Origin of the sequence: Bradyrhizobium sp. 160, from assembly GCF_023073735.1 — a bacterium.
Lineage (GTDB): Bacteria > Pseudomonadota > Alphaproteobacteria > Rhizobiales > Xanthobacteraceae > Bradyrhizobium.
The window spans coordinates 398,153-454,803 of the sequence record NZ_JADPKD010000067.1; the positions used below are offsets into that span (position 1 = coordinate 398,153).

Consider the following 56,651-nt stretch of genomic DNA (forward strand, 5'->3'; position numbering starts at 1 on the left):
CGGATGGAAAATGTCGATCGTAAGCCCAGTCTGGAAAAAAGCGTTGCCAACCGATCGCGGCGACAGCGTCCCAAATTCCGATAAAATAGGCGGAAGCCCCTGCACGACGTCCGACCTGTGAGCTGTAGGCATTGCGAAACTGCGCCGCCCGCTTGTCGGCCTCCGCGGCTGCCCTTGGCATTCCAAGCCAGTAGATCGAGGAGACTGCCTCCTTGGCAACTTTCCTCAACGAAGCCGGATCAAGACTGATCGGCTGACCGTCCCGCTCCTTCGTCGGAATACCGCAGAGCTCGAGTACGTGCGCGAGGCACCTCGCCGTATAGGCGCCGCGGCTGAAGCCGAACAGGTAGATACGATCTTCAGGCTCCCAGACGCCGATAATCGCGACATAGCAATCGATGATCTTCTTCGTGATGCCGAATCCGAACATCTGCTGGACAGTCTCTTTCAACCTGCCCCAAGCGTTGGTGTGTCCAGGCACAGGCGTCCCAATACCGGGAATGTAGAGTGCTAATTGCCTCTTTGGGTCGATGATCGAATCCGGCCCGGTACGCGTTGCTCGGTAGAGCTTATAGACGTTCGTGCGGCTCTCGTCAGGCAGGAGACCGCCTTCGTTGCCCGTGCCGTCCGCGAACACCAAGATGTTCTTAGCCATGTCAGTCTGCCTTTATCATGTGACGAGAGGTTCGAGGGATGCATCTGCGACGGTAATGCCGGTCGCATCGGTGAAGATGGCGGCTACATCCCTGGCTTTCTGACGGTATGCGTCGTAGGTGCTTTGGCCCACGAGCGGGATCGCCTCTGCCAGGCTTATCACCTGCCCCTGCTTAGCGGCGATCGCGGCGGCCTTGAGCTTCTGCTCTTCAGAGCGAAGACTGGCAATGGCCGCATTGAGGTCGGAAATGTTCGTCGGTGTCACCAGCTTGCCGCCGATGTAGACGAGCTGGCTAAGTCCGACGATGCCCAGGATCGTGTCCGGAACGACGAAGGTCGAAAGCTGGTTTACGCCCGCCGCGATCAGCCCACCGATCACGACCAGCCCGAATATAAAGCTTTGGTAGCGGTACACATCGAAGACACCGTCAGTGGAGAAGAAGTCACGCCAGCTCGCATTCGACGGATCGACTGACGTCTTTGCCATCGGAAGCCAATTGCGGCGCAGGAGCCATGCCCGATTGTCTGCCGACAACGTGTTCCGTTGGCTGTCAGTGCCCTTTGCTATGGTTGCGCCAATGCCGCTAATGCCCAAGAGCGTCAGGATCGATCCGGACAGATCAACCAACGTTCCGGTCTGAAGGAGAAGCAGCGAAATCAGGGCAGCAACCGCCAGAGAGAAAGCCAGTGTCTGGAAGGTCGACAGACTTCCTTTGCCGTCCGGGCCCGCGGAGACCTGTGCGGGGTTCAACGCGCGCAAGAAAGATCCCAACGTGTGATCCTTCTTGCGGAGTGCAAAGGCTATCCAGAGGTAGAGAACCAGCACCTCGACAAGGACGGTCCCAATGCTGAACCAGTACGGACTGAGGCGGACGCTTACGGATGATACGCGCCAGGGCGACTGACCGACTGGGCTGTTGCAGGTGTAGAGATAGAGATCGACCCTACTCCAAAACCAGGCCAGATCGTCGCCCATATTCAATGTGACGATGGTCTGATCGGGCTCGAGCAGATGCTTCTTGACTAAGGCGTCCGTCTCCGTCGCGCGGTGGGTGACGACGTCTTGCCGCTTAAAAAGATAGGTCTCGTCTCCGTAGTCGATGCCCGCGAAATAGCGCACACCATCGACAAACGGCGCGCGCACGCCGACATCGACCCGCTGGTCGGTGGGCAAGAAGTTCGTGGCCAGGACGATTGGGGAGCCTACAGGATTGCGACCAGATCGAAGTTCTACAGCGAACTCTCCGGGCTTGACACATTGCTTCTGCGGATCGCTCGGCGCGATCTGAGGGGCGTTAGCGCCCGCTGACTGCGCAGGGCTCTGTCCGTCACCCCGTGCCGGCTGAGCCTGCTGCCCTCTCGCCGGCGCAGAGAGAAACAGAACCGTTAGCGCGACGTAAACAGCAAGGATACGGGATTGAGCCATTTATTTTCACCGGCAAGCAAAACATCATCATTTACCGGTGATTGTAGAAGCCGCGCAAGCCAACTTACATGTTTCAGCTTCTTTCTCCCCGACTAAAGCCATCAATTGTTGCCGCTAAATCTCTAGAGCTCTAGCCGCAAGCTCAGGAATTCTGTCGATGGAGTCGAGTAAAGGCTTCACCATAGCTTCGACACTAGCGGGCACGACTGGCGCCGCACATTGCTGATCGCGGTAAGCAATTGGCTTCCGTGCTGCGTAATACCAGTTCGATAGTGATTCGCGGCGACCAGAAGAGATTTTTTGCCGAATATCTGCATCGCGTTGTGTTAGCGATGCAAATCGGATCACGCAGTACTGAAAGCATTGCGTGGCACCCCAGCCGCCATCGCGTTCTCGGTATTGCCGCTGGCACCTGAATTGACGATCAAGGACGTGCGCGACGCATTCGCAGGAGCTCCGGTAAGCCCCTCACGTACCGACACAGGGCTTGATCGCGCCGAATATATTCTTGGTTGGAAGGAAACTAAGACTATGGCGACTTACCGTATTGATTGTGTTCGCAAGCCGAACCGCATGAGCCAGCATGAACACATCACGGAGGTGGGTGGACCCAAGCCCGAAGGAGGACGATGGCGGGACAAGGTGGAGAACGTCGTCCATTCTATCGAGAACAAGTACCACCGGTTCTATACGCAAAACGGCAATTCGACGGCCTGGGTTGCCGTGCGAAAAAGCCCCTCGGGACGTAAATTCATTCAGACTTATGCCGATGGGGTCTGGAACGACAATCTTCTCGCCCTCGACGACTGTTCGGCCTAACTCAGCCGCAGTATAGACACGCAATCGATGCCTTGACGAAAAGTCCAGGCCAAAGTCGCTCTCCAACTCGCGATCAAAACTCATTCGGCGCAAACGTCAATGAGCCGAGTGCGGGGCAGTCATCGCCGGAAACCATGTGGCAAGTAAGAGTGTGGGACTCAACTGAGCCCTGCGCCGCGATCCAGCGTGAGTTGGGGCATGCGCGCCGCATTCTGTTGTCGAATGCACGATATGAGCAGCGAACGTGACCTCAGGTTGTACCAGACTGCACGGTGTTCCACGTCTGTTTGGGAGCTTCAATATGAAGAAACTTCTAGGATTTTTGTTGCTCGTTCAATCCGTATTGCTCTCCGCCGAGGCCATGGCGCAAGGGCTTCCTGCCCCCTCTTACTGGAAAAATGAACGCGGCTCTGAACTGTTTGTTTGGTCTACCAATGGCGGGGTACTACAAGGGACCTTCACAAACCATGCCCAAGGTTTCGCCTGCCAGGGCATACCGTATCCTGCATCGGGATCGGTTAGTCCAACCGGCTTGTATTTTGTTGTCACTTTTGCCCAGTGCAATTCCTTCACTAGCTGGGTGGGTACAATCAAGGGATCGCAGATGCCAACGTCATGGACGCTTTTCTACGTTGACAGCAAAGGCAAGCCCCGCAAGCTGAAGGGCGCGGATATATTCAGGCGCGTATGGTAGTTTTCCACCCTAAAGCAAACCAGGCGGACGAGAGCTGAACTGCTCTCAGAGGGTCCGCGCTCCGAAGCAGCGCGTCTGGCTCAGTCCGGCGCATGAGCGCCAGTGCCGCGCCGACGCGTCAAACTTGGGTCTACTCACATCTCGAAGAAGAAGAGCTTGAGCATAACGCCGATCCGCGCCGACCTATCAGAGCTCAGCGATCGTATTCGGCGGTCCGGCTGCCTTCCGTGAACGCTGGTCTGCTGCAGACCATACATCAGATCACCTGCACAACATTCTTGCTTTCAGCTCTGACATTTCTAGTCGTTCCTGACAGAGCCTCACGAGCGATGTGCTTCAGACGCTCGCGGGCTTTCTCACCTGTATTGGCCGCCTCTAAGATCTTTGCGGCAACGTGAGCGCGAGCGCCGGTCTCATCGCGGGGAAGGCTCGCACAGACCTCATCGAGGACGGATCGTAGAAGCGCAGTTGTGGCGGCATCAAGCATTTTCGAGATCTCCCAATGGTGACACCATGATGGACCAGGAGGCTGACGAAAACGCTACAGTCAGACGTCTATTCGAAACATTGGCACCTTTTCGTTAAACTGAAAGAATCAGGTGGAGCAGGACAAGGATTGATAAGCCTGTTTGGAGCGAGTTTATTTTCAAAGCCCCCTGGGCGACGCTGCTCGACGTGTGAGATAGGTCCTGCACTTTCTCGGGACATCGTCTTAAGCTCGGAGATTGTTCAACGGCAGGAGGGACAGCCACGATCAGGCAGCCGACTGTACCGCCGATACACAACACCGATCACACGTATATCAGGCACCCCGAACCGCCGGACTGGCGCTCCAGGTACCGCGGAAATCCCTGTGGCACGCATGAATGACACCGGCTGCACGCACCGCTTTCCAGATGCCTGCGGGTCTGCCGTCGAACACCAGCACGACGCGACGGCATCAAGTTCAAATAATCCGGCCGGCGCAGATGTGCCCTCCGCGCTGGCTTGGGGCGATCATGATTGGCACGAAATAGCGATCGGTGGTGCTTCAGGCTGCTGCCTGTGGCTTCCATCGCATGAGGTGCCGCTCCAGACCTTGAAGCATGGCATTCAACGCGAGGCCGATCACGGTGATACCCAAGATACCGAAATACATCTGAGGGATCAGGAAGCTGTACTGGCTGTTGATGATGAGGTAGCCAAGGCCAGCCTTCGCCCCGACCATCTCGGACGCCACTAAGACCAGCATCGCGGACGCGCTCGCAAGGCGGATGCCGACAAAGATGGTCGGAAACGCGGCGGGAAGAATAACTTTGCGGAAGAGTTGCTGCGGCGTAGCCCCCATGGTTCGCGCCGATTTGATGAGGAGCGGATCCACCTGCTTTACAGCCGCGACGGTGTTGAGGAGAAGCGGCCAAGCGCAGCTATAGATCACCATGGTGATCTTCGACATCTCGCCGATGCCGAGCAGCAAGATGAACACCGGCAACAGCGCGAGCGGGGCCGTGTTCCGGCAGATCTCGATGAACTGGTTCAGGAGATTGCCGAGGCGCGAATACCAACCGACAGCGAGACCAAGTGGCACGATCAGCACGACTGATATCAGGAAGCCGCTCAAGGCCCGTAGCAGGCTCGCGGAGACATCATCATAGAGCTCTCCAGCAATGCAGCAAAGGGCTCATCCATCAGCAGGACCTCGGGATCGTAGGCGAGACTTCGCGCGATGGCGACGCGCTGCTTCATGCCACCGGAGAGCTCGTGGGGGTACCGGTCGGCGAAGCCGGATAGCCCGACCAGGTCGAGGTAATGCAGCGCGCGTTCGCGCCGCTCCTTTGTCTTTAAACCAGCGATGTCGAGCCCAAACTCGACATTCTGTGCGGCCGTACGCCACGGAAACAACGCGTATTGCTGAAACACGATGCCCCGATCGCGCGCAGGCCCCTCGATCACTTTGCCGTCGAGCAGGATCCGTCCGCTGCTCGGCCGGGTGAGGCCGCCGAGCAGGTCCAGCAGGGTCGACTTGCCGCAGCCGCTCGGTCCCACCAGCGCCAGGAATTCGCCGGCACGGGCGTCCAGCGTGATGTCATCCAGAGCTGTGAAGCCCTGCGCCGGCCTGCCATCCTTGCCGCGGACAAGGAATTCCTTGCGCACATGCTCGAAGCGGATCTTGGACGTGGTCATCTGGCCTCCGCGGTCTTCCCAGGACGGAAATAGTTGAACGCGTTGGTATAGGTATCTGACGCCTTGATCTGACCCGGCTTGAACAAGCCATCCTTCACAAGCCAGTCGATCCACACCTGGATCTCGGCATCCGAGATCATGCAGCCTTTGGCCGCAACGCCCGTGCTCTTCCAGTATTTGATCGAGGAGCCGTCTTCATTGCGCTTGCGATCTGCGATGATCCGCTCGAACCGCGCCCTCACCTCCTCAGCCGGTGCTGTGTGTGCCCATCCGATGGCGCGGGAGACGCCCTCCACGAGCTTGCGGGATGCTTCGGGATTGTCCTTGATGAACTTCTCCCGCAGCACGTAGGAACCGCCGGTGAATTGACCGAATAGATCAGTGTCGTTGAAGAGCGCGTGGATTCCGCCGCGCTCCAGAGCTTTGTCGCGCAAGATGCCGCTCAGCGTGCTCACCTCGACCTGTCCCTGACGCAGCGCCTGCTCGCCCGTGACGGGCGGCACCGCGACCAGGGTGACCTGCTTGGCCTCGCTTGCGCTAAGGCCGTTCCGCGCCAGATATTCGCGAAGGACGAACTCCAAGTGGGCGCCCAGCGTATTGACGGCCACCTTCTTGCCAATCAGGTCTCGCGCCGTCTTGATCGGGCTGTCGTCCTTGACGTAGTAGCCTTGGTAAGTGTTGGCGTCCGAGCCGTAGTAGCCGACGACGGCCTTGATCGGTGCCCGCGCCGAGATCAGCTTGAGGATCGCGCCATAGAAGGCGCCCCCGATGTCGATATCGCCGGTCACGACAGCCTGGATATCCTGCGGCCCGCTGATGGTGTTGCCGACCCATTTGAGCTTCAGCGGCGCGAGATAGCCGAGGTCCTCGGCAAGCTCGATGAACGTCACCTGCCCGACCCAACCCTGGTAGCGGATCTCGGTCTTCTCAAGCGGTGGCTCAGCGAAAGCCGGGGCCATCAGGCCAGGCTCAATGCACCTGCGAGCAGAAGCCGCGCGGCGTCGTGCCCCGCACGAAGGAATTTGATCATTGCATGCATCCTGGTGGTTGCTCGGATCGGATCAGGCGGCCTTCGCCGCCTGCGGCTTCGATGTCTTGATGCGGGTCACGCTGCGGCGGCCATCGACGCTGAGCGGAACGTCGCCATCGATCGTGGCGCGGCGGACCACCCGGTGCTGATCACCGTAGTCGTTGACCGCATAGTGCTGGGTCGCGCGATTGTCCCAGATCGCGACGTCACCGGCTTTCCAGCTCCATCGCACGGTGTTTTCCGGCGCCGTGATGTGGGACTGGAACAGGTCGAACAACTTCTGCCCGTCATATTTCGGCAGGCCGACGAAACGCTGGACGAAGTTGCCGAGCACCAGCGTCCGCTCGCCGGTCTCCGGATGAACCCGCACCACCGGATGCTCGGTCTCATAGATCGTGCCGGTGAAGACTTCCTCGAAATGCTTCCTGTCCGCCTCACTCGCGCGGGTCCTCACCGCGTAGTCATAGGCATTGCTGTGAACCGCCCAAAGCTCCTCAGCGAGCTTGCGCAAGGGGGCCGGTAGATCGAGATACGCCGCCGCGGTGTTCGACCACACTGTGTCGCCGCCGAAGGCCGGAATCACAACGCCTCGCAGCACGGAGATCTTCGGATAAGCATCGACGAACGTCACGTCCGTGTGCCATTGGTCCGCGCGACCGCCGCCGCGCTCCGAATCCAGCTCCAGAATCGATGACGTTCCCTTGGTTGCGCCCACGGTCGGATGTGGCACCAGCTTGCCGAGCCTGACGGCGAAGCGCTCCTGCTCCGCGTCATCCAGATGTGCCTGATCGCGGAAGAAGATGACCTTGTGCTCGAGCAGCACCTGATTGATGGCACGAACAACGTCGTCGGGGAGATCCCCTGACAATCTGACGTTCTTGATTTCGGCTCCGAGCCGGGCCGCGCGCTTGACGATGTCCGCACGGGGAATGACGTTGTCGATGATGGTAATATTGCTCATGATTGTGCTCTCGATTGGGATGTCTGAACAAAGCTCCGCCGCGCGCTGGTCGCCCGAGCAACAGCGGAGTTAGGGATGGAGTTATTTTCTGGCTTCGATCCTAGTGGACCGCGATGCGCTCCGGCGGTCGGCGAACAGGCCGCTGTAGCCGATGCGCGGTGATACAGCTCTCCGTCGTCGCGTCTGCACAGCGCAGCGCGTTCAGAGCCGAAGCCGGCTGCAACGCTTTGCGAAGGACGCAGATTTGATCGGATTGCCGCATGATGAACGACCTCGTTTGGACACCGCAGATCGTAAAAGCGATCGCAATCCAGTCAATGAAACGAAATCAGCTTTGTTTTTGCTGCAAGGCAATGATCGCCTCGCCCGTGACCCAACCGCTGAAAGATTTGCAATCGTGACCGCCCGGCCCGCAATTTCGACTGCTTCGCGGACCACAAAATCGGACCGAATGACGCGCGGAAGCACCTCAATCTATGCTGTGTCTCGTGCCCGCGCACGCAGTCGTCTGCGATGGATGGCCATCTCACGCGGTTCGTGCTGGCCCGCCACACAACAAGCAAATTCATTTCATCGCCAGAGCTGACGCCCACCAGCCAGCCCATCGACGGCTTTTTGTTCGTGAGCTCATCGTACGCGATTGCCCCCCAACAGCTCAGAGTTCTAGCTCAACACCGTTAGAAGATGATCGCGCGCCTGATGGGATGAGTTGAATCGAAGGTTCGCTCAAACAACTTGAGCAGCTCGCGCGTGAAGTGGTGCCCTTCATTCTTCAGATCACGAAAAACCGGGTCATCCCGCTGCTCTTTGGTGAGCCCCTTAAGATGCTCACGAATTTCAGGTTTCTCCAGTTGGTTCAGAAATCGGTCGTAACTCCTCAAGACCTGCCGACAATCGTGCTTACCGCAGATGTCGAGCAAACGATCGATGACAGTCATGTTGAACAGCTTCTCGAGCTCCTCTATCTTCTTGTCGCGCCGGAGATCGGCAGTCGCCGCAACGCTGAACAAGCCGCCGGCGTAAAGCAGCTTGCGGGAAAAAATGAGCTTTATATTTCTAATGCCCCAGGGCTTCTTCTTCGGACCCTCGATCGTCTTGAACTCGTAATCCACGGCCATGGTCCGATAATAACGAACAATGTCGTTGAGCAAAAACAGCGCGAGCTGATGATCGGTGATGGTGTCGGCTATATATCGCTCTAGGATCGATCTACGAACGCTCTTGAGCCCGGCATCGTTGAACAGCCATTCGCCTTCCAGCAGGAGGAGCATGCGCCGCGTGATGTTCTGGTTGCTGTCGTTTTCCCCGCCGATATTGTGCAGAAGGGTTTCTCGCGGCTCGATTTTTGCGAAAGCCCCATCCTCCGCGGGTTCAATCGGCACAAGCCGTTCAATTTCGGATTTTACCTTGTGTACCCAATCGGGCGTTTCCTCCGGTTTCGGCCCGGTGGTTACGACATAGAAGTCGATATCAGATCCCTCTGAAGCTTCCCGCCGCGCATAGGAGCCGTTAACGAAAACCATTTCGTCCGAGGGCACCAGATCTTTGATATTGCTCCGCAACTTTTCAAGTTGTTTCTCGGAATAATGCTTTGCTCGTTCAATCGCCTCGGTCACCAAACAGATCTCCCATTTCGTGCACTTCCTTCATTTCATGAAGGTCGACTTGCAGCGCCGCGGATCTCCGTGTTTGCAAATAGCGCTTTTTATCGTCTCGCTCAAAGAAATCGCTATTCTGGTCCACGAAGAATCTTCTTATCGTAACTCCGATAGTTCCGCTAACGGACCTGGTAACCAACTCGTCAAAATTCCTACTTCTCAGCAAGTTGCGGAGCCCAGGCAACTTTCTGAAGATGGCATCCTCAGTAGAGAAATAATCCTCCCGTTCAATGTCAGCCAAGTGCTGCCTCATGAAAACCTGGCAAGCCAGATCAGCCAATACACCTGCCTTCGAATTGATGACATGCGTATAGATCTGATCCTTGTATAACCAGAATTGATCGACCGTTTGCCGGTCGGCGGCGCTAGACCTGTTTACTGCGGCAGCGACAACGAGCTCGGGGGCCAAGGGACTGATCGAGGGCCTCGTATATGCTCTCGTTCTAAGAATTCCTTCGATCGTGTCAAAATTGATCGGACCAGAGAAGAAGCCGTGGTAGCTGGCATCTTGCCCCGAGATGAGGGCGATCACTCTGTCGGCATCTATTCCGTAAGTTCGCAAAGTCTGCGAAAGTGATTGACCAATGGAAACGCGACCCCTGATAATGTCCTTCGTGGCTTCATGATGATCGATTTCAAACAGCTCCTTGAAGACCGGCTCCAGGGAGTGCGAGAGCGGCGCGTGGCCCACGTCATGCAGAGCGGCAGCCGCGAAGATAAGTCGTCGGTCATGATCGGGTAATCCGCAGGCGCGGCTGTACATGAGACTGAGCCGCGCGACACCTAAACTATGCTGGTAGCGCGTGTAGCGCGTATTGCCCCAAACACCATTCGGATTTTGCACGAGAACGTAATCGATACCCCCGAGGAACCTGATGGAACGAAGACGCTGGAATGCTGGCGTGGAAACTATCTCAAGCAGGAACGGATCCTCCACGCCCCAGGATTTCAAATCCATGGGATTCGAGAAATCATAGGCGTGGAGATCGTCGGCACTCATATGCGCCGAAGGAAATGAACTTTGTATCACTTAGCATCCGATCTGTTCGGATGGTATTTTAGCATGTCGGCGCGTCGGTCAAAGTAAAATTCCCCATCGGCGACTCTCGCGACCATCTCTCTGAGGATCGGCACTCCCCAGCTCGTCGTCAACCGCCCGGATGCACTCGGAGACTATCTTTTCGCGCAAGGATCAACGCTGGCCTGTGCTCAGGTCCGAGGTAAGTGGCGGCTCCAACTGACACACGTTCGTCTGGCTTAGATCGACCGAGAGACCTTGTCGGCTGACCTCGGATGCCGCGGTGGATGTGGCGGAGAAAGGGATCCGGGCACAGCCAGGTTCTGTCAAAACTCGATTTTGGTAGTCAGCGCTGCATACTTCTGTTTTAGCTCGGCTTGCCGCGCACTGATGTGGGCGATCTATACTGAATTTGCACTTTAGAGCTCGCGCTTGATCGCGGTTTTGCCATGAAATGCGTCAACGGCGCGCGCATGCTTTATGAGGAGCGACCGAACACGCACGGAGCGTAGGCGTCCGCGCCGCAGCACAATACGGGATCTGGCAGCGGCATCATTCCGCGTCACGCGCGATGTCGCTAGTTGCGCGGGAATATTGAAATAATGGCCAGCCTTTCCAACTCAGCAATGCTCGCGAACCTTAAGGGCAAAAAAGATTTGAGACTTACCTCGGATCCAGAACCAAGCTCATCTCGCGGATTTTTCCATCGATCTTTTCGAGGACAGCCGTCGGAACAACATCCCGCTCAGGAAGCTTCCACCAAAGATCGTTCACCGATGAAACGACTTGCTTGACGGCCGAGATGACGGCGGGATCCGGTAGCCGCGCCCGGTTGGCAAACTTCCGCCAACGATCCGGAGTAAGTGCCTTGAAGGACTTCTCGCCTCCCAATGACAGCGCCATGTCGTCCTTTGGAAAATAGGCCGTGGTCGACAGCACGTCGTACACTGGGGCGATGGCCGGAGTGCAACCGTCGCCCGGATAGATCGTGGACCAATTTTTCAAGTGCATGTCTCCGTTCCCGACAAGCGCGGCAAGAGCCAGGCGGCGAACAAATTCGAGTGCGGCATCTGTCGACACCGCAACATTCAGTGCGGAGGCGATATCGTGGTATGAAGCGTCGTCGTACTTTTTGGATGGTTGCCGGCCGAAAACCTGAGCAAAGTCTTCGATATGTATCCGACTGCCTTCGGGGCCCCTATCGAAACGCTTCACCAACAGAACCTTACCGGTTGAGAGGGTGTTGAACTCTTCGGGTATTTCCTCGAAATCGGATTTTTCAACAAGCTCTCGTTGAGGCACATCCATACCGATGGCCTCCGAGAGTGCCAGGATGGCGAACTCATTTTCCGACAATCCGACAAGATTGGTTGAAGGGAATTTCGCAATGTATTGGCCCTGCTCGTCGCCGATGGACAAGGTTAGTCCGCCTGCCCTGCCCGTGTTCTTCATCACAGAGAGCTTCATCTGAACTCCGGCCAGAGAAAAGCGAGCTTTGATCGCATGCAGATCGTCTTGAGCAGCTCTCGTGGTGGTGCCGTCGCTCGGCACGACGCGCACGGCGCCCGGCAAGTCCGTGCCAAGCGCAGCCAGCAGGTCGAAATCGTTACCCGGCCTCACCGCTCCTGCGTGGTGCTTCTCCATTGCCTCGCGGAGCCTGTCCTCAGGCAACATGTTCGCAAAGAATGCCGGCAAGACGTGGGCCGCGGGCTTCGGATCTTTGCGAAGGCCACCGTCGACAGAGCGCAAGGAAAGACTCAAGATGGGAGGCCTCGCCATGGCTCGATAGGCTGGATCGAGGCTGAAGGCGTTGAAATCGCCCGGGGTGCGTACCAGCGTTCCGACCTGTAGCTTTTGAAGGAACACGTCGAGCGATTGGATGGTTTTGGGGGCGCGGACCTGGACACTCATTGATCATCGTCCCGATCGGTTGTGAAGGCCGGCCGGTCTTCGTCGTCGGAAGGGCGAAGCAGAGCATTGACGCCCGGGACCATTGCTTGTGGGATCAGCATCAACTCCATACCCAGCGCGCGGGCGACGTTGATCAGGGTCGTGGCACGCGCGGCGGCCGCGCCCTGCTCGATATCACGGTAACGAGGCCTGGAAATCCCGGCGCGTTCGGCCACCTGCTCTTGAGTCAGACCCGCTTGTTTCCTGGCATCCCGGAGGAGGCGCCCTAGCTGGAATGTGGTCTCTGAACCGCGCTCCATGAGCTGTACTCGTACCTTTTGTTCAAACAAAGATACGTATACATATCCCCCCAGGTGCCAGCGTCAAGCCATTATGTTCCGTTTACGTATCTTTTTTATAACAAAGATCCATAAACGTATCATTTAGGGCGGTGGATAATACCTCCTCGGTAATTCATCGCAACGGCCGGCAGCGATTAGCCACACCGTATCGAAGGACAGGAGTTCCGATGCCGCGCGCGACGGATCTTCGGTGATACGGAAGCCGCTTAAGACCCACTCCCGCGGCGAGAGCGGTCGATTGGCTATCGGCGTTCACGCCTCCCTCTCGGCTGGTGGTGTCTTCGGGCTACCTCGACCACCGGCATCGTTACGCCTGTCGAGACACATCTGGTCGACGGGACGAGAGACAATCTGGTCACCGATCTCATCAACTCCGCCATTGACGCTACCCTCGTGGCGGAGCCGGTTCCAAGATGGAGCGACAGGCCGTTGTTAGTCTGAGCGAACGCGTTGTTGTCGCTCTTCCAGAGAATCATTCATTGGAGGCGCGAACGATGGCTGCACGCGCTTATCCACAGTAGGTTCGCCATCGTTGCATTGTGCTTTTGGTACGGCGCAGTGTGACGGCAGGTTGTTGTCCCCCCATAAATCCGTGCTCGGCTTGTGCGTGCGAAAGCCCCACAGATTAACGGGTATTCGTCCTATTTGTACGCCATAGCCATCCGGCAGCCCTACCCCAGCTCTAGCTTCCTTCCTTGCTAAGGAAGCCCAATATCTTTTTGCCTCGTTCAGTCGAAGACACGGGCGACGAGGACGAAATCACTCGGATCGATGTATTTGGGTTGCGAGGTAATAGGAAAATGTCGCGTGATGTGAAACGCAAGAACCGTGGCATGCCGCCGCCAGCGACGTTCGATTTCGATAAGCTGCCGGGCAGCTCCAATTTGACGGCACTGGAGGTCGCCGCGATCATCCGGCGTACGCCTGGAGCGCTCGAGCAATGGCGACGCAATCCGGACCACCCGTTGAGATGGCGCTACGTCGATGGACGCCCGCTCTATCGCGTCGATGCAGTGCGCGACTATTTGGATGGGTGCGATAAAACTGTTAGGCGCCCTCAGCCGCATAATGCTCGCGGAGACGACCCAGCAGTTCGGCCTTAATAGCGTCGAGCGGATTCGTCCGCTGCAGCCGCACGACCTTGCCGACCCGTTTCGCGCCGACCAACTGCGCGATGTAGTCATGTGCAGCTTCAAACGCCATCTTGCGGATGATCCACTGTTCGTCGTGGTTGTAGACCTGATCGATGCCCCGCGGCTTTTGCCCGACGCACAGCCGCTGGATCTCGTTGTCGTAGCCGCACCGTGACATGATGGTGCGCAAGCTGCGCCTTAAATCATGCATGGTGAATCTGGCGACACCTGCTTCCTTCACCAGGCGGCTAACCATCTTGGTAAAACCCGACATCTGGCCGCCGGTCTTCGGTGACGGGAAGACATAGTCGGAGGTTGCCCGCTGGAAGTATTTCGCCGCAGAGAGCACCTCGTCAACGAGGTGGGTGCGTGGTACGTCGTGGTGCAGCCCCATCTTGGTCCACGCCGCATCGAAGGTAACGCGATCATCCATGATGTACTTTCGCCACTCGATTGTGGTTAGCTCGCTTCGCCGCGGGCCGCTGAGCAGGCACATGCGCGTCAATAGCCCAAACGCTCCAAGCTTGCCGGCCGCCTGCCAGACCTTGATGATCTCGTCGTCGGTCAGCGCCCGTCCTTTTGTGCGACGGCCGAGCCGCTGCGCCCGGGTTTCCTTCGGCGCGCGATAGCCGGCGAGCACGTTGTGCTCGACGTAACCTTCACCGACACACCATTCGAGGAATGTGTGGGCGTGCTTGCGCAAGTCCTTGGCTGCGCCGCGCTTGCCAGTCTTGGCGATCTTATCCACCGCCGCCATGATTTGCCGCCGCGTCAGTTCGCCGATGGCGAGATCGACATGAGCATTGAGACCGCGCCTGAGCGCCGACATCGCTGGCTTCCAGTTGACGACTTGGCGTCCAGTCAGCGATGTTTCGTAGGGGCCGTCCTCAACGATCAGGTTCGCCAGCGTGATGCACTCCCGCTCGGCCTGCTGTTGTCGTTTGGCCTCACGCTTGGCGTCGTTCGGATCGCCCCCCTTGGCCACCTCGCCGGCGGCGATGGTGGCGGCCTGGCGCGCGGCTTTCTCGTTGAACTTGGGCCATGCACCCAACGTCTTGCGTTGCGTGCCCCTCGCCCCAGGCTTGGTGAACAGGTAGACCCAAGTCCGGCCGCCAGTCGCGCGCATCCTGATCGCAAACCCAGGCTGCTCGGTGTCGTGTAAGTAGTGCTGGGACTTGCCCGACGGCAGCGCGGCCGCGCGGATCGCCGCATCAGTGAGCCTGAAGTAGTTCGTCCTCGCTCCAGCGCTGAGGGCTTTGTCGCTCGCTTCCATCGTCCCTACCCTTTCCTTTTGTCCCGCTCCCGCGACATCCCAGGCGAGAGCCGATAAATCGATGACAACCCGTTCGCTTCACGTTCCTCTATTGTGCCCGCAGGGAAAAATCACGGCGGGTACAACGGGGGCATACAAAAATATGGGATGTCCCGCCATGGACCATTGCGGTCGCATATGGACAGCTAGCCCCCTTAAGGCAGACACTTGTGCAACTTTACTGTGGCGGGATTTGGTTGGCTGCGATCTACAGATTGTGGTTCACACGGGAGAGGTCCAAGGTTCGATCCCTTGTGCGCCCACCATTCATTTTCCTGAACCCTTCCGGTTGCGAATGATCGTCGACGCTGATGGCGTTGGGCGACCCCAAGCTCAACCAAAATGCGAAAACAACCCCATGCACAGTAGCCGACGTCAGCCGGATCAAGGGGTTAGGCTTCTACGACTTTTCCGAATCTCCGATTGACTCGTCGGGCAAAACAGGGGCAGGATGGCATCATCCGCGAAGAAGCCCGCGACGATGAGTTGGAACGAAGCCGAGATCGTCGCGGCCCGTCGCAAGATACTCAAATCCGCACAAGACATGCTGGCTGGACAGCTCTCTTCAATCGAGTGCGCACGGACCATTGTTACCGCCGGCACGAAAGCACGCCTCGACGAGCGGGACGTCGACCTGCTGCCCTTTGTCGGCATTGTTTCCGAGACAGACGCGCTACCCCTTTGGTGAGATGAGAAAGCAGCCGATGGCGCTCGCCCGCCGATCCCGGCAACGTGAGCGACGACCAACATCGGAAACGCGCGCGGGCAATGTAGAATGCGTTCTGAAACATCCGGAGGAGCGGCGCATGGCGATCGTATTCATCACCGGCAGCGCGGACGGTCTCGGCCGCGCGGCGGCACAATCCCTCCTCGATCAAGGTCACCGCGTCGTGCTGCACGCGCGTTCGGCCGATCGTGCCGCAGCACTTGGCCAGCTTGCGTCGCGTGCCGCCGGAATGGTGGTCGGTGATCTCAGAAGTGCCGCTGAGACGAAGAGCATCGCCGACCAGGTCAATGCGATCGGGCGCATGGATGCGATCATCCACAACGCCGGCGTCTACACGCGGCCGAGCCGTGGCTCGACACCGGAAGGCCATGCCGAGACTCTGGCCATCAACACGCTTGCGCCGTACATGCTGACGGCCCTGATCGAGCGGCCCGACCGATTGGTGTATCTCAGCAGCGGGCTGCACCGCGGCGGAGAGGGTTCGCTGGACGACCTCGACTGGACGAAGCGGGCTTGGGATTCGGCCAAAGGCTATGCCGAGAGCAAGCTGCATGTCGTCGCGCTCGCTTTTGCGCTGGCCCGACGCTGGCCCAAGGTCCTGAGCAACGCCGTCGATCCCGGATGGGTGCGCACGAAGATGGGTGGCGCGAACGCGCCGGTCGATCTCGACACCGGACAACGGACCCAGACCTGGCTGGCGGTGAGCGAGGATTCCGCTGCCCTGGTCAGCGGGCGCTACTGGCATCATCTCCAACAGCAGCAGCCCGCCAGTGAGGCGAGCGATCGGATATTTCAGGACCAACTCATCGGCAAATTGAGCAAGCTGACGGGCGTCGAGCTGCCGGAGGCGTAAAGCGCGATGATTCGTCGTCATTGCGAGCGCAGCGAAGCAAATCCAGTCTGCCTCCGCGGACACACTCTGGATTTGCTTCGCTGCGCTCGCAATGACGGAGCAAGCTTCAATCGATCCGATCCGGCCGCCATGCCGCATACAGACCGACGAGGGTCCCGATGGCGACCAGCCCTGCCGCGAGCAGCACCTGCAATTGCCCGCCATCGGTGGCGCCCACGGATGACACTAATCTGGTCACGACGATGAACAGAACGCTCACTGAGGCCGCCGCACCCACGCAAAGATGGGCGAGCTCTCGCGTCAGGTTCCGGCCGAGAAGTCCGAGTGCCGTAAAATACATCGCGCAAGCGTTGGGATGGACAAACAAGGCAACGCGGGCGTAGCGGCCGTAAGCGTCGAGCAAGGACTCACATCGGCTCAGTGCCGCTCTCGAGGCAACGCGCTGCAGGAGCGGTCTGAAAAAGCGAGCCTGTCCGTAACTCAGAACGGCGCCCACGATGATGGCCAGCCACGCCACGATAAGAACGGAGACATCCGCGGACTTCGGAGTAAGCGCGACGGACATCAAGATGAGGGCAGTTCCGGGAAAATAGCCAAAATAGGGGAAGAGCGACTCGGCGAGAATGCAGACGAACATGAAGACCGGAAACCATGATGAACCGGTCGCCCCCTGGACGATGGCGTTCAAGTCGAAAAGATTCGTCCTGTACAGGACGAGGTACATGCAAATGGCCAATCCGGCCAACGCGTAAAACGGCAATGCGCCGGACAGAAACCGTCTCATTCAACCATCAAGCTTTGTTGCGCTGACATAGCGGCCTCGCTCTTTTCCGGATCATGCTTTAGGCGAATGAGATTGCCTCTGTCGATAGCGCCCTTTGCTCACGCAATCCTCGCTTCGCCCTGCGCGCCTATCCGATCGACAGAATCTCGATCTCCTGCGCTCCCGCACCCACGACATCGCCAGCCGCCTTCCCCATCAACGCCCGCGCCACTGGCGAGACGAACGAGATCGTCCCCGCCTTCGGGTCGGCTTCGTCCTCGCCCACGATGCGGTAGGTCTGCACGCGGCCATCAGTGCGGCTGAAGGTGACGGTGCTGCCGAAGGCAACGACATCGCTCGAGGTCGGATCGGGAACGACCTGCGCGGTGCGCAGCCGTTCGGTGAGATAGCGGACGTCGCGCAGTGGCACGGCTGATTGCCGGCGCTTTTCGTTGACGTCATCGATCGCTTGCGCGGCTTCATAGGCCTCGCGCGCCTCGGCAAGCTGCGTCTGCAACGCCTGCAAGCCTTTTTTCGTCACGAGGTTCGGATGCGGCGAGATCGGGCGGTCCGGCAACAGCGTTTCGGACGCGGTTTCGGCGCTTTCTTCCTTGGTGAAGGCGACGCTCAATTTTCAAAATCCTGTCGAACTGTCTGGCTGCCGGCAGCGCGTTCCGCCGGTGACTGACCCGGACTATATCTCAAGTTCGACGAAACGGCGCAGCTTGAAGACGATGTCCGGCATGGCCTGGCGGAACCGGGTCGCGTTCTGGAACGTCGTCGAGAACGGCGCGAAGGTGATCATGGCATTCCAGTGCTTGTAACCGTAGACCGTGACGGAGGCGCCGGTCGCGGGAAAATTCTCCATCTTGCGCAATTCGCCAAGCACGAGATCGGCAATCGCTTCCGCAGGCAGCAATTGCTTGCCGTCTCGTGTGGTGACGATTTTCGGGGGCGCCTCGACCTGCGTGTCGGCTGCTACAGTCTCGACGGCAGGCGCTGCAGCATCCGTGTTGGACGGCTCGACCGCCTCGAACCCGTTCGTCGGCGCTGTCGGCGGAGCCTCGGCGAGCGGCGGCGGCGTCACGACGTCTGCGCGCTTGTTGCCCCCCAGGATGCTGGTGATCATGGCCACCAAGCCAGCATCCTTCCCGTCCTCGCTCATTCCTTCCCCCGGACCTTTGGCCTTTAGCGTATTATCGGTTCTGATTGAACCGAAGCTCCAGATTCTTGTTTTGACGCGTTTTCTTCACGCGAACCGGTATCCACTCGCTCGAAAACGCTCTCGCTAGAACCCGCAAGCGGATCGCCACAATGTATGCGGTCGAACCCAATCTGGCCAAGCCCATACGTTCGACGGCACCGGCGCCGCAACCGCTATCCCGGTCGCGCCGCGGCGCAATCCGCTACTGCTTATCGAACGGAATGTATTGCTGGTATTGCTTGGGCACCGAGCTGCGGTAGCGCGCGGGGACGGTGCCGGTGTCGACCGAATGATCGATCTCCTGCTGCCGCGTCATCTTCTTCTTCGCCGGCTTCTTCGATGCGCTCTTCTTGGAATCGGTCGGCTGGCTGGAGGTGTCGGTGGTCGCAGCCGGTGCCGTCGTCGCGGCCGGCGCAGTGCTCGTTGCGGCAGGCGCAGCGGTTCCGACGGCGGCCGGTGCGCCCTGCGCCAGTGCGAGCGGCGTTTGCATCACGAGCACCAGCGCTGCCGTCGCAGCCAGCAAATATGATCTCTGCATCAGAACCTCCAAAATGCCTGATCCGAATGAGGCAAGCCTAGTCCCACGGGATCGAGGCGTGCAAGTTCGTTGAGATTAGGTCGGAACCTCTGCGCGAACTGTGGTGGAGATCACATTGTCCGCCGCCGGCTGCGTCAGGATGTAACTCACCTCGAACGCATCCCGCGTCGCGGACACCAAGATAGGCATGACCGTGCGTCAGACAGACCACGGGGAACGCCGAGGCACGGCCGTTCCACCTCGCCCCAGAAGGAGATTGAAATGCGTCGCACCATCCTCACCCTTGCATCGTTCGCAATCGTGATCGCCGCGTCCTTAGCGGCGGCGCCGGCCCAGGCCGCAAACGACAGATATTGCCTGCAAGGCCGCAACTGGGGCTATCCCGGCAATTGCCAGTTCGCGAGCTATCAGCAATGTGCCGCCACCGCCTCCGGCACATCGGCCTCTTGCGGCATCAACCCGCGCTACGCCTACTCGCAGCCGTACTATTACTGACGAGAAGGCGGCGTGCGTGACTGCGCACACCGCGCTCCGCTATGCGCGAGCTCCGAGGCCGGTCTCCTCCAGCCGCATCGCGAACCAGCGCGACAGCGCTTCATCGACGAGCCCGCTGACATAGACCTCCGACATCGTGACCTGGTGCCTATCCAGCACCAGCAGCACGCCCATCCAATAGGGAAACCAGACATGCACGTCGGTCAACGCCCTCAGTTTGTGCTGGTCGTGCTCGAGCGGCGTGTGATTGCTCGCCTTGCGGATCTCGATCGTGAGCAAATTGTTCGGGATCTCGCGCTGATGCACGGCAACATCAGGATAGATCGACTTGCCGAGATGGTCGTCGGTCGAGATGATGGTGCCGTGCGGCAGATGCAGCGTGCGCTCACCGAGCCGGTCGTAATTGCAATCAACTGACCAGCCGGAAAACTGCTTCTCCAAGTGCACGGCGAAGCGGTGCGTGATCGCGCGCTCGCCGACGTCCTTCTCGAACAGGAATGATTCCTGCGCGTAGAAGTCCCGGAGCGCCGCGATCACCTTGTTCAGCTCGGTCTGCATCGTGCCTCCGGGCCCATCACGCGCACTCAGTTGCGCCGCCGCCAGATCCTCATGGTGAGGAGCGCGGAACGCGCGTCTCGAACCATGAAGGCCCGTATCCCACCTGCAAGCATCCTTCGAGTCGCCCGCTCACGCGGGCTCCTCAGGATGAGGACTGAAGTCGCGGCGCGACCGGCCAGACTCACATCTGAACTTCGATCAGGCGCGGCCCGGGCTCGGCGACGGCTTCGGCGAGCGCCTTGTTGAACTCGTCGGCATTGGTGACGGCACGGCCGGGGACGCCCATGCCCCTCGCGAGCGCGACGAAATCCAGCGTCGGACGATCGAGCCGCAGCATGTCGTTGGCGCGCTGGCCGGGCTCGCCGGCGCCGACATTGTCGAACTCGCCGCGCAGGATCTGGTAGATGCGGTTGGCGAACACGATGGTGACGATGTCGAGGTTCTCGCGGGCCTGCGTCCACAGCGACTGGATCGTGTACATCGCGCTGCCATCGCCGACCATGGTGATCACCTTGCGATCCGGACAGGCGATTGCGGCGCCGATCGACAGCGGCGTCGAGAAGCCGATCGAGCCGCCCATGTTCTGGAGCCAGTCGTGCGGGGCGGCGGCCGCCGTCGGCGGGAAGAAGCCGCGGCCGGTGGTGAGGGATTCGTCGACCATGATGGCGTTCTCGGGAATCGCACAGGCGATCGCCTGTGCGATCGAGGCAAAGGTGAGCGCGCCGGTCGGCTTGACCAGTTCCTGCAGAGCCTGCGGCTTGACGTCCGTGACGCTGGCCTTTACGGCGCCCGCAAGCGCTTCCAGTGCGGCGACCGAGTTCTCGCCCCAGGAGGTCATGCGATGGACCTCGCAGCCCTGCGGCTTGAGCATGCTCGGCTTGTTCGGATAGGCGAAGAACGCCACGGGATCGTCGGACTCGACCAGCACGATGTGACGGAATTTTGCCAGCATCGGCAGCGCCTGCTCGATGACGTAGTGAATGCGATCGATCGAGAAACGGCCGCGGCCGCGCGCCATCTTGGGACGGAAGGTCGGGCCCATCACCGTGCATCCGGTCTTGCCGGCGATCCGCTCGGCGAGCGCCAGGCCCTGCTCGCTCAGCGCGCTGCCGGTCATCAGCAGCAGCGTGCCCTCCCCGTCGCCATGCAGGATCCTTGCGGCCTGGTCGACCGCCTGCGGCGAATAGCTCGCCCGCTGCTGCTCGGCCGGAACCTCGGCGATGCCGTCGGCCTCGTTCCAGGCGGTGTCGGCGGGCAGGATCAGGGTGGCGATCTGCGGCGGCGCGCTCTTGGCGGCGGCAATCGCTGCGGCGCCGTCGGCGGCGACCGATGTGGAATCCGGCGAGGTGCGGACCCAGGACGACATCGGCCGGGCCAGGCCCTCGATGTCGGAGGTCAGCGGCGCGTTGTAGCCGATGTGGTAGACGGCGTGCTGGCCGACAATGTTGACGATGCCGGAATTGGCCTTCTTCGCGTTGTGCAGATTGGCAAGGCCGTTGGCGAGGCCGGGGCCGAGATGCAGCAAGGTCGAGGCCGGCGTTCCCTTCATGCGGAAATAGCCGTCGGCAGCCCCGGTGACCACACCTTCGAACAGGCCGAGCACGCAGCGCATGCCGGGCACGCGGTCGAGCGCTGCGACAAAATGCATTTCGGAGGTGCCGGGGTTGGTGAAGCAGACGTCCACCCCGCCCTTGACCATTGTCCGCACCAGGCTTTCCGCACCGTTCATCCCAAGGCTCCCACGACAGGCATTGTCCAGATATCCGTGCGATCAATCATTGTTCGCGCGTTCCGTCAAAGCAATAGCCGCCATCGCCGCCCTGCCCGGCGTAACGATGCGCCGGCTTGGCTAATTCTTTTCGGCAAATGGGCGCGGTTGCCGATTTGGTAACGCCAATCGTTAAGCATGGCGTCCCTCACGCGGCCGTGGCTTGCGAAATGCCCGCAAATATGGCCTCTGGCTTCCATTGAATCGATTTTTTGTTGGGGGAGACAATGATCCGGTTTTTTGCCGCGCCGATCGCCGCCATGGCACTGCTGTCGGCCATGGCAGGAGGCGCGCTCGCCGAAGAGTTCGACTCGCGCGACATCATGGGCGGCGGCCCGAACTTCTTCCGTTCCGGCGCCAATCCCGTCCCCCGCACCACCGTCATCTATAACGGCAATTACGCGCCCGGCACGATCGTGGTGAACACGAGCGAGCGGCGGCTGTATCTCGTGCTCCAGAACGGCCAGGCGCTGCGCTACGGCATCGGCGTCGGCCGCGACGGCTTCCGCTGGGGCGGGGTGCACAGGATCACCGCCAAGAAGGAATGGCCGGACTGGACGCCGCCGGCGCAGATGCTGGCCCGCCGGCCCGATTTGCCGCGCCACATGAAAGGCGGCGTCGAAAATCCGCTTGGCGCGCGCGCGATGTATCTGGGCTCGACGCTGTACCGCATCCACGGCTCCAACGAGCCGGAGACGATCGGCCAGGCCGTGTCCTCGGGCTGCTTCCGCATGACCAATGAGGACGTCACCGACCTCTACAGCCGGGTCGCGGTCGGCACCACCGTGGTGGTGCTGAACAACTAGGCTGCCACAGAGGGAACCCGCAGGGCGCGTGAATTTGTGGGCTTGTGCGCGCGACGCGAATGCGGCAGCGTCGCACGACAATGAGCGCATTGAACCTGACCGCGCCCGCCGTCCGCGCCGCCGTGCTGGCGCTCGCCGCGCTCACATTGGTGCCTGACACCGCGACCACGGCCCGAGCGGGCGAACTGCCCGCGATCGCCTCGCGCCAGCGCTCCGAGAAGAAGAGCTTTACTGACGGCGAGATCGTTGACGGTTTTCTCAAGACGGCGTTCGGCGCCGAATATCACCTCGCCGGCCGCGTCGACCGCATCCGCAAGTTCGACGGGCCGGTGCGCGTGTACGCCGAGAGCGACCGCGCCGACCGCAAGATGCAACTCGCAAGGGTCGTGACCGACATCGCCGCCCGCGTGCAGCATCTCGACATCGCCATGACCGACACCAATGAGGCGGCGAATGTGCGGGTGAAGCTCGTGCGCGATCGCGATCTCTACCGCACCCTCACCAGCTTCTACGGCGCCGAGAAGGCGCGCGAGATCCGCACCTCGCTCGATCCGCAATGCCTGTCCGGCTTCCGCAAGAACGACAATTTCGAGATCGAGCATTCCGACGTCATCCTCACCGTCGACAACGGCGATTTCGTCTTCCTCGACTGCGCCTATGAGGAGCTCTTGCAATCGCTCGGGCCCATCAACGACACCACCAGCGTGCCGTGGACGATGTTCAATGACAACGTCTCGATGGGCTATTTCGACGTCTACGACCAGTACATCCTCAATCTGCTCTACGACCCCCGCATCAAGCCCGGCATGACGGTGCAGGAGGTCAAGGCGGTGCTGCCCCAGGTGCTCGCCGACGTGCGCACCTGGGTGAAGCGGGTGAACGATCTGAAGGAATGAGGCGCTTCTTACCATTCCCTGGAGAGCAGGCAATCGCATATGGGTTTTTGGGCGGCGAATGAGCACGCGCCTCGTCCTTCGAGACGACCGCTTCCAGCGGTCTCCTCAGGATGAGGCTAAGCGGCATCGGTGCTCGTTGAAACTGCGGCCGTACACTCCGTCCTCATCCTGAGGGCCCGCCAAAGGCGGGCGTCAAGATCGCGCCCTCACACCTTCCTTGCTCTCGTCATCAGATATTGCTGGCGCATCACGTTGTTGCCGGCATCGAAATATTCCGAGATCAACGCCTCAAACTCGGCCCGGAAGCTCCTGAGCTTGTCCGGCTCGTCCTTGTACTGGGCGACGAGCTTGATCAAAGGCCCGATCGTCGTTTCCATGGTGCGGCGGAAATGCTGCGGGCTGAGTGCGGACGGCGTCATCATGTCCATCTCGAAGGAGATGTCCTGTGCTTTCCCGGCGAGACGCTCGGCGACCGTTTTCGGATCGCCCCACAACACCGGCGACGCCATACCCTCGGGCGGCGGCAGATGGCGGCCGATCAGCGCGAACATCCGTCCGACATAGAGATGTGGCGGCCAAGTGGAGAAAGCGATGGTGCCGCCGGGCTTCAGCACCCGCAGCATCTCGCCGATGGCAAGGTCGGGACGCGGTGCAAACATGTGGCCGAACTGGCTGAGCACCACGTCAAACTCATTGTCGCCATAGGGCAGGCTTTCGGCGTCACCGTCAGCGAAGTCGATATCGAGGTTCACCAGCTGGGCGTGCTCGCGGGCGCGCTCGATCAGAACCGGCGACAGATCGAGACCCCTCACCTTCGCACCGCGGCGCGCGGCCGTGATTGCGACCACACCCGTGCCGCATGCAACGTCAAGCAACCTTTGGCCGGCGACGACGCCGGCAAAACCGACCAGCTTGGCGGCGGCCGGTGTGGTGAACACTTCCATCGGGGTGAACAGCGACCAGGCCTCCTTCTGAACGGCCTTGAAACCTGCAAACGGATCCTGCGCGGTCATGGAACTCTCCTTCTCGAGCTCGATGTTCATGAGGCTGACGACGGACGCCGAAGGTTCAACGCGCTCACCGAAACCTTCTTCCCGTATGGTCCGCCTTGTCCGTCCATCCTTGCAAGGCTCAGCGGCACGAGGAACGTGGATGCGCGGGGCAAGGTTGGGCATGACGATCCCACTGCAACAGTCTAGCCTCGCGCGGGCCCGCTGCAGGCTCAATAGATCGAAGACTATTGCACGAGATCGGCAACGGTGGTGGCGGCTTTCAGGCCGGTGCCGGTGAGGACGGCGACCGTGGTCTCGTTCGCCTTGATGGCCCCGGCAGCGGACAGTTTTTCCAGCGCGGCAGCTGCGCTGGCGCTGGTCGGCTCGGCAAACAATCCTTGCCGTGCAAGACGCCGCAGGGCAGCAACGATCTCGTCCTCGGTGAGCGCGACGGTGCCGCCGCCGCTTTCGCGCAAGGCGCCGATGATCTCGCGCAGGCGCAGCGGATTCTTGATGGCGGTGCCTTCGGCGATGGTCTTGTGCACCTCGCGCGCGACAGGCGTATCGACGCCGGCCTGGAAGCTTGCATCGATCGGCGAGCAATTTTGCGGCTGCGCCGCGAACAGGCGCGGCAGCTTTGCGATCTGGCCGGCTTTGCGCAGCTCGCGGAAGCCGAAGGCGCAACCGAGCAGGCTGCTGCCGGCACCGACCGGGACGATGACGTTGTCGGGCGCGCGGAAGCCGAGGTCCTCCCAGATCTCATAGGCGAGCGATTTGGTGCCTTCGAGGAAAAACGGCTGCCAATTGTGGCTGGCATAAAACGTCTGGTGCGACTGGCGGATCGCCTCGGCCTCCGATTCCTCGCGCGGGCCATCGACGAGCTGCACCGCGGCGCCATAGGCGCGCACCTGCGCGATCTTGGCCGGCGAGGTCGAGGCAGGCGCGAGGATCTTCACGCGTAGGCCGCCGGCGGCACCCAGCCCGGCCATGGACGAGCCGCCATTGCCTGAAGAATCCTCCAGCACCGCATTGATGCCGATCTGGCGCAGGAAGGACAGCATCACGGAAGAGCCACGGTCCTTGAAGCTGCCGGTCGGGTTGAACCATTCGAGCTTGAACAGCGGTCGCAGTTCGCCCCAATCCTGCTGGACCAGGGGCGTGCAGCCCTCGCCGAGCGTGATCGGCTTTGCGATCTCGACCGGCAGCGCCGCCCGGTAACGCCAGAGCGATCGCATGCGGCCATCGATGTCTTCGCGCGACATGCCGGCGCCCGGCGTCACCAGCAACGGCGTGCGCTCGTCCGAGCACCAGCGCGGCCGGTCCAGCGGATAGAGCTGTCCGTTGCGGGGGTCGATGTAGCTGGCGGGCATGGCAGTCTCCAAGGCAAGGCGATCCTACGGTTGGGCTGAGTCAAGGTTTTGTCGAGAACGTGTCGTCCGCATAGCCAACCCATTCGGCACCCCTTGAAAACATGAAAATTGGAAATATTTCAATCTCTTAAACTGGCCGCAGAGGTAGATCGGCCGGGTCCGCCAACGCGGGCGCGCGGTGCCAAAGGCGGCGCTGCTGGCGCGTTGACGACGGGAATTAGGCACGAAGGGGCTCTGCCCGCCCGGCACGATTAACTTGTCTGTCGTGCCTCGCCGCTACAATATGTTGGATTGAGCTCGCGTCGCCGGTGTCCTCGACTGGCAACGCGACCGAGCCAGGCCCGTCCGAGCGGCGGGCCGTTGGCTTTTTGGGAGCCTGGACATGAGCCGCGCGAACCGAACCGACCACATCCGCCTGACCTCCCATCCGGAGCCGGGCCGGAAGGCCGCCTTCCCGATCCATTGGGGCGCCACTGAGGCGCGCGCCCGGGGTCCGATCATCGGCACGGTGTCGCGCGCTGGGGATCGCAACGTGATCGGCAGCCATGGCGGATCCTACGCGATGTACCGGGCACTCGCGGTATCCGCCGGGGCGCTCGATCCGATCCGGCGTCCTGACCTCACCAACACATTTCCCGCCGCGACCATTGGTCCGTTCCCGCAATGGAATGATCCCACGAAAATCGTCGCGCTCGATCCGTGGGGGCATCTCGTTGCGGAAAACTTCCGCCAGGAGATCGCCGAGGGCTTCGACATCAGGCCGAGCATCGCGGTAACCCGCGCGCGACTGGACCTGCCGGAGATCCGCGAGGCGCTGGCGGCAAAGCGGCTACGCGCCGACGGCGAGGTCGTGCACGCCAATGGCAGCGTGTCGGTGGTGAAGATCGCGATCGATCCGGTGTGGTACCTGCCGGGCCTCGCGACTCGCTTCGGCACCGGCGAGACCGAGCTGCGGCGCACGCTGTTCGAGCAGACTGCCGGCATGTTCCCGGAGCTGGTGACACGGCCGGACATGAAAGTGTTCCTGCCGCCGATCGGCGGCACCACGGTGTACTTGTTCGGCGATGTGACAAAACTACCGGACCACCGCACCAAGATCACCTGCCGCGTGCATGACGAGTGCAACGGCTCGGACGTGTTCGGGTCCGACATCTGCACCTGCCGGCCCTATTTGATTCACGGCATCGAGGAATCCGCGCGCGGCGCGCAGGAGGGCGGGCTCGGGCTCGTCGTCTACAATCGCAAGGAAGGCCGCGCGCTTGGCGAGGTCACCAAATTCCTGGTCTACAACGCGCGCAAGCGCCAGGAGGACGGCGATGCCGCCGCCGCCTATTTCGAGCGCACCGAATGCGTCGCCGGCGTGCAGGACGCGCGCTTCCAGCAATTGATGCCGGATACGATCCACTGGCTCGGCTTGACCCGCATCGACCGCTTCCTGTCGATGAGCGACATGAAATACGACGCGCTGACCTCGCAAGGCATCGACATCGTCGAGCGCGTGCCGATCCCGCCGGAGCTCATTCCCGCCGACGCCTATGTCGAAATCGCCGCGAAGAAGGCCGCTGGCTATTACTCGACCGAGATCGCGCCGGAGAAGGACGTCAACGACGTGGTCGGGCGTTCGCTGGAAAAATACTGATCGCGCAATGGTGGAGGCTTTGGAACGAGGGGCGCGCGCGCTGCTCACTGCGGCGGCGGTCCGCGCGCGGGCCGCGCAGATGCTAGAGATCGGCCTTGCCGGCGGCCTCCAGCATTTCACGATCGATCTCGACCGTATGGACGGCGTCGCGGAGGCCGTGCTCGCGGTGACGCGCAAGGCCTATACGAGGCTGGACATTCCCTTCCATGCTCGATGGCGGCATTTCGTGCTTGGCGGCGTCGATCGCTGGGCGGAGCTCGCGGACGCTACGTCCTGGCCGGATCGCGCGGCGCGGGCGCGCGCGGAGTTCGACCTCGCCATCGTCAGCGTGCTGCTCGATGCCGGCGCGGGTGCGGCGTGGCGCTATCGCGACGCGGTGACAGGAGAAAGCATCGGCCGGTCCGAGGGGCTTGCGATTGCAAGCCTTGATATGTTTGCGGGCGGCCTTTTCTCGCGCGATCCCGGCGCGCCGTTCAGGGCCGATGCGGACGTGCTTGCAAGGCTGCCGCGCGACAGGCTCACATCCGCCTTTCAGGTCGGCGATGCCAATCCGCTGCTTGGACTCGAAGGGCGCACGGATCTGCTGCGCCGTCTGGGCAAGCTGGTCGCAGAGCGTTCGGAGGTATTCGGTTTGAACGATACGCCGCGGCCGGGCGGCCTGTTCGATCACATCGCCGCGCAAGCCGTGGGCGGCGCGCTTCCCGCGCCCGCCATCCTTTCCGCGGTGCTGGACCAGCTCGGACCAATCTGGCCGTCGCGGCTGGAACTCGCGGGCATTCCGCTTGGCGATTGCTGGCGTCACCCGGCGATCGAGGCGGACGACGCCACCGCCGGTCTCGTACCGCTGCACAAGCTGTCGCAATGGCTGAGTTATTCGCTGATCGAGCCGCTCCAGCGCGCGGGCTTCGAAGTGACCGACATCGACGGCCTGACCGGGCTCGCCGAATACCGCAATGGCGGCCTGTTCGTCGATCATGAAGTGCTGCGTCTGCGCGATGCCGCGGATGCCGCGCGCGCGCATGCCGTGGATTCGCTGCTCGTCATCGAGTGGCGCGCGCTCACCGTCGCCCTGCTGGACCGGCTGGCAGAGCGCATCCGCGCCAAGCTCGACCGCACGCCTCAGACGTTACCGCTCGCCAGCATTCTGGAAGGCGGCACCTGGGCCGCGGGCCGCGCGATCGCCTTTGCGCGCCGTCCGGACGGTTCGCCGCCGCTCAAAGTGATCAGCGACGGCACGGTTTTTTAATAACCCTCTCCCCTTGTGGGAGAGGGTGGCTTCGCGAAGGCGAAGCCGGGTGAGGGGTTGTCTCCGCCGGCACATCCCTCATCGAAGCTTGTGGAGACGACCCCTTATCCGGCGCTTCGCGCCACCTTCTCCCACAAGGGGAGAAGGGAAGAAGAAGAGCATCCCATCATGGAAGGCGTCACGATCGTCGATCATCCGCTGGTGCAGCATAAGCTGACGCTGGTGCGGGACAAGTCCATCTCGACCAAGTCATTTCGCGAGCTGATCAAGGAAATCGGCATGCTGCTGTGCTACGAGGTGACGCGCGATCTACCGCTCGCCGACACGGTCATCGAGACGCCGCTGGCAATGATGCACTCGGCCAAGATCGCCGGCAAGAAGCTGGTGTTCGTGCCGATGCTGCGCGCCGGCACCACCTTTGTCGACGGCATGATGGATCTGGTGCCGACCGCGCGCGTCGCCCATATCGGGCTCTACCGTGAGCCGCACAGCTTTGCCGCGGTCGAGTATTTCTTCAAATCGCCGTCCGATCTCGGCGAGCGGCTCGCGATCGTGGTAACGCCGGTAGTCGCCACCGCCAACACGGCCGTCGCCGCCATCGACCGGCTGAAGGAACGCGGCGCCAGAGACATCCGCCTCGCCTGCCTGATCGCCGCGCCGGAAGGCCTCGAGCGCCTGCGCGGACTGCACCCGGACGTTCCGATCTGGACGGCCGCGGTGGACGAAGGCCTCGACGAGAATGGCTTCATCCTGCCCGGCCTTGGCGACGCCGGCGACCGCGCTTACGGAACGCGGTAAGTGCTACGCGCACATTAGGAACAGCTTCCGTCGCGCGAGGTTCTCCTGCTCTAGCATGGAGAGCACGATGACCTATCAGAATGATGACCGCAGAACTGACCGTGCCCGCCGCAACAGCCCGGTGGGCTGGGCGATCGGCGCCATCTTCGTGATCGCCGTGATCGCAGCCATCTTCTTCTACAATGGGCGCGAGGTCGGTCAGCAGACCACGACATCCAGCCCGAACAATGCGCCGAACGTCACCACTGGCTCGAACCCGCCGGCGGCGCCGGCGAAGTAAGCCCCGGCGGCTCACACCTTTCCGCTGCCGCAAATCGCCTTCAGCGCCCGCCACTCCTTGTCCGTCAGCAGCGGCGGGCCGCTGGCGGGGCGATCTTCCTTGGTCATGCGCGCAAGACGGTCTTCGGTCAGCGGATGGCTGGCGAGGATCGTCATGAGACCGGAGCCGCCTTCCTTGCCGGTGATGCGGGACATCAGCTCGGCCGCGGGCTTGGGCGAGCGGCCGAGTGCGTGCATGACGTCGATGGCGAAGGTGTCGGCGCCGGTCTCGGCCTCGCGCGAATAGGAGGCTTCGACCACACTGCGCGAGGCGAAGATCACGGCCGAGGAGCCGGTGACGTCGCCGAACAACAGGCCGATCAGGAAGGAAGTGCCGCCGTTGTAGATCAGGCCACGCATGTTGTCGTGATGCTTGAGATGGCCGAGCTCGTGCGCGAGGATGCCGGCGAGCTCGTCGGGGCTTTCAGCCTTGTCGAGCAGGCCCTTCAGCACGAACACCTTGCCGCCTGGGAGCGCGAACGCGTTCGGCACCGAACTCGGCAGCACGCCCGCCGTCATGGAATCGTCGTCGAGGCCGGCAGCATCGCGCAGACGGTTGACGAGCTTTGTGAATGCGGCCTTGCCCGCGGGATCTTCGCACGCGCTGCGGCCGAAAATGGTCTTCACCTGGACCTCGGACGCATCGCCAATGCGGCGCTCGATCGGTTTCGGCACGAGCGGCGCGAGCCGGTCGGCGGCGAGCGGTACGCCGAACAGCACGACGCAGACGATCGAGACGGCGGCGGCCACCGACCAGCCGACGATCCTGGCGACGCCACGGCGCGTGGTCTGGTGCTCGTCGAGGCGCAAGCATCGCGCGGCTAGATCGGCTGCGAGCGCGGCATCACGGACCTCGAGCCGCGCGAGTGGCGGCGCGGATATCGAAGCCAGACGCAAAACCCCGGCCGGGCTGTCGGCGCGGCGGATATCGGCATAGACCCAGCGAACGGGCGCTTCGCCGTCCTCGGCGATCTCGAGCGCGTCACCGAGCGTCAGCGTCACCTGACGCTTGCGGCTCGAGACGCCGTCGAAGAAGATCGTCGGCTTTGCGGACTGCGCCGGGGCCTCGGTCAACAACTCGCTCACAGCTCAGAATCCCGCAACATCCAGTCCATCGGCAAAACCTTCGCCGAGCGCGCCAGCGAGCTCGCCGCTGCCGCGCACATCCGCCGCGGCCGCGATGTCGTGCACCTCGACAGTCTCCAGCACCTTGGCCCAGAGATCGCGCTGGAGATAGACGCGCATGACGATGTTGACGGCAAGGGCGAGCGCGAAATAGCCGATCACCATCATCACCAGCATCGGGATGCTCTTGGCAGCATTGTCCGGGCCGAACACCTCCTCCACCGGAACGCCGCTCAGCGTGACGACGAGCATGGTGGCGCCGCCAAGATAGGCGGCAAAAGCCATCGAGAGCAGCAGCCACCAGCCGATCACCTTCCAGTACAGGCCATAGAAGGCGTCATGAGGCAGGCGCGAAGACAGGCTGACGCTGCCGATACGGATGCCGTCGAGCCACCAGCCCCATTCGCGCGCCTTGAACTCGGCGTAGAAGAACGGTGCGAGCGGGAAGATCACCAGGGCGATCGGGCTGAGCAGCCACAGCCACCAGCCGCGCTTGAAGAACGTCCAGCCGTCGCCTTCGAAATCGCCGGTGAGATCGCCGTAATGGGTGTGCTGCATCTTGTAGCGTTCGAGCGCAGCCTCACGCCAGGGCAGCGCCAGGCCCAGCGTCAGGAACACGAGCAAGCCCCACAGCATGGCACGGAACGAATAGGCCCAGCCCGAGCCGTCCATCCAGAACCGCACGCCGCGCCAGACCGTGCGCGTCAGGCGATAGCGGCGCGCACGAAAAATCGCGAACTGGCCGAAGGCATAGAAGGCGATGAAGAGCGGCGCCGAGGCAAAGCCCTGCCAGCGTTCGAACTCGATGCCGACAAGGAAATAGGCGAGATAGATCGGCACCAGGATCGCAAGTGCGAACAGAAAGCCGACCAAAAGCTCCTTACCACGTCCGGTGTATTCGGCTGCATCGCCGTCGATCGCAGTGTTGGTCCACAGATGACGGCGGATGTCGGTGACGAGCCAGAACCGGTAGAAGCCGAAGGTGACAAGCTCGAGCATGGCACCCCTGGTGACCAGTTTGCGGAATTCGGGGCGGTTGCCGGTGAAATCGACCCGCATCGGCGGCAGCGGCGGCGGTATGGGTTCGGAGCCGGTAGGGGCCCATTGCATGTCGTTCACGGCGGCAACCTCGGGGTGCGGATCTGTGACGGCCAAACTATAGATCAGAGGTTAGTCGATCCCCAAGGTAACCGGGTTCGATTTACCTCGATTCCAGTTGGTTTCTTGCACAATTCCCCACTGAGCGGCGTGCGCGAGGTCACGTTCGCGTGCCAGCGTCACGTCCGCCCGACGCTCTCGGGAAGGTTGGATGTGGCAAAACTCTCCTTGCCCCGGCGTAGACAACCGGCTGTAATTGCAAATCAAATACCGCAGCGCAGAATTCAACGACGCGCGGTTCACAACAGGGAGAGCGGTCATGCATGGGACCATCGAGAGCGCGGCTACGCTCGACGCGTTGCGCGAGCGCGCCACGTCGCTGCCGCTGGAGCAATTCGATCCCGGCGATCCTGAACTGTTCAGGACCGATACGTTCTGGCCCTATTTCGACCGCCTGCGCCGGGAAGATCCCGTGCACTATTGCAAGGACTCGATGTTCGGGCCGTACTGGTCGGTGACGCGCTACAACGACATCATGGAGATCGAGACCAATCATTCGGTGTTCTCCTCCGCCTCCGCGCTCGGCGGCATCACCATCCGCGACATCGATCCAGACCTGCGCCGCGAGAGCTTCATCTCGATGGACCCGCCGCGCCATGCGGCGCAGCGCAAGACCGTGGCGCCGATGTTCACACCGACGCATCTGGACAATCTCGCGCTCAACATCCGCAAGCGCTCGGCCGAGTGCCTGGACAATTTGCCGCGCGGCGAGGTGTTCGACTGGGTCGACCGCGTCTCGATCGAGCTCACCACGCAGATGCTGGCGGTGCTGTTCGACTTCCCCTGGGAGGACCGCCGCAAGCTGACGCGCTGGTCCGACATTGCCACCACCATTCCCGGTCCCGACGGCCTCGTGGCGACCGAAGACGAACGGCAGGCCGAGCTGACGGAATGCGCTGCCTATTTCTCCCGCCTCTGGAGGGAGCGCATCGCGCAGCCGCCGAAGAGCGACCTCCTGTCGATGATGGCGCATGGCGCCGCCACGCGCGACATGGATGCGAAGAACTTCCTCGGCAATCTCATTCTTTTGATCGTCGGAGGCAACGACACCACCCGCAACACCATGTCGGGCTCGATCTACGCGCTGAGCCAGCATCCGGAGCAATATCGCAAGCTGCGCGAGAATCCTGATCTGCTCGACAGCTTCGTGCCGGAGGTGATCCGCTGGCAGACGCCGCTCGCGCATATGCGGCGCACGGCGCTCTCCGACTTCGAGTTCCGCGGCAAGCAGATCAAGAAGGGTGACAAGGTCGTGATGTGGTATGTCTCGGGCAACCGAGACGAGGAGGTGATCGAGAGGCCCTACGATTTCATCATCGATCGCGCCCGCCCGCGCACGCATCTCTCCTTCGGCTTCGGCATCCACCGCTGCGTGGGCTTGCGGTTGGCCGAACTCCAGCTCAAGATCATCTGGGAAGAGATCCTCAAGCGCTTCGACCATATCGATGTGGTCGGCGAACCCAGGCGGGTCTATTCGAGTTTCGTAAAGGGTATCGAGACGCTGCCGGTGAAGATCGCCGTGTGAGTCGAAGAACTCCCCTCTCCCGCGTGCGGAAAGAGGCGAAGGAAAGATCAACTGGAGCCACGACCATGAACATCCAAGCGCCGGTTAGAGTGGACAAGGCCGAACGCATGCGCAGGGCCCGCGAGGAGGCCTATGCGACGCCGTTGTCGCAATTCCACCCCGGCGCGCCCAGGCTGTTCCAGGACGATACTTTATGGCCGTGGTTCGAGCGGCTGCGCAAGGAAGAGCCGGTGCATTATTGCACCAACGCGCCGATCGAGCCCTACTGGTCGGTGGTGAAGTACAACGACATCATGCACGTCGACACCAATCACGGCATCTTCTCCTCCGACTCCAAGCTCGGCGGCATCTCGATCCGCGACGTGCCCGAAGGCTATGACTGGCCGAGCTTCATCGCCATGGACCAGCCCCGGCACTCGGCGCAGCGCAAGACTGTGTCGCCGATGTTCACCCCTCAGCATCTGGACGAACTGGCCAAACTGATCCGCCAGCGCTCGCAGACCGTGCTGGACAATCTGCCGCGCAACGAGACTTTCAACTTCGTCGAGCGCGTCTCGATCGAGCTGACGACGCAGATGCTGGCGACCCTGTTCGACTTCCCCTGGGAGGAGCGACGCAAGCTGACGCGCTGGTCCGACGTCTCGACCGCGCTGCCCAAGAGCGGCATCGTCGCCTCGGCCGAAGAGCGCCGCCGCGAGATGGACGAGTGCTATGCCTACATGTCGAAGCTGTGGAACGAGCGCGTCAATTCCGAGCCGCGCAACGATTTGTTGTCGCTGATGGCCCATAACGAGGCTACACGCCACATGGACCCCGACAACCTCATGGGCAACATCATCCTGCTCATCGTCGGCGGCAACGACACCACGCGCAACACCATGACCGGCTCAGTGCTGGCGCTGAACGAGAACCCGGAGCAGTACGACAAGCTGCGCGCCAACCCGGCGTTGATCGATTCCATGGTGCCGGAGGTGATCCGCTGGCAGACGCCGCTGGCGCATATGCGGCGCACCGCGCTCCAAGACACCGAGATCGGCGGCAAGCACATCAAGAAGGGCGACCGCGTCGTGATGTGGTACGTCTCCGGTAACCGGGACGAGGAGATGTTCGACAAGCCGAACGATTTCATCATCGACCGCCCGCGGCCGCGCACCCACCTCTCCTTCGGGTTCGGCATCCACCGCTGCGTCGGCATGCGTCTGGCCGAGCTCCAGCTCCGCATCATCTGGGAAGAGATGCTGAAGCGCTTCGACCGCATCGAGGTGGTCGGCGAGCCCAAGCGGATCTACTCGAGCTTCATCAAGGGGTATGAGTCGCTGCCGGTGCGGATTCCGGGGTAGGATAGGCTCCGCTCCTAGAAGGCTCTTTGGGGCAAGCGACCTCATCAATCTCCGCTGTCATGCTCCGCGAAAGCGGAGCATCCAGTACGCCGCAGCCTTTCGGTTCCAGCCGTGCGGCCTCTGGAATACTGGATTGCCCGCCTTCGCGGGCAATGACACCGAGGGTGAGGCGAAGAGCGCATCGCCCCTGATACTCGGCAAGCGCAGCGACACCTCGGCTATAAAATTCCGGCATGACAGCTCGCGCCAGATGCGAAGGCAAGTTGGCACCGGGCTGTTCTAAGCACGAGCGCACTTAACTCAGCCTGATGTCCCACAGGCCCTCCTTGCGGCAGGCCGCGACCTCCTCGCGCAAAAGTCCGGTGATGGCGAGCGAGGCCGTCGAGGCCGGACGATCGATCGGAGAAGCGAAAATGAGCTCGCGCGTCATCGGCTTGGATACGGGCGCGGTCTCCAGCCGGCCGTCCGCGACCTCGCCGTGGACGGATGATGGCGGCAGCAGCGCGAAACCGAGGCCCTCCTCGACCAGGCTCGTCAGCACGCGAAACGAATCCGCTTCCAACTGGACGTCGAGCTTGATCTTGCGCTGGGCCGCCGCGTGCTCGATCAGCGCGCGGAGGCCGTGCGAATGACTGGGCAGCACCAGCCGTTGCCGCAGCAGCCAGCCGATGTCGACGCTCTTCCTGCGCGCGAGACCACAGCCGCGCGGGCCGACAGCGACGATGTTGTCGCGGCCGAGACTCTCGACGTTGAGATGCAGGTCGGCCGAGCGGCCGTAGAGGATGGCCAAGTCCATCTCGCCGCGATGCAGCCATTCGACGAGATGGCCGCTGTAGCTCTCGACGATACGCAGCGAGATACCGGGAAATTTCTCGACGCAGCGCCGCGCAAAGCGCGCCGACAGCACGCAGCTCACGGTCGGAACCAGGCCAAGCACGACCTGGCCGGATGGCGGGCCCTTGGCCGACTGGATGTCGTCGCGGATCTGGTCGATCTGCCGGACGATGCCGGAGGTTCGCGCGAGCAGCAGGCGCCCGGCTTCGGTCAGCACCATGCCGCGGCCGTTGCGCGTGAACAGCTCGGTGCGCAGCTCGTGTTCCAAGAGCTTGATCTGGCGGCTGAGCGCCGGCTGCGCCACGCGCAACGTGTCGGACGCCTTGGACAGGCTGCCGAGCTCCGCCACGCAACTGAAGGTCCTAAGCTGACGGAAATCCATGCTTGCCAATCCTGGAAGGCTACTCCATACGCTATAGCAAATGAGCATAGGGGACTGGCGTTGTTTTCACAACGCCGGGGGATTGGCCGGCGTTATCTTAACTGCCGCTATTGATTGGAAACGCCATGAGTCAAGAACACCACACCGAAGATTACGCCGACATCCGCGAAGCGGTCGCCAAGCTCTGCGCGCAATTTCCCGGCGAGTATTGGCGCAAGCTTGATCGCGAGATGGCTTACCCGAAGGCTTTCGTCGATGCGCTGACTGAGGCCGGCTATCTCTCGGTGTTGATCCCTGAGGAATATGGCGGCGCGGGGCTGAAACTCTCGGCCGCAGCGGCGATCCTGGAAGAGATTCAACGTGCGGGCTGCAATGGCGGCGGCTGCCACGCCCAGATGTACACGATGGGAACGGTGCTGCGGCACGGTAATGCCGAGCAGAAGGCGAAGTATCTGCCGAAGATCGCGAGCGGCGAATTGCGCCTGCAAGCTTTCGGCGTCACCGAGCCGACCAGCGGCACCGACACCTCCTCGCTCAAGACCTTCGCGCGCAAGGACGGCAACGACAGCTACATCGTCAACGGCCAGAAGATCTGGACCAGCCGCGCCGAGCATTCCGACCTGATGGTGCTGCTGGCGCGCACCACGCCGAAGGAGCAGGTCAAGAAGCGCACCGATGGTCTCTCGGTATTCATCGTCGACATGCGCGAGGCCAAGAACAATGGTCTGGAGATCCGCCCGATCCGCACCATGATGAACCACGCGACCACCGAAGTGTTCTTCACCGACATGAAGGTGCCGGCGGAAAATCTGATCGGCGAGGAAGGCAAGGGCTTTCGGTACATCCTCTCCGGCATGAATGCCGAGCGCATTTTGATCGCGGCCGAATGCGTCGGTGACGCCAAATGGTTCATCGCGAAGGCCACGAACTATGCCAAGGAGCGCGCGGTGTTCGGCCGACCGATCGGCCAGAATCAAGGCATCCAGTTTCCGATCGCCAAGGCCTACGCCTCGATGCGTGCGGCCGAGCTGATGGTGAAGGAGGCCACGCGTAAATACGAGGCCGGGCTCGATTGCGGTGCGGAGGCCAACATGGCCAAGATGCTCGCGGCGGACGCGTCGTGGGAAGCGGCCAATGCCTGCATCCAGACTCATGGCGGTTTCGGCTTCGCCGAGGAGTACGACGTCGAGCGCAAGTTCCGCGAGACGCGGCTCTACCAGGTGGCGCCGATCTCGACCAACCTCGTGCTGTCCTACGTCGCCGAGCACGTGCTCGGCATGCCCCGCTCGTATTGAGGCAGCCATCATGGGAGCACTTGACGGGATCAGGGTGATTGCGGTCGAGCAGGCGGTGGCGGCACCGTTCTGCTCGTCGCGCCTGGCCGATGCCGGCGCGGAGGTGATCAAGATCGAGCGCCCCGAGGGCGATTTTGCACGCGGCTATGACGCGGCAGCCAAGGGCCAGAGCAGCTACTTCGTGTGGCTCAACCGCGGCAAGCAATCGGTGGTGGTCGATCTCGCAACGAAAGAAGGCTGCGCCGAGCTGGAAAAGCTGATCGCAAGCGCCGACGTTCTGATCCAGAATCTCAAGCCGGGCTCGATGGACAAGCTCGGCTTTTCGCGCGAGCGGCTGCTGAAGGACTATCCCAAGCTGATCTCGTGCACGATCACCGGCTACGGCGACGAGGGCCCGTACGCGCATCGCAAGGCCTATGACTTGCTGATTCAGGCGGAAAGCGGCCTGGCCTCGATCACCGGAAATCCCGACGGCGCCTCGCGCGTCGGCATGTCGATCGTCGACGTCGCGACCGGCGCGACCGCGCATGCGGCGATCCTGGAGGCGCTGATCGCGCGCGGGCGTACCGGCAAAGGTGCCGACATCCGCATCTCCATGTTCGACGTGATGGCGGATTGGTGCACCGTGCCGCTGCTCAACTCGGAGGCCGGCAATCCTCCAAAGCGCATGGGCCTGCGCCATCCGTCGATCGCGCCCTATGGCGTGTTCACCTCGGAGGACGGCAAGGACATTCTGATCTCGATCCAGAGCGAGCGCGAGTGGAAGACGCTTTGCGCGAAGGTGCTGAACCAGCCGGACCTGCCAAGCGATCCGCGCGTCGCCAACATGGTCGAGCGCGTGCGCAACCGCGACTTCACCGACAAGACCGTCGCGGACGCCTTCAGTCATATGACGCGCGACGAGCTGCTGAAGCGGCTGTCCGACGCCGACATCGCCTTTGCCGAGGTCAACACCATGGCCGACCTCACTAACCATCCGCATCTGCGCCGCATCGAGGTCGATACGCCCAACGGCCGGGTCAGCTATCCCGCGCCGGCGCCGATCATCGTTGGCGAGACGCGCAGCTATGGGCCGGTGCCGGCGATCGGCGAACGTCCCCAATCCAAGACATAGCAGAGCGAGGCGTCATGACCGAGAAGCTCGACATCGATCATTTGCGGCAATGGATCGGCCGCAGCCAAGAGGCCACCGACATCGTCACCGCGCAGCTCGTGAAAGGATTGCGCGCGACGCTGTTCCAGGAGGTCGGCGAGCCCAGGAACGGCGATGCCGCACCGTTCACGGTGCATTGGTGCCTGGCACAGCCGGTGTTTCCAATGTCGATGTTAGGGCCCGACGGCCACCCGACCCGCGGCGGCTTCCTGCCGCCGGTGCCGCTGCCACGCCGGATGTGGGCCGGCGGTGAGATCGAGTTCCTTGAGCCGCTGCGCGTTGGCGATGAATCGACGCGCACCTCACGCATCGCCGACGTGCAGGTGAAATCGGGCTCGACCGGCACGCTGTGCTTCGTCTCGGTCGAGCACAGCATTTCCTCGCCGCGCGGGCTCGCCATTCGCGAACGGCAGGACATCGTCTATCGCGAGATGACGAGCAGCGCGCCCGCGCCCGCCAAGGCTCCGCCCCCGCCACCGAAGGCGCAGCATCGCGAGACTCATGTCTCCGATCCCGTGCTGCTGTTCCGCTACTCCGCACTGACCTTCAACGGTCACCGCATCCATTACGACCGCGACTACGTCACCAAGGTCGAGGGCTATCCGGGCCTGATCTTCCACGGCCCGTTGCAGGCGGCGCTGATCATCGAAATGGCGGCCCGGTTGCATGGCGGCAAGGCGCCGAAGAAATTTACCTATCGGGGCGTGCAGCCGCTGTTCGAGGGCACGGAGTTCTCGATCAACGCGAACGACAGCGGCGAGAGCATGGAGCTGTGGACCGCGAACGCGGAAGGGCAGCCGACGATGAAGGGCACGGCGGTGTGGTAGTGCACTGCTCCCTCCTCGTCATTGCGAGCGCAGCGACGATACGGGAATCTAGACCCTCACCCTGAGGATCGAGAAGGGACCGAAACCATGTCCAAGAACGGCAAGACCGGCAGCAAGTCCGTCACCGTGAAGCAGGCCACGCTCGACCTGCTGCGCTCTTTCGGCATCGACAGGGTGTTCGGCAATCCCGGCTCGACCGAGCTGCCGTTCCTCAGCGACTGGCCTGACGACATCGACTATGTGCTGGCGCTGCAGGAAGCCAGCGCGGTCGGCATGGCCGACGGCTACGCCCAGGCCACGCGCAATGCCGGCTTCGTCAATTTGCATTCGGCGGCCGGCGTCGGCAACGCGCTCGGCAACATCTACACCGCGCATCGCAACCAGACCCCGCTCGTGATCACCGCTGGCCAGCAGGCGCGCTCGATCCTTCCCTTGCAGGCGTTTCTCTACGCCGAGCGCGCGTCGGAGTTTCCGCGGCCTTACGTCAAATACAGCGTCGAGCCGGCACGGGCCGAGGACGTGCCGGCCGCGATCGCGCGCGCCTATTACACCGCAATGCAGGCGCCGTGCGGGCCGACCTTCGTGTCGATCCCGATCGACGATTGGGCGCATGCGGCATCTCCGATCGAGGCGCGCAAGGTCAGCCGGGAGATCGGGCCCGAACCTGATGCGATGCAGGCGCTGGTGAAAGCGCTGACGTCTAGCAAGCACCCTGCCGTCGTCGTTGGCCCCGGCGTCGATCGCGCCGGCGCAGTCGATCTGATGGTGCGCGTGGCCGAGAAGGCCAAAGCCAGCGTCTGGGTCAGCCCGTTCTCGGCGCGCTGCTCGTTCCCCGAGCGCCATCCGCAATTCGCGGGCTTCCTGCATGCTTCGCCCGCGCAGCTGTCCGATGCACTACGCGATCACGACCTGATCGTCGTGATCGGCGCGCCGGTGTTCACCTTTCATGTCGAGGGCCATGCCGCGATCTTCGACGGCAGTGCGACGATCTTCCAGATCACCGATGATCCGGATGCAGCGGCGGTGACGCCGGTCGGCACCAGCATCATCGCGACGATGAAGCCTGCACTGAGCCTGCTGCTCGAGCTTCTGCCGGAGAGCAAACGCGCCGCGCCAAAGGGCCGCGCGCTGCCGCCGGCGCCGCAGGCCGCCGATCCGCTGCCGGTCGAATTCCTGCTGCATGCGCTGTCGCAGGCAATGCCGGACGGTAGCTCGCTGGTCGAGGAAGTCCCCTCGCACCGGCCAGCGATGCAAAAGTTCATGCCGATGCGCGGCCAGGACAGCTTTTACACGATGTCGAGCGGCGGCCTTGGCTATTCGCTGCCCGCCGCGGTCGGCATGGCGCTCGGCAAGCCGAAGCAGCGCACGGTCTGCCTGATCGGCGACGGCTCGGCGATGTATTCGATCCAGGCGCTGTGGACCGCCGCGCAGCGCAAGCTGCCGCTCACCGTCGTCGTCATCAACAATTCCGGCTATGGCGCGATGCGCTCGTTCAGCCAGGTGATGCAGGTGAGGAACGTGCCGGGCCTGGAGCTGCCAGGGATCGATTTCGTGCGGCTCGCCGAAGGCATGGGGTGCGAAGCGGTGTGGGTGACGAAGGCGGCGGAGCTGGGCGAGGCGCTGAAGCGCGGAATGACGTTTGCGGGCACGAGCCTGATCGAGGTCGTCGTGGATTCGACGGTGCCGGTGCTTTACGGGCAGAAGCACTAGGGGCGAATTCCGTCACACATTCAACTGTCATCGTCCGCGAAGGCGGGCGATCCAGTACTCCGAGGCCGCAGCGATCAATCGAGAAGCCGCGGAGTACTGGATGCCCGGCCTGCGCAGGGCATGACAGCGTCAATTGCGGGAACAGCGTCCCTTACTTCCCGAACTCCTCCCGCATCTTCGCCTGGATCTTGGCCATGCCGCCGATCCAGCGGTCGTAATTCTCGGTCTTCTTGCGCATGTAGCCGAGCACCTGGGGGTGCGGCAGGATCAGGAACGTCTCCTGTTCGAGGCCGGCGAGCACGTCTTTTGCGACCTGCTCCGGCGTCAGGTCACCGTCGCCGGATTGCGGGCCTTTCGGGATCGAGCGCAGCATGTTGGTGTCGACGCCCTGCGGACAGAGGATCGAGACCTTGATGTTGTGCGCCTTGTGCGAGATCGCGAGATTCTCGGCAAAGCCGACCGCGGCGTGCTTCGTCGTCGAATAAGCTGGGCTGCCGACCTGCGACAACAGGCCTGCGGCCGAGATCGTGTTGAGGAAATAGCCGCCGCCGCGCGCCCTCATGCGCGGAACGAGATGCCGCGCGGCATAGACGTGGGCCATGACGTGGATCGCCCAGCTCCGCTGCCACGGCTCATCGGAATCGCCGCCGGCATTTTCCGACATCGGATCGAAGCCGCCGCCGATGCCGGCGTTGGAGCAGAACAGCTCGATCGGGCCGAACTGCCGCTCGGTCTGCTCGATGACGTGGGCGATGTCCTTTTCCTGCGCGACGTCGCATTTGAAGGCGGCACCGTCCACCATGGCTGCGACCGCCCTTGCGTTGGTGGCGTCCATGTCCGCGACCACGACCTTGGCTGCACCCGCCCTGTGAAAAGCCTCGCACAGCGCCTTGCCGATGCCGTTGGCGCCGCCCGTGACGACCACGACCTTGCCGGTCACCTGCATGCGACGTCTCCTCTTGTCTTGGCCCGCGTCTCTTCTACCGCTTCGCGGCTTGCTCAGCTCAACACGAGGTCGAGCACCGCGGTATAATGACACGCCGCGCCGGCCAAGACAAAGCCGTGCCAGATCGCATTCTGGAAGCGCAGCCGCCGCCAGGCGTGGAAGATCACGCCGAAGCTGTAGAGCAGGCCGCCCGCAAGGATGAAGCCCAGCGCCAGCGCAGGAAGCGCCCTGACCACGGCGTCGTAGAGCATGACGCCGCTCCAGCCCATCGCGAGATAGATGCCGACTGAGATGCGGTCGAACCGGCCGGGATAGAACAGCTTCAGCACAATGCCGAGGATCGCGACGCACCAGACGCCGGTGAGCAGTAGCAGCGCGAACACGCTGTCCTTCAGCTCCAGGATGAAGGGGGTGTAGGTCGCCGCGATCAGGAGATAGATCGCCGCATGGTCGAACCGCCGCAGCACCCATTTGGCCGGCGACACCGGCCATAGATTATAGGTCGCCGACAGCACCAGCATCGAAAGCAGGCCGGCGACATAGATCGAGACGCCGACGATGTCGGTGGCGTCGGCATAAACCGCCGCCAGCACCACCAGTACGGTCGCGGCGATGAGCCCGGCGAGCACGCCGATGGCGTGAATGACACCGTCGGCGATCAGCTCGGCGCGGTCATAATCCCAGCCGATCGCGTCGGCCGCGGCATGGACTGAGGAGGATGCGAAGTGTTTCAGTTGGAAGACGGTCATGGCAATCCGCAACGTGAGGCAATGCCCTTCTTGTATGGGTGTTTCGCGACCGGCGCGTCGTTCAAGCGGCTGATTTGCCGAGAAAGGCGGTGGAAGTATGAAACTTGATTTTCCTCACGCAATTGCCACTTTTGTGAACGGTCGCACATTCCTCCCGCCCGAGATCACTCAGCGTTCATATGGCATTCAGTTTCCAGGATATGGTCGAGGAGGCGCGGCTGTCGGCGAGGGCGCTGATCGACTATGGCGAGCATTTCTTCAATCCGACGGTGCGGCTCGGGGTCACCGGCCTGTCGCGGGCCGGCAAGACGGTGTTCATCACCGCCTTGATCCACGGCCTTACCCGCGGCGGCCGGTTTCCGGTGTTCGACGCCTATGCCTCGGGCCGGATCGCACGGGCGCATCTGGCGCCGCAGCCGGACGATGCCGTGCCGCGCTTTGCCTATGAGGCCCATCTGCGCGCGCTGATCGAGGAGCGGCGCTGGCCGAACTCGACCGTCGACATCAGCGAGCTCCGCCTCGTCATCGATTATCAGCGCCGGAACGGCGCGGACCGCACGCTCACGCTCGACATCGTTGACTATCCCGGCGAATGGCTGCTCGATTTGCCGCTGCTGCAGAAGAGCTACGAACAATGGTCGGCCGAAAGCCTGACACTGTCGCGCGAGGCGCCGCGCGCGCATCTTGCCGCAGACTGGCACGCGCATCTTGCAACGCTCAAGCCCGAGGCACGTGAGGACGAGCAGGCGACGCTCACGGCCGCCAAGCTCTTCACCAATTACTTACGCGCCTGCCGCGACGAGCGTTTTGCGATGAGCCTCTTGCCGCCCGGCCGCTTCCTGATGCCCGGCAATCTCGCAGATACGCCGGCGCTGACCTTTGCGCCGCTCGACGTGCCCGCTGGCGGGCAGGCGCCCGAGGGATCGCTGTGGGCGATGATGGTGCGCCGCTATGAGGCCTACAAGGACATGGTGGTGCGGCCGTTCTTTCGTGATCATTTCGCCCGGCTCGACCGCCAGATCGTGCTGGCCGATGCGCTCACGGCATTCAACTCCGGACCCGAAGCGCTGCACGACCTCGAAGCTGCGCTTGCCGGCATTCTCGATTGTTTCAACATCGGCCGCAGCACCTTGCTCTCCAGCCTGTTTCGGCCGCGCATCGACCGCATCCTGTTCGCGGCAACCAAGGCGGACCATCTGCATCATTCCAGCCACGACCGGCTCGAGGCCGTGCTGCGCCGTGCGGTCACCCGCGCGGTTATGCGCGCCGAAAATACCGGCGCGGAGATCGACGTCGTCGCGCTCGCCGCCGTCCGCGCCACGCGCGAGGCGCAGGTGGCGCATGGCCGCGACAAATTGCCGTCGATTTTAGGAACACCGTCCGCAGGCGAAAGCGCTGGCGGCGAGTTCTTCGACGGCAACACCGAGGTTGCGACCTTTCCAGGCGATCTACCGCTGGATCCCGAGCCGCTGTTCAATGGTACGGCTGCGTTCCGCGGACTCGCGACGCAAGCTGCCGAGAAGAGTGATTTCCGCTTCCTGCGCTTCCGGCCGCCAAAGCTCGAGCACGAAGAAGGCACCGAAGAGCCGGCGCTGCCACATATTCGCCTCGACCGTGCCTTTCAGTTCCTGATCGGAGACAAGCTCTCATGAACGAGCGATCCCAGCAGCGGCGGCCGGCGACGTTCCGGCTGGACGATCCCGGCGTCGTCGTCACCGAGGCCGACGAGACGGGACGGGTCGGTCGTGGCACGATCCAGATCACGCCGGAGCCCGATCCGCTGGCGCTGCCGGTACCAGTTCAAACCACGCTTCCGGCGCGGCGCGGCTTTCCCTGGGGCGCGCTGTTCTGGTCCGGCCTCGCCGGGCTGACGCTGCTCGGTACCGGGCTCGGTGTCGTTCGTCTGATCGAGGATCTATTTGCGCGCAGCGACAGCCTCGGCATGGTTGGCCTTGCCTTCGCGTTCGTCACCGCACTTGCGCTCGCGGTCGTGATCGGGCGCGAGGCGTTCGGGCTGGCGCGGCTCGCGACGATCGTGAAACTGCATCAGCGCGCCGCCGCCGTCCTTGCCAATGATGATCGCAAGGAAAGCCGCCTCATCGTGCACGACCTCCTGAAGATTGCGCACCAGAACCCGCAGCTCGCCCGCGCCCGCGCGACGCTTGAGAGCCATGCTGGCGAGATCATCGACGGCGCCGATATGATCCGCCTCGCCGAGCGCGAGTTGATGTCGCCGCTGGACGCAGAGGCGCGGCGGCTGGTGTCGTCAGCCGCGCAAAAGGTCTCGATCGTCACGGCAGTCTCGCCGCGCGCGGCGATCGACGTACTGTTCGTGTTCGTCGCTGCGCTGCGCCTGATCCGCCAGCTCGCCTATCTCTACGGCGGCCGCCCTGGCGCGCTCGGCATGGTCCGACTGCTCCGCCAAGTCATCGCCCACCTCGCCATCACGGGCGGCATGGCCGCGAGCGATAGTTTGGTTCAGCAGATGCTCGGCCACGGCATCGCGGCGAAGCTGTCACAGCGGCTCGGCGAAGGCGTGCTCAATGGGTTGCTGACGGCGCGGCTGGGGCTGGCCGCGATCGATGTCACGCGCCCGCTGCCGTTCGCGGCGCTGCCGCCGCCGAAGCTCGCGGATCTCGCGACGGATCTGCTGCGGCGGAAAGACGACGAGGAGTAGCGCGCCCTCTCTTATCCTCCCCTGGAGGGCTATGGGATGCCCCCGCCAGCACCCGCCACTGGAACAGCGGCGAGTCCTTCGGCGGTGAGAGCTCCGGGGTCCAGCCGGTGAGCTTTTCCAGCACATAGGTGTCCATCACGAGCCCGCGCCAGCGGCGCTCGACTTGGCCAAGCTGCTTGCGTTTCGCCGGGATGCTCTCCCACAGCAATGATCGATGATCCGGCTCCCGCCCGACATAGATGCCGGCGTGGTCCCTGATCCGGTCCATGCCGGGATCGCGGAAATCCTGGAAGCGGCCGCGCTCGTTGATCTCGACGACGGGCACGCGGCCCCTGAACAGCCAGCGCATCATGGCGTAGGTGCGGTAGTCGGTCGTCGCGATCCAGGTCGCGCCGGTCTCATCGAGTGCGGCCTGCGCGCGCGCGGCGACCTGCTCGTAGCCGGCTTCGGCGCCGATCGGATCGATCTTGCCGAGGAGATTCCAGGGCGCGGCGACGTAATAGAGGAACACGATGACGACGAAGGCGATGCCCGTCGTGATGGATGTCCTGGCCCAGAACGCCGACGATCTGACCATGCGAGCCGACCATCTCTCCTTCGTCATCGTTGCGAGGTTCACAGCCGCAGCGGCAAAGCCGACCGGCCACATGAACATCGGCCAGGTGTCGCCGACCCGCAGCGTCGTCGACTTGACCAAAAAATAGAGAAACGGCACCAGCACCGCGGTCGACAACAGGATCGCGACCGGCTCGCGCGTGCGATAGCCGCGCCACGCCGTCAGCACCAGGCCCGTTAGCATCACCGGCAGCATCACGAAGCCAACCAGGCCGAATTGCAGGCCGATGTAATCACCGATGGTGCGCAGCGAAATGCCGTAATTGGCAGTGGCGCGCACGCCCTGGAAGCGGAACGAGGCCCAGTCGTGCTGCGCATTCCAGATCAGCACCGGCGAGAACACGAGAGTCGCGACCAGCACAGCGAGGTAAGGGTAAGGACTGCGCAACCAACGCCGACGCCAATCCGGCACCAGCAGAAAGGCAGCCACCGCGGGCGCAAACAGGATCGCGGTGAATTTCGACAGCATAGACAGGCCCGCGAACAGCCCGGCCGCAAGCCACCAGCGTCCATCGCCGCTTTGCGCCAGCCGCACCAGCGACCACATCATCGCCATTGCGAACGGGATCATGGCGACATCGGGCGCGACCTTGGCCATCAGCAGGCCGTAATAGAGCGCGGCCTCCGGCATCAGCACCGCGATCATGATTGTCCGTGCGTCATGGGTGAGACGACGGACGATGTCGGCGAGCAGCAGCTGCGTCATCAGCATCGCGACGATGCCGCCGAAGCGGACGCCGAGCGCGGTATCGCCGAAGATCGCGGTGCCGAAGCGAATGAGCCAGGCAATGCCAGGCGGATGATCGAGGAAGCTGAGCGCCGTTTCCTTTGACCAGGTCCAGTAATAGGCCTCGTCGGTCCGCAACTCGATCTCGGAGGCGTAGACGATCCGCAGCACGGTCATCGCGGCGATGATCGCTGCGGCCATGACGAGGGGCCGGCGCGCGGCGCCGCGAAGGGAAACGGTGATATCAGGGGCTGTCGTCACGGCCGCGCTTTTCGCCAACCTGTAACGGGGAGTCAATGCGGGAGCTCCATTCTCCCTGTCGTCCCGGATCGACGCGCGCTCGTCCCCGACGACGGCGGAGTGTGTGGCTCCTTGCCGCGCATGTGATCTCCAAAGCTGTCCACCTCCGGAATTAAACGCTACGCTGGCGGTTCTCTTTCATGAACTGATACAGTCGAATCATGGCCACCGCTCCCATACAGATGTCTGCCGTCCGTGCCACCAGCGTGCGGCAGGTGCGCCTCGTCTGCGGCGTCATCCTGTTCTGCTACGTGGTCAGCCACTTCCTCAACCATGCGCTCGGCAACATCTCGGTCGATGCCATGGAGGTCGGGGTCTACTACCACACCGTATTCTGGCGGTTCCTCCCCGTCGCGATCGTCTTCTACACGGCCGCACTTACCCATATGGGGCTTGGCCTCTACGCGCTGTACCAGCGCCGGCAGTTCCGCTGGCGGGCGATCGAGCCGCTACAGCTGGTGCTGGGCTTGAGCATTCCCGTCCTGATTATGGGACATGTGATCGGAGTGCGGCTCGGCCAGACGCTGTACGGACACCAGAAACTCTATCCGCAGGAGCTCTATCTGTTCTTCGTCGCCTCGCCCGGCCGGCTCTGGCAGATGACGATCCTGCTTCTGATTGCGTGGGTGCACGGCTGCATCGGGATCTTCTTCTGGCTTCGCCTCAAACCGTTGTTCACGCGCGCGGCACCCTATCTGCTCGCGGCTGCCGTGCTGATTCCGACGCTGTCGCTGCTCTACCAGGGCGGGCGCAGCGTCGCCGTCGAGAGCGACGATGGAGAATGGCGTACGCACAATCTCACCCGCCGCCAGGTCGGCACGGTCGCCGAAGGCAATACGCTCGACCGCATCACCGGCAGCCTCACCATAGGTTATTTCGGCCTGCTCGGACTGGCGCTAGCGGCGCGCGGCGTGCGCGCGTTACGCGAACGGCGCGGCGGCATGATCGCGCTGTCCTACGGCAATGGGAAAACGGTGCGGGTCCCCAAGGGGCTGTCGGTGCTGGAAGCAAGCCTGCGCCACAATGTGCCGCATGCCAGCGTCTGTGGCGGCCGCGCCCGCTGCTCGACCTGCCGCATCCGCATCATCGGCGATCATGGCGCCCTGCCCGAGCCGTCGCCGCGCGAGGTCTTCGTGCTGACCCGTGTCGGCGCCAGCGACCCTTCGATCAGGCTCGCCTGCCAGCTGCGGCCGACGTCCGACCTCTCCTTCTTTCAGCTCTTCACACCGCACACACTCTCCGCGAATGCGCAAGCCTCGACGCCCGCCAGAATTGGCCAGGAGCGTTATCTGGTCAGCCTGTTCGTGGACATGCGCGGCTCGACCCGGCTCGCGGAAAAGCAGCTGCCGTTCGACACCCTCTTCATCGTCAACCGCTTCCTCGGAGCGGTGTCGCAGGCGGTGATCGAGAACGGCGGTCAACCGAACCAGTTCATCGGCGACGGCATGCTGGCGCTGTTCGGGCTGTCGGCCGAGCCGCAAGCGGCCTGCCGGCAGGCGCTGAAGGCGGCCTCCGGCATCGCGACGCGTATCGACGAGCTCAACGAGCTCCTGAGCCACGATCTGCGCCAGCCGATCCGCTTCGGCATCGGCATCCACGGCGGCGAGGTCATCATCGGCGACATCGGCTATCGCGATCACATCGTCTTCACCGCGCTTGGCGATGCTGTCAACGTCGCTGCCCGGCTTCAGGACATGACCAAGACGCTCGCTTGCGAGGCTATTGTCTCGGAGGAAGTCCGCCGCACCGCGGGCCTTGCCGACGACGCCCTGCCGCAGCAGGAGGTCGCGATCCGCGGTCGCGATGAGCCGCTTGCCGTGCGTGTCGTCGCGGATGCGAGGGACTTGACGGCGCTCGTCGACCGAGGCGAGCGCGTTGCCGCGTAGCGCGTAAGCCACACGGAAAGTGCACTCCCTCCCCGCTTGCGGGGGAGGGTTGGGGACAGGGTGCTTCCGCAACGGGACAATCCCCTAGAGGAGAGAACCCTCACCCGGCGCTTCGCGCCGATCTCTCCCGCAAACGGGAGAGGTGGAGCGCGCCGGCGCCGCGGTTACAACTCGACTCCATCTCATCGCCCTCGCCTTACTCCCGTAACACCGGCCTGCTGCAACGCAGCGGCATGGGCTTGCTGCGAAAGCACGAATTGACTTCGTCCAAATCGTTGCAACAGATGAGTGCGGGATCGCGGTGATGACCGCGATCCGACGAAAAGCTCCGGGAGGGGATGAGAATGTTCGATCGACGCGACCTGCTCAAAGGAGCGGGCCTTTCCGCCCTTGCGGCCACACTGAACTCAACCAGAGCGCTGGCGCTCGACACCGTCATCCTGCCCTTTGCGAATGGCGAACGGCCGCTGGTGAAATATCCACAGAAGCGGCCGATGATCGGCCTGACCAGCCGGCCGCCGCAGCTCGAGACGCCGTTCGCGGTGTTCAACGAGGGCCCGATCACGCCCAACAACGCATTCTTCGTGCGCTATCATCTCTCCGACCTGCCCTACAATCTCGACCCCGATAAGTTCACGCTCGAGGTCAAGGGCAAGGTCGACAAGCCGCTGAAGCTGTCGCTGAAGGACATCAAGAAGATGAAGGCGACCGAGATCGTCGCCGTCAACCAGTGTTCGGGCAACAGCCGCGGCTTCTTCGAGCCACGTGTCGCCGGCGGCCAGCTCGCCAACGGCGCCATGGGCAATGCGCGCTGGCGCGGCGTGCCACTGAAGGCGGTGCTGGAAATGGCGGGCGTGCAGGCCGGCGCCAAACAGGTCACCCTCAACGGCATGGACGGCCCGGTCAGCGACAAGACGCCGGATTTCGTCAAGGCGCTCGATCTCGATCACGCCACCGACGGCGAGGTGATGCTGGCCTATGGCATGAACGGCGAGGACCTGCCGTTCCTCAACGGTTTCCCGCTGCGCCTGATCGTGCCGGGCTATTACGGCACCTACTGGGTCAAGCACCTCAACGAGATCACGGTGATCGACAACGTCTATGACGGCTTCTGGATGAAGTCGGCCTATCGCATCCCTGACACGCCGAACAACGCGGTCGAGCCGGGCACCGCGCCGAAGGCGACGATCCCGATCAACCGATTCACCATCCGCTCCTTCATCACCAGCGTCCCCGACGGCGCCAAGCTGAAGGCGGGAACTGCGATTCTGCGTGGCATCGCCTTCGACGGCGGCAAGGGCATCAAGGAGGTCGAGGTCTCCTCCGACGGCGGCAAGACCTGGACCAGCGCCAAGCTCGGCAAGGATCTGGGCAAGTACTCGTTCCGCGAATGGAAGCTGCCGGTGAAGCTCGCGGCCGGCAGCCATGAGCTCAAGGTCCGCGCCACCGGCAATGGCGGCGAGACCCAGCCGGATACGCCGCGCTGGAACCCGGCGGGTTATCTGCACAACGTGGTCGAAACCGTCCGCGTGACCGTGGCCTGAAGGAGAATGACCATGCAGCGCACCGTTCTCCTCGCCATCTCGCTCGCTCTCGCCGCCGTGATCGGTTCGGCACTTGCGGCGCCGGTCAATTACAAGACCCCAGACGAGGTCGCGGCGTTCAAGCCCGGGCCCAATCTTGAGGTCGTGCAGGGCAATTGCAGCGCCTGCCACTCATCGGATTACGTCGCCACGCAGCCGCCGATGAAGGACAAGAAGGGCTTCTGGCAGGCCGAGGTGACCAAGATGATCAAGGTCTATGGCGCACCGATCGACGATGCCGACGTCGGCAAGATCGTCGATTATCTGGCCGCGACGTACTGAAGGACCGCATCAACCGCGTTTTCTCTTACCCTCCCCTGGAGGGCCCTCCAGGGGAGGGTTAAGGAAGAACGGCTACGCGATCCCTCTCGATAGTAGATCCGCAGCACACGGGCCATTTGACCGCGAAACGGGCAAAACCGGCAAAATCGCTGCGAAGTTGAGCGGAATTCGGCGAAATGCCGATGTGGTTTGAGCTACCAAGCCTGCCACATTCCGCGTATCCTGTTAGGACCGAACCGGCCGGTTGGCGGGGACTGGCGATTCGAGATCTCGGAGGAAGACCCGCGGAGAAGTCGTGATGGCTAAAGGTACGGTCAAGTGGTTCAACCCGACGAAGGGTTATGGATTTATCCAGCCTGCGTCGGGTGGCAAGGATGTGTTCGTGCATATCTCGGCAGTGCAGAAGGCCGGTCTGTCCACACTTAACGAGGGACAGACGGTGGAATACGAAGAGATCGCAAACCGGGGCAAGACCTCCGCAGAGAACCTCAAAGTATAAGCCCGCGTCAGCCTTTGCTGCCTCCCGGATCCGTCCGGGAGCTGGGCCAAGAAAAATTTCAGAAGACGGCCAGTGCATTCGACGACAGGCGTTGCGATTGCACAAGGACAGCTATTTTTCCCGTGAAGACCGCTCATCCAACGCCACAGCAATGACAATCGCGACGGCATTTCGTCAGCCCACCGGCAACGGTGCGTCGCGCTTGATCTCCTCCATCACCGCATAGGTCCGCGTCTCCCGCACGCCCGGCATCGACAGCAGGGTCTGGCCGAGGAAACGTCGATAGGCGGTCATGTCTGCCAGCCGCGCCTTGACAAGATAGTCGAAGCCGCCGGCAACCATATGACATTCCAGCACCTCAGGCGCCAGCTTCACTGCGCGCGCAAAACGCTCGAAATTGTCGGGCGTGGTCTTGTCGAGCAGGACCTCGACGAACACCAAGAGACCGAGGCCAAGCCGGTGCGGGTTGAGGCGGGCGCCGTAGCCTTCGACAAACCCCTCGCGCTGCAAGCGCTTCAACCGCTCGCCGATCGAGGTCGGCGACAGCCCGATGCGCTCGGCGAGCTCGACATTGGCGATGCGCCCATCCTCCTGCAAGATCGAGAGGATTTTCCGGTCGATTTGGTCAAGTTCCATATCTTACAGGGCCAAATAGCCAATGATCTTCATTTTCTAAGGCAACTTGGCTAAATTGTCTATCGAGCTACGGTAACGCGGGCCTTATCCTGGATTTCAGCCACAGGACACGCCATGCCGAACATCCCACCGCCCTTCTCCGCGCCCTACGCGGCCGATGATAGCGAGATTGCCGCCCGCCTCTTGCCGGCGTCGCATCTCAGCCCGCTGCAGGAGGCGCGGATCGACCGCACCGCGACGCGGCTGATCGAGGCGATCCGCAAGCGCGACGACCGGCTCGGTGGGGTCGAGGACATGCTGCGGGAATTCGCGCTCTCGACCAAGGAGGGGCTCGCTTTGATGGTGCTGGCCGAGGCGCTGCTGCGCGTGCCCGATGCGCGCACCGCCGACCAGTTCATCGAGGACAAGCTCGGCGAGGGCGACTTCATCCATCACGAAACCAAGTCCACCGCCTTCCTGGTCAATGCCTCGGCCTGGGCGCTCGGCCTCTCGGCACGGGTGATCCAGCCCGGCGAGACGCCTGACGGCACCATCGGCCGGCTGGTGAAGCGGCTGGGGGCGCCCGCCGTGCGCACCGCCACGCGCCAGGCGATGCGGCTGATGGGCAATCATTTCGTGCTGGGGGAGACGATCGAGCAGGCCCTCGAGCGCGGCCGGCCGCGCTCCGGCCAGAAGCCGCGCTATTCCTTCGACATGCTCGGCGAAGGCGCACGCACGGCGGCGGACGCCAAGCGCTATTTCGAGGCCTATGCGCGCGCGATCGAGAGCATCGGCAAGACCGCGGGCAACCATCCCCTGCCCGATCGGCCCGGCATCTCGGTCAAGCTCTCGGCATTGCATCCGCGCTTCGAGGCGATCAGCCGCGAACGCGTGATGCGCGAACTGGTGCCGCTGCTGCTGGACCTCGCGCAGCGCGCCAAAGCCCATGATTTGAACTTCACCGTCGATGCCGAGGAAGCCGACCGGCTGGAGCTGTCGCTCGACGTGATCGCGGCAACACTCGCCGATGCCTCGCTGAGCGGCTGGGACGGATTTGGCCTGGCGATCCAGGCTTATCAGAAGCGCGCGAGCGCGGTGATCGACTATGTCGATGCGCTGGCCCGCGCGCATGAGCGCAAGCTGATGGTGCGGCTGGTGAAGGGGGCCTATTGGGACACCGAGATCAAGCGTGCACAGGAGCGCGGGCTCGACGGTTATCCCGTGTTCACGCGCAAGGCGATGACGGACCTGAACTACGTCGCCTGCGCTTCGAAGCTGCTGGCATTGAGGCCGCGCATCTTCCCGCAATTCGCCACCCATAATGCGCTAACCGTCGCGACTGTGCTGGAGCTTGCGCAAGGCAGTGGCGGCTTCGAATTCCAGCGCCTGCATGGCATGGGCGAAGCGCTGTACGAGCAGCTTGCCAAGGACCATGCTGACATCGCCTACCGCACCTATGCGCCTGTCGGCAGCCATCGCGACCTGCTCGCTTATCTGGTGCGACGACTGCTCGAGAACGGCGCCAATTCCTCCTTCGTGGCGCAGGCCGCTGATTATCGCGTGCCGGTGTCGGCGCTGTTGCAGCGTCCGGCCGATGCCATCGAGCGTCCGCAACAGGCGGTTCATCCCAGGATTCCGCTGCCCCGCGGTCTCTTTGCGCCGGAGCGCCGCAATTCGCGCGGGGTCGAATTCGGTGAGCGTGCCGCACTCGACCAGCTGCTGGCCGACATCAGGGCCGAGGCGATCGATCTCAAGCCCATCCCCGATGCCACACCGGATCGGGCCAACGCAGCGGTGACTGCCGCGCGCGCCGGCTTTGTCGCCTGGAGCCGGACGCCGGCGGCTGCGCGCGCGGCGGCGCTGGAGCAGGCTGCGCATCTTTTGGAAAGCCGCAGGGCCCATTTCATCGCGCTGCTGCAAGCCGAGGGCGGCAAGACGCTGGACGACGCGCTGTCGGAGCTGCGCGAGGCCGCCGATTTCTGCCGCTATTATGCCGCGCAGGGCCGCAAATTGTTCGGCGTTGACGCCGCCATGCCCGGCCCGACCGGCGAGAGCAATGCGCTCGCTATGCGCGGCCGCGGTGTCTTCGTCGCGATCTCGCCGTGGAATTTTCCGCTCGCGATCTTCCTCGGCCAGGTCACAGCGGCGCTGATGGCCGGCAACAGCGTTGTCGCAAAGCCTGCCGAGCAGACGCCGCGCATCGCGCGCGAGGCCGTAGCCCTGCTGCACCAGGCTGGCATCCCCAAGAGCGCGCTGCATCTCGTCACCGGCGACGGCCGCATCGGTGCCGTGCTGACCGCGCATGCTGACATCGCGGGAACTGTCTTTACCGGCTCGACCGAGGTCGCTCGCAGCATCAACCGCGAGCTCGCCGCCAAGGACGGACCGATCGTGCCGCTGATCGCGGAGACCGGCGGCACCAACGCCATGATTGCGGACGCGACCGCGCTGCCCGAACAGGTCGCCGACGATGTCGTGACCTCTGCCTTCCGTTCCGCCGGCCAGCGCTGCTCGGCGCTGCGGCTGTTGTTCGTGCAGGAGGACGTCGCCGACCGCATGATCGAGATGATCGCGGGCGCGGCGCGCGAGCTCAGAATCGGCGACCCCAGCGATGTCGCGACCCATGTCGGGCCGGTGATCGATCGCGAGGCCAAGCAGCGTCTCGATGCACACATCGCGCGAATGAAGGGCGAGGCACGGCTGCACTTTGCAGGGCACGCACCGGAGGGCTGCTTCGTCGCGCCGCACATCTTCGAGCTCAAAGAAGCCAGCCAGCTCACCGAGGAGGTGTTTGGGCCGATCCTGCATGTCGTACGCTACCGCGCCGAGAATCTGGAACGGGTCCTGCAAGCGATCGAGCGCACCGGCTACGGCCTCACCCTCGGCGTCCACTCCCGCATCGACGACACTATCGAGGCCATCATCGATCGAGTCCAGGTCGGCAACATCTACGTCAACCGCAACATGATCGGCGCCGTCGTCGGCGTGCAGCCGTTTGGTGGCAATGGCCTGTCCGGAACTGGCCCCAAGGCCGGCGGCCCGCACTATCTCGCGCGCTTTGCGACCGAGCAGACCGTGACCATCAACACCGCGGCGGCCGGCGGCAATGCTGCGTTGCTTGCGGGGGAGGAGTGAGGCCCTGCAGCGGGCGCCGTTGCATCCTGCCGAAACATCGGTCTAATGCTCCCACGAGGCGCCCGCGCCAATTCCAGCGCGCGGGAAACGACAAGAGCGAGGGAGCAACGCCGCGATGGAAAAGGGCATCTTTGCCGGGCTGAAGGTTCTGGACTGCGCGAGCTTCATCGCAGCGCCCGCGGCCGCGACCGTGCTGTCGGATTTCGGCGCCGACGTCGTCAAGATCGAGCCGCCCGGCACTGGGGATCCCTACCGCAATCTGCCGAACCTTCCGGGCTATCCGACCGGTGAGCACAATTTCGCCTGGCTGCTGGAGGCGCGCAACAAGAAGAGCATCGCGCTCGACCTCTCCAAGCCGGAAGCGCAGGCCGTGCTCTATAAGCTGGTGGCGGAGGCCGACGTCTTCATCACCAATATGCCGCCGCCGGTGCGCGCCAAGCTCGGCATCACCTATGACCACCTCGCCCATCTCAACGACCGGCTGATCTACGCCTCCTTCACCGGCTATGGCGAGAAGGGCGAGGAAGCCAACAAGCCCGGCTTCGACAGCAATGCCTATTGGGCGCGCTCCGGCCTGATGGACCTCGTCCGCGCCGATACCGACACGACACCGGCCCGCTCCGTCGCCGGCATGGGCGACCATCCCTGCGCCATGGCCTTCTATGGCGCCATCGTCACCGCGCTGTATCAGCGCGAGAAGACCGGCAAGGGCTCGCATGTCGCTTCCAATCTGATGGCCAATGGCGTCTGGGCCGCGAGCGTGCTGGCGCAGGCGAAACTCTGCGGCGCCAAGTTCGGCGAGCGGCGCCCGCGCGAGCGCGCGCTGAACGCGGTGGCCAACCACTACCAGTGCAAGGACGGCCGCTGGCTGATCCTGTCCCTGCTCAACGAGGAGCGGCAGTGGCCGACGCTGGCGCGCTGCCTCGGGCGCGAGGACTTGATCGACGATCCGCGCTTCGTCACCAAGGCCGACCGCCACGCCCGCTCGGTCGAGCTGATCAAGATTCTGGACGACACCTTCGCCACCAAGGATCTCGCCGAATGGCGCAGGATCCTCGACGGCAATGGCCTCGTGTTCGGCGTCGTTGCCATTCTCGACGACATCCCCAACGACAAGCAAATGCTCGACAATGAGGTTCTGGTGCCGTTCGAGAACGACACCATGCTCACCATCAACAGCCCGATCTGGATCGACGG

Annotated in this window: 50 protein-coding genes and 2 pseudogenes (2 of these 52 running past the window's edge); 26 read left to right on the forward strand and 26 right to left on the reverse strand. The window is 62.7% G+C overall.

Going from position 1 to position 56,651, the window contains the following annotated elements:
* Window positions 1–655, reverse strand: the 5' portion of a protein-coding gene (locus tag IVA98_RS29415) for a phospholipase effector Tle1 domain-containing protein (protein WP_247356060.1). Its footprint begins 593 nt before the window's first position; only the first 655 of its 1,248 coding nucleotides appear in the window; its start codon is at window positions 653–655; its stop codon lies off the left edge, out of view.
* Window positions 656–670: 15 nt separating this feature from the next.
* A complete protein-coding gene (locus tag IVA98_RS29420; protein ID WP_247356061.1) occupies window positions 671–2,080 on the reverse strand; it encodes a hypothetical protein in 1,410 nt (469 codons plus the stop codon).
* Between the two features lie 363 nt (window positions 2,081–2,443).
* Here IVA98_RS29420 and IVA98_RS29425 point away from each other — a divergent pair, with 363 nt between their 5' ends.
* Window positions 2,444–2,899, forward strand: coding sequence for a DUF3892 domain-containing protein (locus tag IVA98_RS29425; protein ID WP_247307165.1), 456 nt, complete (start codon window positions 2,444–2,446; stop codon window positions 2,897–2,899).
* A gap of 301 nt (window positions 2,900–3,200) precedes the next feature.
* Window positions 3,201–3,593, forward strand: a complete 393-nt coding sequence (locus IVA98_RS29430) for an avidin/streptavidin family protein (RefSeq protein WP_247307169.1) — start codon at window positions 3,201–3,203, stop codon at window positions 3,591–3,593.
* A gap of 1,030 nt (window positions 3,594–4,623) precedes the next feature.
* Here IVA98_RS29430 and IVA98_RS29440 read toward each other — a convergent pair.
* The 4 genes and pseudogenes from IVA98_RS29440 to IVA98_RS29455 form a co-directional block, all read right to left on the reverse strand.
* A complete protein-coding gene (locus IVA98_RS29440; RefSeq protein WP_247332872.1) occupies window positions 4,624–5,193 on the reverse strand; it encodes an ABC transporter permease in 570 nt (189 codons plus the stop codon).
* 44 nt (window positions 5,194–5,237) lie between these two features.
* Window positions 5,238–5,756: pseudogene (locus tag IVA98_RS29445) on the reverse strand (ABC transporter ATP-binding protein); the annotation flags it as partial.
* Window positions 5,753–6,715, reverse strand: coding sequence for an ABC transporter substrate-binding protein (locus tag IVA98_RS29450; protein ID WP_247356062.1), 963 nt, complete (start codon window positions 6,713–6,715; stop codon window positions 5,753–5,755). The gene IVA98_RS29450 and the pseudogene IVA98_RS29445, both read right to left, overlap by 4 nt.
* A 102-nt stretch (window positions 6,716–6,817) precedes the next feature.
* Window positions 6,818–7,747 (reverse strand): TauD/TfdA dioxygenase family protein, encoded by a 930-nt coding sequence (locus tag IVA98_RS29455; RefSeq protein WP_247307180.1) that lies wholly within the window; start codon window positions 7,745–7,747, stop codon window positions 6,818–6,820.
* A 260-nt stretch (window positions 7,748–8,007) separates the two neighbouring features.
* Between IVA98_RS29455 and IVA98_RS29460 the strand changes: the two genes are divergently transcribed.
* Window positions 8,008–8,148, forward strand: a complete 141-nt coding sequence (locus IVA98_RS29460; RefSeq protein ID WP_164719086.1) for a hypothetical protein — start codon at window positions 8,008–8,010, stop codon at window positions 8,146–8,148.
* Between the two features lie 276 nt (window positions 8,149–8,424).
* Here IVA98_RS29460 and IVA98_RS29465 read toward each other — a convergent pair whose 3' ends face one another.
* The 5 genes and pseudogenes from IVA98_RS29465 to IVA98_RS29485 all read right to left on the reverse strand — a co-directional run bounded on the left by IVA98_RS29465 (window position 8,425) and on the right by IVA98_RS29485 (window position 15,081).
* Window positions 8,425–9,363, reverse strand: a complete 939-nt coding sequence (locus IVA98_RS29465) for a nucleotidyltransferase domain-containing protein (protein WP_247356063.1) — start codon at window positions 9,361–9,363, stop codon at window positions 8,425–8,427.
* The gene (locus tag IVA98_RS29470) at window positions 9,347–10,435 is read right to left on the reverse strand and encodes an HD domain-containing protein (RefSeq protein ID WP_247307186.1); all 1,089 of its coding nucleotides are present in this window, start codon (window positions 10,433–10,435) and stop codon (window positions 9,347–9,349) included. Before IVA98_RS29470 ends, IVA98_RS29465 begins: the two co-directional genes overlap by 17 nt.
* Before the next feature lie 651 nt (window positions 10,436–11,086).
* A complete protein-coding gene (locus IVA98_RS29475; protein ID WP_247307189.1) occupies window positions 11,087–12,334 on the reverse strand; it encodes a type II toxin-antitoxin system HipA family toxin in 1,248 nt (415 codons plus the stop codon).
* A gap of 2 nt (window positions 12,335–12,336) precedes the next feature.
* A pseudogene (relB, locus tag IVA98_RS29480) lies at window positions 12,337–12,633 on the reverse strand (type II toxin-antitoxin system RelB family anti-toxin); the annotation flags it as partial.
* 1,089 nt (window positions 12,634–13,722) lie between these two features.
* Entirely contained in the window at window positions 13,723–15,081 is a 1,359-nt protein-coding gene (locus IVA98_RS29485) for a tyrosine-type recombinase/integrase (protein ID WP_247356064.1), read from the reverse strand.
* Window positions 15,082–15,571: 490 nt separating this feature from the next.
* On the opposite strand from IVA98_RS29485, the gene IVA98_RS29490 reads away from it, so the two are divergent.
* Together IVA98_RS29490 and IVA98_RS29495 are read left to right on the forward strand one after the other, a co-directional pair.
* The gene (locus IVA98_RS29490) at window positions 15,572–15,808 is read left to right on the forward strand and encodes a hypothetical protein (RefSeq protein ID WP_247307194.1); all 237 of its coding nucleotides are present in this window, start codon (window positions 15,572–15,574) and stop codon (window positions 15,806–15,808) included.
* Between the two features lie 118 nt (window positions 15,809–15,926).
* On the forward strand, window positions 15,927–16,700 hold the full coding sequence (locus tag IVA98_RS29495) for an SDR family NAD(P)-dependent oxidoreductase (RefSeq protein WP_247307580.1): 774 nt from the start codon (window positions 15,927–15,929) through the stop codon (window positions 16,698–16,700).
* Window positions 16,701–16,806: 106 nt separating this feature from the next.
* Here the strand turns inward: IVA98_RS29495 and IVA98_RS29500 are convergent, their stop codons facing one another.
* From IVA98_RS29500 to IVA98_RS29515, 4 genes are all read right to left on the reverse strand, one after another.
* The gene (locus IVA98_RS29500; RefSeq protein WP_247307196.1) at window positions 16,807–17,484 is read right to left on the reverse strand and encodes a hypothetical protein; all 678 of its coding nucleotides are present in this window, start codon (window positions 17,482–17,484) and stop codon (window positions 16,807–16,809) included.
* A 127-nt stretch (window positions 17,485–17,611) separates the two neighbouring features.
* A complete protein-coding gene (greA, locus tag IVA98_RS29505) occupies window positions 17,612–18,094 on the reverse strand; it encodes a transcription elongation factor GreA (protein ID WP_247307198.1) in 483 nt (160 codons plus the stop codon).
* 63 nt (window positions 18,095–18,157) lie between these two features.
* Window positions 18,158–18,628: a hypothetical protein gene (locus IVA98_RS29510; RefSeq protein WP_247307200.1), complete on the reverse strand. Its 471-nt coding sequence runs from the start codon at window positions 18,626–18,628 to the stop codon at window positions 18,158–18,160.
* 241 nt (window positions 18,629–18,869) lie between these two features.
* Complete coding sequence (locus IVA98_RS29515) at window positions 18,870–19,205, reverse strand: hypothetical protein (RefSeq protein WP_247307203.1); 336 nt, start codon at window positions 19,203–19,205, stop codon at window positions 18,870–18,872.
* 261 nt (window positions 19,206–19,466) lie between these two features.
* Between IVA98_RS29515 and IVA98_RS29520 the strand changes: the two genes are divergently transcribed.
* A complete protein-coding gene (locus IVA98_RS29520) occupies window positions 19,467–19,700 on the forward strand; it encodes a DUF3551 domain-containing protein (RefSeq protein WP_247307206.1) in 234 nt (77 codons plus the stop codon).
* Between the two features lie 39 nt (window positions 19,701–19,739).
* On the opposite strand, the gene IVA98_RS29525 is transcribed toward IVA98_RS29520, so the two are convergent.
* Window positions 19,740–20,258 carry a hypothetical protein gene (locus tag IVA98_RS29525; RefSeq protein WP_247307208.1) on the reverse strand — a complete coding sequence of 173 codons (519 nt, stop codon included), beginning with the start codon at window positions 20,256–20,258 and terminating at the stop codon, window positions 19,740–19,742.
* A 181-nt stretch (window positions 20,259–20,439) separates the two neighbouring features.
* Window positions 20,440–21,987 carry an acetolactate synthase large subunit gene (locus IVA98_RS29530; protein ID WP_247307215.1) on the reverse strand — a complete coding sequence of 516 codons (1,548 nt, stop codon included), beginning with the start codon at window positions 21,985–21,987 and terminating at the stop codon, window positions 20,440–20,442.
* A 266-nt stretch (window positions 21,988–22,253) separates the two neighbouring features.
* Here IVA98_RS29530 and IVA98_RS29535 point away from each other — a divergent pair, with 266 nt between their 5' ends.
* On the forward strand, window positions 22,254–22,832 hold the full coding sequence (locus tag IVA98_RS29535; protein ID WP_247307218.1) for a L,D-transpeptidase: 579 nt from the start codon (window positions 22,254–22,256) through the stop codon (window positions 22,830–22,832).
* 80 nt (window positions 22,833–22,912) lie between these two features.
* Entirely contained in the window at window positions 22,913–23,728 is an 816-nt protein-coding gene (locus IVA98_RS29540) for a DUF2927 domain-containing protein (RefSeq protein WP_247307222.1), read from the forward strand.
* A gap of 206 nt (window positions 23,729–23,934) precedes the next feature.
* Here the strand turns inward: IVA98_RS29540 and IVA98_RS29545 are convergent, their stop codons facing one another.
* On the reverse strand, window positions 23,935–24,741 hold the full coding sequence (locus tag IVA98_RS29545) for a class I SAM-dependent methyltransferase (protein ID WP_247307225.1): 807 nt from the start codon (window positions 24,739–24,741) through the stop codon (window positions 23,935–23,937).
* Between the two features lie 224 nt (window positions 24,742–24,965).
* Window positions 24,966–26,090 carry a threonine synthase gene (locus IVA98_RS29550; RefSeq protein WP_247307228.1) on the reverse strand — a complete coding sequence of 375 codons (1,125 nt, stop codon included), beginning with the start codon at window positions 26,088–26,090 and terminating at the stop codon, window positions 24,966–24,968.
* 382 nt (window positions 26,091–26,472) lie between these two features.
* Here IVA98_RS29550 and IVA98_RS29555 point away from each other — a divergent pair, with 382 nt between their 5' ends.
* From IVA98_RS29555 to IVA98_RS29570, 4 genes are all read left to right on the forward strand, one after another.
* Window positions 26,473–27,729, forward strand: a complete 1,257-nt coding sequence (locus IVA98_RS29555) for a GTP cyclohydrolase II (RefSeq protein ID WP_247307231.1) — start codon at window positions 26,473–26,475, stop codon at window positions 27,727–27,729.
* A 7-nt stretch (window positions 27,730–27,736) separates the two neighbouring features.
* Complete coding sequence (locus tag IVA98_RS29560) at window positions 27,737–28,975, forward strand: URC4/urg3 family protein (protein WP_247307234.1); 1,239 nt, start codon at window positions 27,737–27,739, stop codon at window positions 28,973–28,975.
* A 168-nt stretch (window positions 28,976–29,143) separates the two neighbouring features.
* Window positions 29,144–29,773, forward strand: a complete 630-nt coding sequence (gene upp, locus IVA98_RS29565; RefSeq protein WP_247307237.1) for a uracil phosphoribosyltransferase — start codon at window positions 29,144–29,146, stop codon at window positions 29,771–29,773.
* A 67-nt stretch (window positions 29,774–29,840) separates the two neighbouring features.
* On the forward strand, window positions 29,841–30,053 hold the full coding sequence (locus IVA98_RS29570; protein WP_247307240.1) for a hypothetical protein: 213 nt from the start codon (window positions 29,841–29,843) through the stop codon (window positions 30,051–30,053).
* An 11-nt stretch (window positions 30,054–30,064) separates the two neighbouring features.
* Here IVA98_RS29570 and IVA98_RS29575 read toward each other — a convergent pair whose 3' ends face one another.
* Both IVA98_RS29575 and IVA98_RS29580 read right to left on the reverse strand, forming a co-directional pair.
* A complete protein-coding gene (locus IVA98_RS29575; RefSeq protein ID WP_247307243.1) occupies window positions 30,065–31,177 on the reverse strand; it encodes a M48 family metallopeptidase in 1,113 nt (370 codons plus the stop codon).
* A 3-nt stretch (window positions 31,178–31,180) separates the two neighbouring features.
* Window positions 31,181–32,326 carry a YjgN family protein gene (locus tag IVA98_RS29580; RefSeq protein WP_247307583.1) on the reverse strand — a complete coding sequence of 382 codons (1,146 nt, stop codon included), beginning with the start codon at window positions 32,324–32,326 and terminating at the stop codon, window positions 31,181–31,183.
* A gap of 307 nt (window positions 32,327–32,633) precedes the next feature.
* Between IVA98_RS29580 and IVA98_RS29585 the strand changes: the two genes are divergently transcribed.
* On the forward strand, window positions 32,634–33,899 hold the full coding sequence (locus IVA98_RS29585) for a cytochrome P450 (protein ID WP_247332855.1): 1,266 nt from the start codon (window positions 32,634–32,636) through the stop codon (window positions 33,897–33,899).
* A 65-nt stretch (window positions 33,900–33,964) separates the two neighbouring features.
* Window positions 33,965–35,239 carry a cytochrome P450 gene (locus IVA98_RS29590; protein ID WP_247307249.1) on the forward strand — a complete coding sequence of 425 codons (1,275 nt, stop codon included), beginning with the start codon at window positions 33,965–33,967 and terminating at the stop codon, window positions 35,237–35,239.
* A 295-nt stretch (window positions 35,240–35,534) separates the two neighbouring features.
* Here IVA98_RS29590 and IVA98_RS29595 read toward each other — a convergent pair whose 3' ends face one another.
* Window positions 35,535–36,455 carry a LysR substrate-binding domain-containing protein gene (locus IVA98_RS29595; protein WP_247307252.1) on the reverse strand — a complete coding sequence of 307 codons (921 nt, stop codon included), beginning with the start codon at window positions 36,453–36,455 and terminating at the stop codon, window positions 35,535–35,537.
* Window positions 36,456–36,580: 125 nt separating this feature from the next.
* Here IVA98_RS29595 and IVA98_RS29600 point away from each other — a divergent pair, with 125 nt between their 5' ends.
* The 4 genes from IVA98_RS29600 to mdlC all read left to right on the forward strand — a co-directional run bounded on the left by IVA98_RS29600 (window position 36,581) and on the right by mdlC (window position 41,440).
* On the forward strand, window positions 36,581–37,750 hold the full coding sequence (locus tag IVA98_RS29600; RefSeq protein ID WP_247307254.1) for an acyl-CoA dehydrogenase family protein: 1,170 nt from the start codon (window positions 36,581–36,583) through the stop codon (window positions 37,748–37,750).
* Window positions 37,751–37,760: 10 nt separating this feature from the next.
* Complete coding sequence (locus IVA98_RS29605; RefSeq protein ID WP_247307257.1) at window positions 37,761–38,864, forward strand: CaiB/BaiF CoA transferase family protein; 1,104 nt, start codon at window positions 37,761–37,763, stop codon at window positions 38,862–38,864.
* Window positions 38,865–38,878: 14 nt separating this feature from the next.
* Window positions 38,879–39,730 carry an HTD2 family dehydratase gene (locus tag IVA98_RS29610; protein WP_247332854.1) on the forward strand — a complete coding sequence of 284 codons (852 nt, stop codon included), beginning with the start codon at window positions 38,879–38,881 and terminating at the stop codon, window positions 39,728–39,730.
* An 87-nt stretch (window positions 39,731–39,817) separates the two neighbouring features.
* Window positions 39,818–41,440, forward strand: a complete 1,623-nt coding sequence (gene mdlC / locus IVA98_RS29615) for a benzoylformate decarboxylase (protein WP_247307279.1) — start codon at window positions 39,818–39,820, stop codon at window positions 41,438–41,440.
* 151 nt (window positions 41,441–41,591) lie between these two features.
* Here the strand turns inward: mdlC and IVA98_RS29620 are convergent, their stop codons facing one another.
* Both IVA98_RS29620 and trhA read right to left on the reverse strand, forming a co-directional pair.
* Complete coding sequence (locus tag IVA98_RS29620) at window positions 41,592–42,386, reverse strand: SDR family oxidoreductase (protein ID WP_247307281.1); 795 nt, start codon at window positions 42,384–42,386, stop codon at window positions 41,592–41,594.
* Between the two features lie 53 nt (window positions 42,387–42,439).
* Window positions 42,440–43,135 carry a PAQR family membrane homeostasis protein TrhA gene (trhA, locus tag IVA98_RS29625; protein WP_247277411.1) on the reverse strand — a complete coding sequence of 232 codons (696 nt, stop codon included), beginning with the start codon at window positions 43,133–43,135 and terminating at the stop codon, window positions 42,440–42,442.
* Between the two features lie 179 nt (window positions 43,136–43,314).
* On the opposite strand from trhA, the gene IVA98_RS29630 reads away from it, so the two are divergent.
* Together IVA98_RS29630 and IVA98_RS29635 are read left to right on the forward strand one after the other, a co-directional pair.
* On the forward strand, window positions 43,315–44,787 hold the full coding sequence (locus tag IVA98_RS29630; protein ID WP_247307285.1) for a YcjX family GTP-binding protein: 1,473 nt from the start codon (window positions 43,315–43,317) through the stop codon (window positions 44,785–44,787).
* Window positions 44,784–45,812: a YcjF family protein gene (locus IVA98_RS29635; protein WP_247356065.1), complete on the forward strand. Its 1,029-nt coding sequence runs from the start codon at window positions 44,784–44,786 to the stop codon at window positions 45,810–45,812. Before IVA98_RS29630 ends, IVA98_RS29635 begins: the two co-directional genes overlap by 4 nt.
* Here IVA98_RS29635 and IVA98_RS29640 read toward each other — a convergent pair.
* Window positions 45,721–47,355 carry a glycosyltransferase family 39 protein gene (locus tag IVA98_RS29640; RefSeq protein ID WP_247307586.1) on the reverse strand — a complete coding sequence of 545 codons (1,635 nt, stop codon included), beginning with the start codon at window positions 47,353–47,355 and terminating at the stop codon, window positions 45,721–45,723. The two genes, IVA98_RS29635 and IVA98_RS29640, sit on opposite strands and share 92 nt — an antisense overlap.
* Before the next feature lie 260 nt (window positions 47,356–47,615).
* Between IVA98_RS29640 and IVA98_RS29645 the strand changes: the two genes are divergently transcribed.
* The 4 genes from IVA98_RS29645 (at window position 47,616) to IVA98_RS29660 (ending at window position 51,704) form a co-directional block, all read left to right on the forward strand.
* Window positions 47,616–49,340: an adenylate/guanylate cyclase domain-containing protein gene (locus IVA98_RS29645; RefSeq protein ID WP_247356066.1), complete on the forward strand. Its 1,725-nt coding sequence runs from the start codon at window positions 47,616–47,618 to the stop codon at window positions 49,338–49,340.
* A 344-nt stretch (window positions 49,341–49,684) separates the two neighbouring features.
* Window positions 49,685–50,884 carry a SorA family sulfite dehydrogenase catalytic subunit gene (sorA, locus tag IVA98_RS29650; RefSeq protein WP_247307293.1) on the forward strand — a complete coding sequence of 400 codons (1,200 nt, stop codon included), beginning with the start codon at window positions 49,685–49,687 and terminating at the stop codon, window positions 50,882–50,884.
* A 12-nt stretch (window positions 50,885–50,896) separates the two neighbouring features.
* Window positions 50,897–51,205 carry a SorB family sulfite dehydrogenase c-type cytochrome subunit gene (sorB, locus tag IVA98_RS29655; protein WP_247307296.1) on the forward strand — a complete coding sequence of 103 codons (309 nt, stop codon included), beginning with the start codon at window positions 50,897–50,899 and terminating at the stop codon, window positions 51,203–51,205.
* Window positions 51,206–51,503: 298 nt separating this feature from the next.
* A complete protein-coding gene (locus IVA98_RS29660) occupies window positions 51,504–51,704 on the forward strand; it encodes a cold-shock protein (RefSeq protein ID WP_008563500.1) in 201 nt (66 codons plus the stop codon).
* Between the two features lie 174 nt (window positions 51,705–51,878).
* On the opposite strand, the gene IVA98_RS29665 is transcribed toward IVA98_RS29660, so the two are convergent.
* The gene (locus IVA98_RS29665) at window positions 51,879–52,340 is read right to left on the reverse strand and encodes an Lrp/AsnC ligand binding domain-containing protein (RefSeq protein WP_247356067.1); all 462 of its coding nucleotides are present in this window, start codon (window positions 52,338–52,340) and stop codon (window positions 51,879–51,881) included.
* 114 nt (window positions 52,341–52,454) lie between these two features.
* Here IVA98_RS29665 and putA point away from each other — a divergent pair, with 114 nt between their 5' ends.
* Window positions 52,455–55,454, forward strand: a complete 3,000-nt coding sequence (putA, locus tag IVA98_RS29670) for a bifunctional proline dehydrogenase/L-glutamate gamma-semialdehyde dehydrogenase PutA (protein WP_247356068.1) — start codon at window positions 52,455–52,457, stop codon at window positions 55,452–55,454.
* 115 nt (window positions 55,455–55,569) lie between these two features.
* Window positions 55,570–56,651, forward strand: partial view of a CaiB/BaiF CoA transferase family protein gene (locus IVA98_RS29675; RefSeq protein ID WP_247307302.1) — the 5' portion only. 124 nt of this gene lie beyond the right edge of the window; only the first 1,082 of its 1,206 coding nucleotides appear in the window; it begins with the start codon at window positions 55,570–55,572; its stop codon lies off the right edge, out of view.

Bases quoted from the DNA above. Each gene is read 5' to 3' on its own strand.
- IVA98_RS29530 (WP_247307215.1), bottom strand. From the start codon at position 21,987: ATGAACGGTGCGGAAAGCCTGGTGCGGACAATGGTCAAGGGCGGGGTG.
- IVA98_RS29595 (WP_247307252.1), bottom strand. From the start codon at position 36,455: ATGGATTTCCGTCAGCTTAGGACCTTCAGTTGCGTGGCGGAGCTCGGC.
- IVA98_RS29485 (WP_247356064.1), bottom strand. From the start codon at position 15,081: ATGGAAGCGAGCGACAAAGCCCTCAGCGCTGGAGCGAGGACGAACTAC.
- upp (WP_247307237.1), top strand. From the start codon at position 29,144: ATGGAAGGCGTCACGATCGTCGATCATCCGCTGGTGCAGCATAAGCTG.
- IVA98_RS29620 (WP_247307281.1), bottom strand. From the start codon at position 42,386: ATGCAGGTGACCGGCAAGGTCGTGGTCGTCACGGGCGGCGCCAACGGC.
- putA (WP_247356068.1), top strand. From the start codon at position 52,455: ATGCCGAACATCCCACCGCCCTTCTCCGCGCCCTACGCGGCCGATGAT.
- IVA98_RS29610 (WP_247332854.1), top strand. From the start codon at position 38,879: ATGACCGAGAAGCTCGACATCGATCATTTGCGGCAATGGATCGGCCGC.
- IVA98_RS29460 (WP_164719086.1), top strand. From the start codon at position 8,008: ATGATGAACGACCTCGTTTGGACACCGCAGATCGTAAAAGCGATCGCA.
- sorA (WP_247307293.1), top strand. From the start codon at position 49,685: ATGTTCGATCGACGCGACCTGCTCAAAGGAGCGGGCCTTTCCGCCCTT.
- IVA98_RS29540 (WP_247307222.1), top strand. From the start codon at position 22,913: ATGAGCGCATTGAACCTGACCGCGCCCGCCGTCCGCGCCGCCGTGCTG.
- IVA98_RS29545 (WP_247307225.1), bottom strand. From the start codon at position 24,741: ATGACCGCGCAGGATCCGTTTGCAGGTTTCAAGGCCGTTCAGAAGGAG.
- IVA98_RS29555 (WP_247307231.1), top strand. From the start codon at position 26,473: ATGAGCCGCGCGAACCGAACCGACCACATCCGCCTGACCTCCCATCCG.
- IVA98_RS29635 (WP_247356065.1), top strand. From the start codon at position 44,784: ATGAACGAGCGATCCCAGCAGCGGCGGCCGGCGACGTTCCGGCTGGAC.
- mdlC (WP_247307279.1), top strand. From the start codon at position 39,818: ATGTCCAAGAACGGCAAGACCGGCAGCAAGTCCGTCACCGTGAAGCAG.
- IVA98_RS29645 (WP_247356066.1), top strand. From the start codon at position 47,616: ATGGCCACCGCTCCCATACAGATGTCTGCCGTCCGTGCCACCAGCGTG.
- IVA98_RS29420 (WP_247356061.1), bottom strand. From the start codon at position 2,080: ATGGCTCAATCCCGTATCCTTGCTGTTTACGTCGCGCTAACGGTTCTG.
- IVA98_RS29585 (WP_247332855.1), top strand. From the start codon at position 32,634: ATGCATGGGACCATCGAGAGCGCGGCTACGCTCGACGCGTTGCGCGAG.
- IVA98_RS29580 (WP_247307583.1), bottom strand. From the start codon at position 32,326: ATGCAATGGGCCCCTACCGGCTCCGAACCCATACCGCCGCCGCTGCCG.
- sorB (WP_247307296.1), top strand. From the start codon at position 50,897: ATGCAGCGCACCGTTCTCCTCGCCATCTCGCTCGCTCTCGCCGCCGTG.
- IVA98_RS29605 (WP_247307257.1), top strand. From the start codon at position 37,761: ATGGGAGCACTTGACGGGATCAGGGTGATTGCGGTCGAGCAGGCGGTG.
- IVA98_RS29500 (WP_247307196.1), bottom strand. From the start codon at position 17,484: ATGAGACGGTTTCTGTCCGGCGCATTGCCGTTTTACGCGTTGGCCGGA.
- IVA98_RS29510 (WP_247307200.1), bottom strand. From the start codon at position 18,628: ATGAGCGAGGACGGGAAGGATGCTGGCTTGGTGGCCATGATCACCAGC.
- IVA98_RS29640 (WP_247307586.1), bottom strand. From the start codon at position 47,355: ATGGCCGCAGCGATCATCGCCGCGATGACCGTGCTGCGGATCGTCTAC.
- IVA98_RS29525 (WP_247307208.1), bottom strand. From the start codon at position 20,258: ATGCAGACCGAGCTGAACAAGGTGATCGCGGCGCTCCGGGACTTCTAC.
- IVA98_RS29665 (WP_247356067.1), bottom strand. From the start codon at position 52,340: ATGGAACTTGACCAAATCGACCGGAAAATCCTCTCGATCTTGCAGGAG.
- IVA98_RS29430 (WP_247307169.1), top strand. From the start codon at position 3,201: ATGAAGAAACTTCTAGGATTTTTGTTGCTCGTTCAATCCGTATTGCTC.
- IVA98_RS29475 (WP_247307189.1), bottom strand. From the start codon at position 12,334: ATGAGTGTCCAGGTCCGCGCCCCCAAAACCATCCAATCGCTCGACGTG.
- IVA98_RS29570 (WP_247307240.1), top strand. From the start codon at position 29,841: ATGACCTATCAGAATGATGACCGCAGAACTGACCGTGCCCGCCGCAAC.
- IVA98_RS29600 (WP_247307254.1), top strand. From the start codon at position 36,581: ATGAGTCAAGAACACCACACCGAAGATTACGCCGACATCCGCGAAGCG.
- IVA98_RS29490 (WP_247307194.1), top strand. From the start codon at position 15,572: ATGGCATCATCCGCGAAGAAGCCCGCGACGATGAGTTGGAACGAAGCC.
- IVA98_RS29630 (WP_247307285.1), top strand. From the start codon at position 43,315: ATGGCATTCAGTTTCCAGGATATGGTCGAGGAGGCGCGGCTGTCGGCG.
- IVA98_RS29450 (WP_247356062.1), bottom strand. From the start codon at position 6,715: ATGGCCCCGGCTTTCGCTGAGCCACCGCTTGAGAAGACCGAGATCCGC.
- IVA98_RS29660 (WP_008563500.1), top strand. From the start codon at position 51,504: ATGGCTAAAGGTACGGTCAAGTGGTTCAACCCGACGAAGGGTTATGGA.
- IVA98_RS29495 (WP_247307580.1), top strand. From the start codon at position 15,927: ATGGCGATCGTATTCATCACCGGCAGCGCGGACGGTCTCGGCCGCGCG.
- IVA98_RS29515 (WP_247307203.1), bottom strand. From the start codon at position 19,205: ATGCAGAGATCATATTTGCTGGCTGCGACGGCAGCGCTGGTGCTCGTG.
- IVA98_RS29590 (WP_247307249.1), top strand. From the start codon at position 33,965: ATGAACATCCAAGCGCCGGTTAGAGTGGACAAGGCCGAACGCATGCGC.
- trhA (WP_247277411.1), bottom strand. From the start codon at position 43,135: ATGACCGTCTTCCAACTGAAACACTTCGCATCCTCCTCAGTCCATGCC.
- IVA98_RS29550 (WP_247307228.1), bottom strand. From the start codon at position 26,090: ATGCCCGCCAGCTACATCGACCCCCGCAACGGACAGCTCTATCCGCTG.
- IVA98_RS29560 (WP_247307234.1), top strand. From the start codon at position 27,737: ATGGTGGAGGCTTTGGAACGAGGGGCGCGCGCGCTGCTCACTGCGGCG.
- IVA98_RS29455 (WP_247307180.1), bottom strand. From the start codon at position 7,747: ATGAGCAATATTACCATCATCGACAACGTCATTCCCCGTGCGGACATC.
- IVA98_RS29535 (WP_247307218.1), top strand. From the start codon at position 22,254: ATGATCCGGTTTTTTGCCGCGCCGATCGCCGCCATGGCACTGCTGTCG.
- IVA98_RS29520 (WP_247307206.1), top strand. From the start codon at position 19,467: ATGCGTCGCACCATCCTCACCCTTGCATCGTTCGCAATCGTGATCGCC.